49 protein-coding genes and 1 pseudogene (1 of these 50 running past the window's edge) are annotated in these 57671 nt (G+C 44.0%); 20 read left to right on the top strand and 30 right to left on the bottom strand.

From position 1 onward, the window contains the following. Positions 1–989: the 5' portion of an NCS2 family permease gene (locus AB4167_RS13900; RefSeq protein WP_017060789.1), read on the bottom strand. Its footprint begins 301 nt before the window's first position; only the first 989 of its 1290 coding nucleotides appear in the window; its start codon is at positions 987–989; the stop codon falls past the left edge of the window. 1063 nt (positions 990–2052) lie between these two features. Between AB4167_RS13900 and AB4167_RS13895 the strand changes: the two genes are divergently transcribed. Continuing rightward, on the top strand, positions 2053–3525 hold the full coding sequence (locus tag AB4167_RS13895; RefSeq protein WP_017060790.1) for an aminoacyl-histidine dipeptidase: 1473 nt from the start codon (positions 2053–2055) through the stop codon (positions 3523–3525). Between the two features lie 138 nt (positions 3526–3663). Here the strand turns inward: AB4167_RS13895 and AB4167_RS13890 are convergent, their stop codons facing one another. Then, on the bottom strand, positions 3664–4203 hold the full coding sequence (locus AB4167_RS13890) for a DUF3332 family protein (RefSeq protein WP_017069508.1): 540 nt from the start codon (positions 4201–4203) through the stop codon (positions 3664–3666). Between the two features lie 271 nt (positions 4204–4474). On the opposite strand from AB4167_RS13890, the gene AB4167_RS13885 reads away from it, so the two are divergent. Further along, complete coding sequence (locus tag AB4167_RS13885) at positions 4475–5521, top strand: succinylglutamate desuccinylase/aspartoacylase family protein (RefSeq protein ID WP_017060792.1); 1047 nt, start codon at positions 4475–4477, stop codon at positions 5519–5521. A gap of 205 nt (positions 5522–5726) precedes the next feature. Here the strand turns inward: AB4167_RS13885 and AB4167_RS13880 are convergent, their stop codons facing one another. Then, positions 5727–6044: a DUF3622 domain-containing protein gene (locus tag AB4167_RS13880; protein ID WP_136981663.1), complete on the bottom strand. Its 318-nt coding sequence runs from the start codon at positions 6042–6044 to the stop codon at positions 5727–5729. 353 nt (positions 6045–6397) lie between these two features. On the opposite strand from AB4167_RS13880, the gene AB4167_RS13875 reads away from it, so the two are divergent. After that, a complete protein-coding gene (locus AB4167_RS13875) occupies positions 6398–7405 on the top strand; it encodes an adenosine deaminase (RefSeq protein ID WP_017069510.1) in 1008 nt (335 codons plus the stop codon). A gap of 67 nt (positions 7406–7472) precedes the next feature. Here the strand turns inward: AB4167_RS13875 and AB4167_RS13870 are convergent, their stop codons facing one another. After that, complete coding sequence (locus AB4167_RS13870; RefSeq protein ID WP_136981662.1) at positions 7473–8657, bottom strand: NnrS family protein; 1185 nt, start codon at positions 8655–8657, stop codon at positions 7473–7475. A gap of 288 nt (positions 8658–8945) precedes the next feature. Between AB4167_RS13870 and AB4167_RS13865 the strand changes: the two genes are divergently transcribed. Beyond that, the gene (locus AB4167_RS13865) at positions 8946–9500 is read left to right on the top strand and encodes a gamma-glutamylcyclotransferase family protein (protein WP_017063327.1); all 555 of its coding nucleotides are present in this window, start codon (positions 8946–8948) and stop codon (positions 9498–9500) included. A 46-nt stretch (positions 9501–9546) separates the two neighbouring features. Here AB4167_RS13865 and AB4167_RS13860 read toward each other — a convergent pair whose 3' ends face one another. Beyond that, on the bottom strand, positions 9547–9879 hold the full coding sequence (locus tag AB4167_RS13860) for a tRNA-binding protein (RefSeq protein ID WP_017060796.1): 333 nt from the start codon (positions 9877–9879) through the stop codon (positions 9547–9549). Between the two features lie 197 nt (positions 9880–10076). Here AB4167_RS13860 and AB4167_RS13855 point away from each other — a divergent pair, with 197 nt between their 5' ends. After that, positions 10077–11075, top strand: a complete 999-nt coding sequence (locus AB4167_RS13855; protein ID WP_017060797.1) for a substrate-binding domain-containing protein — start codon at positions 10077–10079, stop codon at positions 11073–11075. Positions 11076–11294: 219 nt separating this feature from the next. Here AB4167_RS13855 and galM read toward each other — a convergent pair whose 3' ends face one another. The 4 genes from galM to galE all read right to left on the bottom strand — a co-directional run bounded on the left by galM (position 11295) and on the right by galE (position 16172). After that, entirely contained in the window at positions 11295–12374 is a 1080-nt protein-coding gene (gene galM, locus AB4167_RS13850; RefSeq protein ID WP_017063325.1) for a galactose-1-epimerase, read from the bottom strand. Between the two features lie 111 nt (positions 12375–12485). After that, positions 12486–13646 carry a galactokinase gene (gene galK / locus AB4167_RS13845; RefSeq protein ID WP_017060799.1) on the bottom strand — a complete coding sequence of 387 codons (1161 nt, stop codon included), beginning with the start codon at positions 13644–13646 and terminating at the stop codon, positions 12486–12488. A 231-nt stretch (positions 13647–13877) separates the two neighbouring features. Further along, complete coding sequence (locus tag AB4167_RS13840) at positions 13878–14933, bottom strand: UDP-glucose--hexose-1-phosphate uridylyltransferase (protein WP_372136671.1); 1056 nt, start codon at positions 14931–14933, stop codon at positions 13878–13880. 228 nt (positions 14934–15161) lie between these two features. After that, positions 15162–16172 (bottom strand): UDP-glucose 4-epimerase GalE, encoded by a 1011-nt coding sequence (gene galE / locus AB4167_RS13835; RefSeq protein WP_136981660.1) that lies wholly within the window; start codon positions 16170–16172, stop codon positions 15162–15164. A 393-nt stretch (positions 16173–16565) separates the two neighbouring features. Here galE and ebgR point away from each other — a divergent pair, with 393 nt between their 5' ends. The 9 genes from ebgR (at position 16566) to AB4167_RS13790 (ending at position 32080) form a co-directional block, all read left to right on the top strand. Then, on the top strand, positions 16566–17549 hold the full coding sequence (gene ebgR, locus AB4167_RS13830; RefSeq protein ID WP_102393207.1) for a transcriptional regulator EbgR: 984 nt from the start codon (positions 16566–16568) through the stop codon (positions 17547–17549). A gap of 324 nt (positions 17550–17873) precedes the next feature. Beyond that, positions 17874–20990 (top strand): beta-galactosidase subunit alpha, encoded by a 3117-nt coding sequence (gene ebgA / locus AB4167_RS13825; RefSeq protein ID WP_136981659.1) that lies wholly within the window; start codon positions 17874–17876, stop codon positions 20988–20990. Between the two features lie 3 nt (positions 20991–20993). After that, on the top strand, positions 20994–21446 hold the full coding sequence (locus AB4167_RS13820; protein WP_017066026.1) for a beta-galactosidase subunit beta: 453 nt from the start codon (positions 20994–20996) through the stop codon (positions 21444–21446). Positions 21447–21588: 142 nt separating this feature from the next. Beyond that, positions 21589–23013: an amino acid permease gene (locus AB4167_RS13815; protein WP_048605567.1), complete on the top strand. Its 1425-nt coding sequence runs from the start codon at positions 21589–21591 to the stop codon at positions 23011–23013. 573 nt (positions 23014–23586) lie between these two features. Next, positions 23587–25020, top strand: a complete 1434-nt coding sequence (locus AB4167_RS13810; RefSeq protein ID WP_017069519.1) for an amino acid permease — start codon at positions 23587–23589, stop codon at positions 25018–25020. Between the two features lie 427 nt (positions 25021–25447). Further along, on the top strand, positions 25448–26512 hold the full coding sequence (gene ygjJ, locus AB4167_RS13805; protein WP_004734431.1) for a protein YgjJ: 1065 nt from the start codon (positions 25448–25450) through the stop codon (positions 26510–26512). A gap of 15 nt (positions 26513–26527) precedes the next feature. Then, positions 26528–28915, top strand: coding sequence for an alpha-glucosidase (gene ygjK / locus AB4167_RS13800; RefSeq protein WP_372136670.1), 2388 nt, complete (start codon positions 26528–26530; stop codon positions 28913–28915). 392 nt (positions 28916–29307) lie between these two features. Beyond that, positions 29308–30648 carry an MATE family efflux transporter gene (locus AB4167_RS13795; protein WP_017060807.1) on the top strand — a complete coding sequence of 447 codons (1341 nt, stop codon included), beginning with the start codon at positions 29308–29310 and terminating at the stop codon, positions 30646–30648. A gap of 322 nt (positions 30649–30970) precedes the next feature. Beyond that, entirely contained in the window at positions 30971–32080 is a 1110-nt protein-coding gene (locus AB4167_RS13790; protein ID WP_017063316.1) for a phosphatase PAP2 family protein, read from the top strand. Between the two features lie 38 nt (positions 32081–32118). Here the strand turns inward: AB4167_RS13790 and AB4167_RS13785 are convergent, their stop codons facing one another. Continuing rightward, on the bottom strand, positions 32119–33051 hold the full coding sequence (locus AB4167_RS13785; RefSeq protein WP_017063315.1) for a LysR family transcriptional regulator: 933 nt from the start codon (positions 33049–33051) through the stop codon (positions 32119–32121). 101 nt (positions 33052–33152) lie between these two features. On the opposite strand from AB4167_RS13785, the gene chrA reads away from it, so the two are divergent. Next, positions 33153–34298 carry a chromate efflux transporter gene (gene chrA / locus AB4167_RS13780; protein WP_136981655.1) on the top strand — a complete coding sequence of 382 codons (1146 nt, stop codon included), beginning with the start codon at positions 33153–33155 and terminating at the stop codon, positions 34296–34298. A gap of 113 nt (positions 34299–34411) precedes the next feature. On the opposite strand, the gene AB4167_RS13775 is transcribed toward chrA, so the two are convergent. From AB4167_RS13775 to AB4167_RS13710, 14 genes and pseudogenes are all read right to left on the bottom strand, one after another. Continuing rightward, a complete protein-coding gene (locus tag AB4167_RS13775) occupies positions 34412–35428 on the bottom strand; it encodes a lipopolysaccharide assembly protein LapB (protein ID WP_017063313.1) in 1017 nt (338 codons plus the stop codon). Further along, positions 35425–36396 carry a type II secretion system F family protein gene (locus AB4167_RS13770; RefSeq protein ID WP_017063312.1) on the bottom strand — a complete coding sequence of 324 codons (972 nt, stop codon included), beginning with the start codon at positions 36394–36396 and terminating at the stop codon, positions 35425–35427. The genes AB4167_RS13775 and AB4167_RS13770 overlap by 4 nt, the downstream gene beginning before the upstream one ends. A gap of 3 nt (positions 36397–36399) precedes the next feature. Next, positions 36400–37365 carry a type II secretion system F family protein gene (locus AB4167_RS13765; RefSeq protein WP_017063311.1) on the bottom strand — a complete coding sequence of 322 codons (966 nt, stop codon included), beginning with the start codon at positions 37363–37365 and terminating at the stop codon, positions 36400–36402. A gap of 10 nt (positions 37366–37375) precedes the next feature. Beyond that, positions 37376–38686: pseudogene (locus AB4167_RS13760) on the bottom strand (CpaF family protein); the annotation flags it as partial. Between the two features lie 174 nt (positions 38687–38860). Next, complete coding sequence (locus tag AB4167_RS13755) at positions 38861–40075, bottom strand: AAA family ATPase (protein WP_371721137.1); 1215 nt, start codon at positions 40073–40075, stop codon at positions 38861–38863. A gap of 1 nt (position 40076) precedes the next feature. Next, the gene (locus tag AB4167_RS13750; protein WP_017063308.1) at positions 40077–40577 is read right to left on the bottom strand and encodes a TadE/TadG family type IV pilus assembly protein; all 501 of its coding nucleotides are present in this window, start codon (positions 40575–40577) and stop codon (positions 40077–40079) included. Continuing rightward, positions 40577–41005: a TadE/TadG family type IV pilus assembly protein gene (locus AB4167_RS13745; protein ID WP_017063307.1), complete on the bottom strand. Its 429-nt coding sequence runs from the start codon at positions 41003–41005 to the stop codon at positions 40577–40579. Before AB4167_RS13745 ends, AB4167_RS13750 begins: the two co-directional genes overlap by 1 nt. 2 nt (positions 41006–41007) lie before the next feature. Beyond that, positions 41008–42273: a Tad domain-containing protein gene (locus tag AB4167_RS13740; protein WP_017070364.1), complete on the bottom strand. Its 1266-nt coding sequence runs from the start codon at positions 42271–42273 to the stop codon at positions 41008–41010. Positions 42274–42287: 14 nt separating this feature from the next. Further along, on the bottom strand, positions 42288–42557 hold the full coding sequence (locus tag AB4167_RS13735; RefSeq protein ID WP_017063305.1) for a hypothetical protein: 270 nt from the start codon (positions 42555–42557) through the stop codon (positions 42288–42290). After that, positions 42547–44004: a type II and III secretion system protein family protein gene (locus AB4167_RS13730; RefSeq protein ID WP_029235122.1), complete on the bottom strand. Its 1458-nt coding sequence runs from the start codon at positions 44002–44004 to the stop codon at positions 42547–42549. The genes AB4167_RS13735 and AB4167_RS13730 overlap by 11 nt, the downstream gene beginning before the upstream one ends. An 8-nt stretch (positions 44005–44012) precedes the next feature. Next, the gene (gene cpaB / locus AB4167_RS13725; RefSeq protein ID WP_102331949.1) at positions 44013–44762 is read right to left on the bottom strand and encodes a Flp pilus assembly protein CpaB; all 750 of its coding nucleotides are present in this window, start codon (positions 44760–44762) and stop codon (positions 44013–44015) included. Further along, positions 44755–46104: an AAA family ATPase gene (locus tag AB4167_RS13720; protein WP_136979391.1), complete on the bottom strand. Its 1350-nt coding sequence runs from the start codon at positions 46102–46104 to the stop codon at positions 44755–44757. Before AB4167_RS13720 ends, cpaB begins: the two co-directional genes overlap by 8 nt. Positions 46105–46138: 34 nt before the next feature. Then, positions 46139–46669, bottom strand: coding sequence for a prepilin peptidase (locus AB4167_RS13715; RefSeq protein WP_136981652.1), 531 nt, complete (start codon positions 46667–46669; stop codon positions 46139–46141). 158 nt (positions 46670–46827) lie between these two features. Next, positions 46828–47016: a Flp family type IVb pilin gene (locus AB4167_RS13710; RefSeq protein ID WP_017063299.1), complete on the bottom strand. Its 189-nt coding sequence runs from the start codon at positions 47014–47016 to the stop codon at positions 46828–46830. A gap of 193 nt (positions 47017–47209) precedes the next feature. Here AB4167_RS13710 and AB4167_RS13705 point away from each other — a divergent pair, with 193 nt between their 5' ends. Both AB4167_RS13705 and AB4167_RS13700 read left to right on the top strand, forming a co-directional pair. Further along, a complete protein-coding gene (locus AB4167_RS13705) occupies positions 47210–47953 on the top strand; it encodes an AraC family transcriptional regulator (RefSeq protein WP_017068214.1) in 744 nt (247 codons plus the stop codon). A 93-nt stretch (positions 47954–48046) separates the two neighbouring features. Further along, the gene (locus AB4167_RS13700; protein ID WP_017068215.1) at positions 48047–49735 is read left to right on the top strand and encodes an AMP-binding protein; all 1689 of its coding nucleotides are present in this window, start codon (positions 48047–48049) and stop codon (positions 49733–49735) included. A 173-nt stretch (positions 49736–49908) separates the two neighbouring features. Here AB4167_RS13700 and AB4167_RS13695 read toward each other — a convergent pair whose 3' ends face one another. The 4 genes from AB4167_RS13695 to AB4167_RS13680 all read right to left on the bottom strand — a co-directional run bounded on the left by AB4167_RS13695 (position 49909) and on the right by AB4167_RS13680 (position 53080). Beyond that, positions 49909–51291, bottom strand: a complete 1383-nt coding sequence (locus AB4167_RS13695) for a VWA domain-containing protein (protein ID WP_136979383.1) — start codon at positions 51289–51291, stop codon at positions 49909–49911. Positions 51292–51302: 11 nt separating this feature from the next. Beyond that, positions 51303–51860: a TadE/TadG family type IV pilus assembly protein gene (locus tag AB4167_RS13690; protein ID WP_017063295.1), complete on the bottom strand. Its 558-nt coding sequence runs from the start codon at positions 51858–51860 to the stop codon at positions 51303–51305. 11 nt (positions 51861–51871) lie between these two features. After that, positions 51872–52366: a TadE family protein gene (locus AB4167_RS13685; protein WP_017063294.1), complete on the bottom strand. Its 495-nt coding sequence runs from the start codon at positions 52364–52366 to the stop codon at positions 51872–51874. A 561-nt stretch (positions 52367–52927) separates the two neighbouring features. Then, positions 52928–53080: a hypothetical protein gene (locus tag AB4167_RS13680; RefSeq protein ID WP_017063293.1), complete on the bottom strand. Its 153-nt coding sequence runs from the start codon at positions 53078–53080 to the stop codon at positions 52928–52930. A gap of 99 nt (positions 53081–53179) precedes the next feature. Here AB4167_RS13680 and AB4167_RS13675 point away from each other — a divergent pair, with 99 nt between their 5' ends. Next, a complete protein-coding gene (locus AB4167_RS13675) occupies positions 53180–54085 on the top strand; it encodes a LysR substrate-binding domain-containing protein (RefSeq protein ID WP_372136669.1) in 906 nt (301 codons plus the stop codon). A gap of 112 nt (positions 54086–54197) precedes the next feature. Here the strand turns inward: AB4167_RS13675 and AB4167_RS13670 are convergent, their stop codons facing one another. Continuing rightward, the gene (locus AB4167_RS13670; protein WP_136981650.1) at positions 54198–54404 is read right to left on the bottom strand and encodes a DUF1127 domain-containing protein; all 207 of its coding nucleotides are present in this window, start codon (positions 54402–54404) and stop codon (positions 54198–54200) included. A 103-nt stretch (positions 54405–54507) separates the two neighbouring features. Here AB4167_RS13670 and AB4167_RS13665 point away from each other — a divergent pair, with 103 nt between their 5' ends. Then, entirely contained in the window at positions 54508–55443 is a 936-nt protein-coding gene (locus tag AB4167_RS13665; RefSeq protein ID WP_372136668.1) for a LysR family transcriptional regulator, read from the top strand. 45 nt (positions 55444–55488) lie between these two features. After that, positions 55489–55701, top strand: a complete 213-nt coding sequence (locus AB4167_RS13660; protein WP_012604684.1) for a VF530 family DNA-binding protein — start codon at positions 55489–55491, stop codon at positions 55699–55701. Between the two features lie 180 nt (positions 55702–55881). On the opposite strand, the gene fusA is transcribed toward AB4167_RS13660, so the two are convergent. After that, positions 55882–57671: elongation factor G (fusA, locus tag AB4167_RS13655; protein WP_372136667.1), on the bottom strand; the 1790-nt coding region annotated here is incomplete at its 5' end.

Here is a 57671-nt window from a genome sequence, read left to right as displayed (position 1 = left end):
GCCAGTAGGAATAAGATACCAACAACAACAGCCGTTAGACCGGTACGGCCGCCTTCAGCAACACCCGCAACACTCTCAACATAAGAAGTAGTATTTGATGTACCTAGCAGTGCACCAATAGATGTTGCTGTAGAGTCAGCAAGCAGTGCTTTGTTCAAGCGAGGTAGTTTGCCGTCTTCTTTGATTAGGTTTGCTTTCGTTGCAACACCAACCAGAGTACCCGCTGTATCGAACAAATCGACGAACAAGAACGCGAATACCACTGAAATCATACCGATTTCAAATACAGCAGAGAAATCAAGCTGCATGAATGTAGGAGCAAGGCTTGGTGGTGTAGACATGATGCCGCCGTATTGAACGTCACCAATAACAATGCCAAGAGCTGTGATAGCTAGAATCGCAATCATTACTGCCCCTTTCACGCCACGGTGAACAAGAGCAATCGTTAGGAAGAAACCAAGTGAGCCTAGGATAGGAGCAATCGCGGTAATGTCGCCCAGTGAAACTTTAGTTGCTGGGTTAGAAACAACGATGCCTGCATTGCTAAGCGCAATAAACGCTAGGAAAAGACCGATACCTGCAGAGATACCAACACGCAGAGACATAGGGATCGAGTTGATAATCCATTCACGGATCTTAAAGATGCTTAAGAAGATGAAGATTACGCCTGATACGAAAACCGCTGCCAGAGCAACTTGCCACGTATAACCCATACCCATTACAACAGCGTAGGTAAAGAATGCGTTCAAACCCATGCCTGGAGCTTGAGCAATTGGGTAGTTAGCAACAAAGCCCATGATGAAACAGCCAATAGCAGCCGCTAAACAGGTTGCTACAAATACAGCGCCATGGTCCATACCAGCATCAGCTAGAATCATTGGGTTTACAAAAATGATGTAAGCCATTGTTAGGAAGGTTGTTAGACCTGCGATGATTTCAGTGCGCACATTGGTGCCATTTTCACTGAGTTTGAATAGCTTTTCGAACATTATCGAATCCTATAAGGGTAAAAAGTAAACGGTTGCGTAATCGATTGGCTGTGGATTATAAAGTTATCAAATAACAAATTCCAGATAGAATTAAGGCTCTAATCGATATTTATCAGAATGCCGTATGAAACAAAGCGATTAAAAATGAAGATATCATCGATAAATAACCATTAAAAACAAACAATTAACAACAATAGACTCACTAAAACTAGTTGGTTGTTTTTTCTACCATCGGTTATTTTCATTGATAATCTAGCCAGTAAATTCTGAATTCAAACTCACAATAGTTATGTATTTTTCAACAGGATCAGTAATAAGGCGCAAATTGATATTTCGGCGTTTAAAAAACAACCACGCAGAACAGCAAGGAAAGTGACAAGCGAAAGCGGTTTGGAAAAGTAGCAGGCAAAAAAAACGCCACTCAAAACTGAGTGGCGGTAGAATCTGTCAACCAAAAGGGCTGTAAAAGAATTCCAATATATAGGGGTGAACAAAACTGTTCGAGTTACATGCTTACGGTATTAGTAACCAAAGCTTGTAGGGTATGCAAAGTTGCTAGTGTAAACAGAGCTGTTAATCCAGAACATTGCAGATGGTAAACCTTTCATAACTATCACCTTAATAAATCAATAAAAAACGAATTTGATTTCTCGGTTCCTTGGAGGCGATAAAACGGACTCATCCTTTGAGCATTTACTCTTCATCTCAGAAGTTGGTTATTAATATACCCTAAAGAAAAAAGATTACAAGTATTTTTTGCTATACGTCACATTTTTGGCCATTTACGGTTATTTTACAAACTTATTTTGTAATAAAACTACAAAATAGAATTAAACAAACGTTTGCCTGCTCCATTTATAAGCATCAAGGCGCTTAGCTGTGATCAGATGGACAAGATCGCTTTCAAAATTTGAGCTATTTGAGGTTTAGAACCGCTACTCGTCAAAACGCTCAAGTGGTATGCTGTTGCCATCAAAACAGACCCATATTTTAGATTTTTGTTCTAGGTTTTTCCCCATACAAAACCTAAATATATGGTTATTAAATAAAAAAGGAGTCATCCGTGTCTGAATTCCATTCTGAGATCAGTAAATTATCCCCTGCCCCTATCTGGCAGTTCTTCGATAAGATTTGCTCAATCCCACACCCTTCTAAGCATGAAGAAGAGCTTGCTCAATACATTATTGCTTGGGCAACAGAGCAAGGCCTAGATGTACGTCGTGACCCAACGGGTAACGTATTCATCAAAAAGCCAGCAACGGCGGGTATGGAAAACAAAAAAGGTGTAGTGCTACAAGCTCACATCGATATGGTTCCACAAAAGAACGAAGACACAGTTCATGACTTTGCTAAAGATCCAATTCAACCATACATTGATGGTGAGTGGGTTACAGCTAAAGGCACAACGCTTGGCGCTGATAACGGCATGGGCATGGCTTCTTGCCTAGCGGTTCTTGCTTCAAACGAAATCCAGCACGGCCCTATCGAAGTTCTACTAACAGTAGATGAAGAAGCAGGCATGACTGGTGCTTTCGGTCTTGAAGCGGGTTGGTTAGAAGGCGATATCCTTCTTAACACCGATTCAGAGCAAGAAGGCGAAGTGTACATGGGTTGTGCTGGCGGTATCGACGGCGCAATGACATTTGAAATTGCTCGTAATGCGATTCCAGCTGACTTCGTAACACGTAAGCTAACGCTAAAAGGCCTAAAAGGCGGTCACTCTGGTTGTGACATCCACACAGGTCGTGCAAACGCAAACAAACTGCTTGCTCGCTTCCTAGCGGGTCACGCAAAAGAGCTAGACCTTCGCATCGTCGAATTCAAAGGTGGTAGCCTTCGTAACGCGATCCCTCGTGAAGGTTTCGTAACGGTTGCTGTTCCTGCGGCAAACCAAGAAAAACTGGCTTCACTATACAACTACTACACTGAGCTGCTTTCAACAGAGCTAGGTAAAGTAGAAGACAGCATCGTGACTTTCAATGAAGAAGCTTCTGTAGAAATGGGCGCACTTGCGTCAGCAGACCAAGCTCGCTTTATCGCGGCACTTAACGCATGTCCAAACGGCGTGATTCGTATGAGTGACGAGATTGAAGGTGTTGTGGAAACGTCTCTAAACGTAGGTGTTATCACAACAGAAGAGAACTCAATCACAGTACTTTGCCTGATCCGCTCTCTTATCGATTCAGGTCGTAGCCAAGTAGAAAGCATGCTTCACTCTGTTGCTGAACTAGCAGGCGCTAACATCGCGTTCTCTGGTGCTTACCCAGGTTGGAAACCAGACGCAGATTCAGAAATCATGCATATCTTCCGTGACATGTACGAAGGTATCTACGGTCACAAGCCAAACATCATGGTTATCCATGCTGGTCTTGAGTGTGGTCTATTCAAAGAACCTTACCCGAACATGGATATGGTTTCTTTCGGCCCAACCATCAAGTTTCCGCACTCTCCTGATGAGAAAGTGAAGATCGACACCGTTGAGCTATTCTGGAACCAAATGGTTGCATTGCTTGAAGCGATCCCAGAAAAAGCTTAATTCGATAAGCTATGTTTGTTCAGTAAACGGTGTTTTACAGTAAACACCGTTTATCTGAGACAAAATAAAACAGGTACTCAATGAGTACCTGTTTTTGTATCTAATCTTTGTAGCTACTACTTGTGACTAAATAAACAATTAAGCGCGTGAAGCCGCGTAGCTTTCTAGCTCATCAATTGAAGTTTGTGCCACAACTTCGCCATCGATGAAGTACGTCACCATCTCGCCATCACGAACACCGATTAACGTCGCACGCTCACCAGACTGGTAAGTAATGTCCATTTGGATCGTGTTTTCATCAATCTGCTGCATTTGACCTTTTTCGATCACATCTGCACTCGTGATAGGACCCACTGGCGCTTCCGTTAGAGACGGATCAAGTTGGTGGTTGATGTCTAGGTAAGTATCAGTCTTAGTATCAAAGATGTGCGGAGCACCTGTTAGTGGGTTGCTACCAGTCCAGAACTCTAGTGAGTTGAATACTATGTAATCGGCAGCAACTGTTAGACCGTATGCAGGTGCAAGTAGAATGTTCAAACCACCACGAGCGTAACGGTTATCAACAGCCTTGATGTTGAACTTCATTAGGTAACCCGTTACTGCGTTGCTACCAACACAGCCAGATAAAGCAACAGATACCACCGCTAGTGCTACAACTTTTGAAATTGTTTTTTTCATTTTGATCTCAATATTTGAATTTGGCCGCCAAAAAATGGCGGTGGATAATACCAACGAACTGAATGACAAATATCAGCTCTAAGTTAATGTATTGTCATAAAATTCAAAATTTTAAACACCCTTCAATTAGCCAGATAAAAAACTGAAACCAATTCAGAAGCCCCTTCATAAAAAACTTTTGTCGTCACCGTAAAGCGATTGATTCGTACTAAAAATCAACGATTGCTACATTCCGTGTTAACGAATTATCACCATGTTGAGAACAACCTAAATGGCAAGACTAAAACCTAATCAACCATTCGAATTACTTGGTTATACTGTTCAGCCAGGACAGCGAATGGAGATTGAACTGCAAGCGGCTCAGCTTTACACGCATTCTCCACTTTCGATCCCGATTGAAATTATTCACGGTCGCCAAGCAGGCCCAACACTGATGGTAAATGCGGCTATCCACGGCGATGAGCTAAACGGTGTTGAAATTGCACGACAGCTGACCAATGCGATTGATCCAAAGAAACTGAAAGGGACATTAATTGTTGTGCCTATCGTTAACGTATTTGGCTTTATCCATAAATCTCGTTACCTACCAGACCGTCGTGACCTAAACCGTTGCTTCCCTGGCAGTGAGAAAGGATCGCTAACATCACGCATCGCTTACACCTTCTTTGAGAACGTGGCAAAGCACTGTGATTACATTCTAGATCTACACACGGGCGCGATTCACCGTACCAATCTGCCACAGATTCGTGCAAACCTATCGAACCCTGAAACACTGCGCATCGCAAAAGCGTTCGCAACACCCGTGATTATTGATTCTCCACTGCGTGACGGTTCACTGCGTAGCGAAGCGGAAAAGCTGGGTATTCCTGTATTAACTTACGAAGGTGGTGAAGCACTGCGTTTTGATCACCTAGCGATTCGTGCGGGTTACCTTGGCGTGCATCAAGTGATGAAAGAAATCGGCATGCTGCGTCCTAACCGTAAGAAGTTGCCAGAGCCAGTATTGAGTAAATCCACCAGCTGGATCCGCGCTGAGTCGGACGGTATTTTGCGTAACATGGTAAGACTGGGTGAACAAGTTGAAGCGGGACAAACCCTTGCTTACATCAGCTCTCCATTGGGTCACCAAGAAGGCCAAGTGATCACAACCAAAGGCGGTATCGTGATTGGTCAGCAGACTCTGCCTTTGGTCAACGAAGGTGATGCTGTGTTCCACATCGCTTACTTCAAGCAAGACGATGAAGAAGTCGGGCAATCAGTAGAAAGCTACATTGAAGAAGTGGCAGAAGATGATTGGCTAACTGCACTGAATAACTGATCAAACAATGCTTAACAGTTTAAGAGCTCGACGTTAAAAGCGAGAAACCAAAGCAGTGCTCTTAAACACAATAAAACAGAACTCCACAAACTAAAAAGCCCCAATACACTTTTAACTAGAAAGAAAAAAGTTGTATCGGGGCTTTTTTTTTTCACAAATCCCTTATCTTAAAATTAAGGGATCTATAAATTAGTTATGCACTGAATTACTCAGCGTCTTCTTGCTCTTCTGCACGAGCTTTAGCGCGCGCTTCACGTGCTTGCTCAGCTTTAAGCTCTTTAGTGTGACGTAGTTCGTCACGCTCTTTACGCTGCTCTGATTTACGCTCGTTACGTTCAGCTTGGTTAGCGATGAAAGATGCTAGCTCTTTCTCTGCCCACCCTTGTGCTAGAGCTTCAGTTTCGAAACCAGACTCACGCTTAGATACTGTAGTGCTGCGAGACGTTACTTGACGAGTAATCTCTGCACACCAACCGTTGCGTTTTTCTGTAAGGCGGATATCAAATTTTTTGTTCTTAGACATGTTCTATTTTTTCCTAAGGGAGATCATTAAGGGATCGGTCAACTTTGATAACTCCATCTAAGTGAGCATCTTTTAACACCATCCCTTGGTAAGCGCGGTATTAGAGCACAAATCAATGAATATTGCTGCAAATATTTGCAGCGGATCACACTCCAATGCTGCAAATCGTTTGCGCCGATTTCAATTGGTTCGTAACTTCCAATTCACCATCAACTTCTGTCCTGTTTTATCGATAACAATGAAATGAACTATGCTCAAACAGAGATAAATGAAAGAGATACCTGCTTGCTCAGGTTTATAGACTCTACTGTCTCACCTACTCCGCTCATAATTAAAATAGCTAAGGAGTTGCTATGGATAGCTTCATCAAAAATTTACCCAAAGTTGAGCTGCACTTACATATAGAAGGCACATTAGAGCCAGAGCTGATGTTCCAACTCGCCAAGCGTAATAACCTGTCGATTCCCTTTGAGACCCCAGACCAAGTTCGAGACGCGTACCAGTTCCACAATCTTCAATCCTTTCTCGATATCTATTACCAAGGTGCAAACGTACTGATTCATGAACAAGATTTCTACGACCTGACGTGGGCTTATCTGTTGAAGTGTCAGCAAGATAATGTGGTTCATACTGAGATCTTCTTCGACCCTCAGACTCACACTGAACGCGGCATTGACTTTGAAGTCATCGTTGGCGGGATTACTCGAGCTTTGAATCAAGTGGAGCAAGAGCTTGGTATCAGCAGCCAACTGATCATGTGCTTTCTGCGTCATCTCGATGAAGACAGCGCTTTTGAAACACTCAAACAAGCCCTTCCTTATAAAGATAAGATCATTGCCGTTGGGTTAGATTCATCAGAACAGGGCAATCCACCAGAGAAGTTTAAACATGTATTCCAAGAAGCGATCAACCAAGGCTTTCTGACTGTCGCGCACGCCGGAGAAGAAGGCCCTGCACAAAATATTAGCGACGCACTGAGCTTGCTAGGCATTACCCGAATTGATCATGGCGTTCGCTGTGTAGAAGATGAAGAGTTGATGGAACAGCTAATAGCAAAACGTACACCACTGACCGTCTGCCCGCTGTCGAATACCAAGCTCAAGGTGTTTGAGACCATGCAAGAGCACAACATCGTCGAGTTGCTGAGAAAAGGGCTGTGCGTCACCATCAATTCCGATGATCCGGCTTACTTCGGCGGCTATATGAATGATAACTTCCTCGCCGTCGCCAATGCTCACCCAGTGACCAAAAACGAATTGGCGCAGTTCAGTATTAATGCCATCGAAGCCAGTTTTATCTCGCCTCACGCCAAGGAAGATCTCATCACACAGGTACGCCAATACCTTGCTGCGAGTACTTAATGAGTTATCAAGATCAAAAAGGGAAGCTCTGAGCTTCCCTATCTATATCAATAGATAACTAATTGGCTTAGCCCGGGTGACCATCCACTCTTGGCGTTAACAGCATTATCCCAAATTTCCAGATAAATAGACCGAACGCTAACGTCCATAAACCCGCGCTGATATTGACCATCTCAAATAAATACGCCGGGAAGAATGTCACACCTAAACTACGAACGAGTGCCGCGATAAATATAGCCGAGAACGCCAAAGCCATACTTGGCCCTTTATAGATAGCACGGCCAGTATGTCCCATTGTCACGCGCGTGATCATCGCCAGAATTAACCCACTCAAACCGCCAATCGCAAACAGGTGCAGCATGTTATGGCTCGCGAACGGGTTATCTAGCAAACCGCGTAACAGCAAGCTGAGAGGGATACATAGGTAAGCCGCATGCAGCGACCACACCAAGGGTTCTGATAGTGTTGTCCAAGGCTTCCAGCGGATAAAGCGCACCAACTGTGTCACACCTGCAAATACCATCAACTCATTGCCGACTTGAGCAAAGGTCAATGGGAAGAAGCTCAACACAAATAAGCCAACCAAAGGTAGATTGGCTAACCATTCCAACCAAACCAAGGGCTGCGCTTTTTCGAAATCAAAACGACGCGCTGTAAAAAATGGGAGCACTCGCCCACCCATCACTGATAACAGCAAGGTAAACCACCACAACATAGCCTGCCAAACTGCAGACGATGGGAATGGAGGCATCCCCTTAATGGTCGCGTAACTAGCAAAGTTCGCCACGATAGCCAATATAAACAGTGGCACAAAGAATAGATTCTTCCAGCCTTTCGACTTCACGACTCGGAAACCAATTTCGTAGGCGGCGAAGATTAAGAACAGCGCCTCAACCGACGAGATCAGCCATAACGGAGCGGGTGTCCAAAACAGAATACGAGGTGCGAGCCACAAACCGACTAGCGCAGCTAATCGATAATGCTTGGTGCCATTGACACCCGTCCACGTTTGTACTGCCGTTAACACAAAACCGACCACTATCGCCATTGAGAAACCAAACAGCATCTCATGCACGTGCCACCACAGTGCGGGAACTTTTAAAATATCAGGCTGACCGTTTTGGAACATGATGACCCAAGCGACAATCGCGATCACTGCATAGAGACTGCCTAAAAAGAAGAAAGGTCGAAAGCCTAAACGCAGGTAGGCTGGAATCGCGTCTTCTACACTTTTATCTGTGATATTTAACAAACTCGCTCCTAATTCTCAGATAAGCGGCCAAGGTATTACCTAAACCAAATTTTGTGTGCATCAAATCCGATGCAATATGCAGATCACATTGCATGAAACGCGCCAATTAGATAAAACCAGTAAAAACAGCGACTCACGAGATTCAATAGCCAATAAACAAGTCAAAAAAACACAACCAAAAGAGTCATAAAGTCATATACATGTATAAATAGAAACTTACTGACTTTTGGTATCTCGCCACATATAGTAAGACTAGACTTAAATGGAACAACTCAGACAAGGAATGCGATGTATATTTTTGGTTATGGCAGTTTAATCAACTCATCTTCACGTCAGCTTACCGGTCAGACAGGGCAAGCGATCCCTGCGATTGTTCATGGCTTGATTCGCCATTGGAGCAAGATCGATGACAGCTATGTGTTATCACCTTTGATCGTCAATCTTGGCGAAGGACAAGTGAATGGTGTGTTGCTTGAGGTGGATGATATTGCACTGGCTGAGTTTGATCGCCGTGAGCGTGGTTATCACCGAATCGAATTAAAGGCCTCTCAGATAGAAAGCCAAGATGAGTTCAAACAGGATCAATCGATCTGGGTTTACATCAAAGACGAGATTGAAGCACCTTGCGAAAACAGCCCTATCGTTCAAACCTACGTCGATACGGTATTGGCAGGATGTTTAGAGGTGTCTGAAAGCTTTGCGGCGCATTTTGTTAAACACACACAAGGTTGGCACCACCCATTAGAAAATGATCGCCACCAGCCTAAATACGGCAACCTTGCTGGGGTTTCCGATCACCATCACAGTGTGATTGATGGCTTGATACTAACTGTACGCAGCTAGTTGATTTAGGTTGGTGAACACATTGACTCACCAACCTAAAGTGAGCTTAAACGACACGAATACCTGCTGGCATCGCACGTTCAGGTGTTAACAATACACTTTCAGATTCATCTTCCGTTTCTGCACAAAGCAACATGCACTCAGAAGTGTGGCCTCTCATCTTCGCCTTCGCTAGATTGCACAAAACAACAACCTGCTTACCCATCAACTCTTCTTCTGTGTAGTAAGGGACTAGGCTGGTCACCGTTTGCAGTGTCTTGTCACCAACATCCACTTGCACTATGTAAAGCTTGTCGGCGTTTTCATGACGCACAACCTCAATGATCTTACCCACACGCATTTCTAACTTAGCAAAGTCACCATAAGAGACAGTATCCATTTCTCACTTCCTATATTGGTTTATTTTCACTCATTAAATCATTTACTAAAATTAAGTAAAATGTAAATGTTTACACTAGCATTAAGCCTAATAATTACAAGCGGTAAAGATCTCATTACTGGAAGTAAAATGAGAGTTTCGTTGCCTTACTATCATTGTCGGTGTTAAATAGATGAAGCAATGTATAGAGGTTAAAAATGGCAACAATTAAAGATGTAGCAAAGGAAGCTGGTGTTTCTGTTGCAACCGTATCTCGAGTGATCAACAAGTCTCCCAAGGCGAGTGCAAGCTCGGTAGAGTCTGTAACTAAAGCGATGTCTAAACTTGGCTATCGACCGAATGCCAATGCTCGAGCGCTGGTAAGCCAAAGCACGAACACTGTTGGTGTATTGGTCGGTGACATCTCCGATCCCTTTTTTGGCACGCTGGTTAAGGCTGTCGACAATGTCGCTCGTGAGAACGGAAAACATATCCTTGTCGGTAATGGCTCGCACGATCGTGAAGATGAGAGACAAGCGATTGAATTGCTGATTAACAGCCGTTGTGACGCCTTGGTGATCCACTCTAAAGGCCTCACCGACGAAGAACTGATTGCCTATGCAAAAGAGGTCAAAGGCTTAGTACTGATCAACCGTTATATTGCTGAGATTGCCAACCACTGTATTTTCTTAGACAACAAAAAAGGTGCGTATCTTGCGACGGAATATCTGATCCGCCATGGCCATAAGAACATTGCCTGTATCGCCTCATCGCATAGCATTGAAGATGCCGATGAGCGTATCCAAGGTTACTTAGCGGCACTCTCAGATTACAAAATAGCGCTCTCTGACAGCTATATTGAATACTCAGCGCCGACCAGTGACGGTGGCGAATACGCCATGACTAACCTTCTGACTAAGTCACTGCCAATCACTGGCATTGTGGCGTACAACGATTACATGGCAGCTGGTGCTTTGTCTGTCCTTGATGAAAACGGTATTCAAGCGCCAGACAAAATGTCGATCATCGGTTTCGATGATGGTTTGATTGCCCGCTATGTTCATCCAAAGCTCACCACTATTCGCTACCCGATTCAGATGATGGCAGAGAAAGCGACACGACTCGCGTTGCACTTAGCCAAAGGTGAAAACACCTCAACTGAACCAATGATGTTCTCTCCAACTCTGGTACGCCGTAATTCGGTAGAGAAAGTCTAGGTTCTGGTCGACTCATCAAGCAATAAACAAAAAAAAGCCCTAACAGAATCGCTTCTGTTAGGGCTTTCCTACCTTACTCAGATACTCAACAATCGCGCTTAATAAACCGCACTCTTGTTGAGCGCCACTTTTGCTCATCCCCCAAGAACAACGCGATAATTCACATCGTCCTATTCACAAACAAAAGATATTGACGTAACCGCTTTGAGCTAGAGCGTACTAGTTTGAAGAATCCCCCGAAAATTCAAACTGGTAACAGGTACTGTAGTTATATTCTTGTTCAGGCTTGAGAATACAACTGTCCTGCTTCCACTCTGGGTGGTTAGGAGAGTCAGGTAAGAACTGGGTTTCTAGCGCCAAACCAGCGTAGTCTTCATAGCTGCCACCACTTCGGTTTGGTGTGCCACCAAGCCAGTTTCCGGTGTATAGCTGCATCGCAGGTTTGGTTGAAAATACTTTTAGTGTGACGAGCGCATCCGGTGAGGTTACGGTCGCGGCGCATTGAGTGCGTTTGCAGCCATCAGCCAATAAGAAAGAGTGGTCGTAACCCTTTGCTGCTTTCTGCTGTTCATCGCCCAACAAACGCTCTGAGATCATCATAGGCTGATTGAAGTCAAAGCTGGTCGATTTCACTGATTTAAGGTTACCTAACGGAATACCCACCGAATTGGTCGGTAAGAACTGATTAGCATTGATACTGACAATGTGTGACAAACAATCGTGTCCAGCTTCAGCGCCAAGTAGATTGAAGTACGCATGATTCGTTAGGTTGACTACAGTCGGCTTGTCTGTGGTTGCAGAGTAATTAATGGACACTCGATTGTCTTCGGTGATGTCATAACGTACCGACACATTCAAATTCCCCGGGAATCCTTGGTCGCCATCAGCAGACTCTAGACTGAACACCACTGACGTTTCGGTTTGCTCGGCAATATTCCAACGGCGTTTATCAAATCCGTTCGGGCCACCATGTAAGGTATTGCCCGCTTGGTTGGTTTCCAGCTTGTAATTCTGACCATCAATTTTGAAACGACCATTAGCAATGCGGTTAGCATAACGGCCAACGGTTGTGCCCATATAGCTGGCTTGTTTATCGAAGTTCTCCATTGAGTTAACACCCAACAACACTTCTCTTTTGTTTCCCTTTACTGGCAGGATACAGCTCAACCATGTTGCACCAATATCCATGAATGTCACTTGAATGCCATGCGTATTTGATAGCGTCACTAACTGAGCGGGTTGGCCATCATAGGCTGGAGTCTGCGCCATGGATTGATGCAGGTTTTGCTCTTGTGTCATTCTAAATTCCTTCTAGTGCCAGTAAAAAGCCTCTACCTGAAGTAAAGGCTTTAGCATTTGGCCTACCATGATCTTTTTACTTGGTAAGCTCTATATTAAATCTCGAAGCCGTTAGATTACTTCAACTAAGCCTGCTCCGTCTTTCGCTTGGCACACATAAATAGATTCTTTTAGCCCCGTCGCCGCTTGATATTTCTGTTCAACGGTTGTTTTGATTTCATCAACCAATGCAGGTGGAACCAATGCCACAATACAACCACCGAAACCACCGCCAGTCATACGCACGCCACCTTGTTCACCGATCACTTCTTTGACCATATCAACCAGCGCATCAATCTCTTTCACCGTGATTTCAAAATCATCACGCATTGATGCATGCGATTCAGCCATCAACTCGCCCATACGCTTCATATCATGAGTGCGTAGAGCTTGAGCCGCTTCAACAGTACGGTCATTTTCAGTAATCACGTGACGAGCACGTTTCGCGACCATTTCATCCAATTCAGACTCTTTCGCTTTGAATTGCTCAATGGTCACATCACGAAGTGCCGGAACACCAAAGATGCGCGCCGCTTCTTCACACTGTTCACGACGTGTGTTGTATTCGCTGTCGACTAAGCCGCGTTTCTTGTTTGAGTTAATGATAACCACAGCCATATCTTCTGGCATTGAAACCGCTTGAGTCTCTAGGCTACGACAATCCAAAAGCATCGCGTGGTTTGCGCGACCTTCTGCAGAGATCATTTGGTCCATGATGCCGCAGTTACAGCCCACAAATTCGTTTTCGGCCTGCTGACCATTTAGCGCCACTTCAGCTTGGCTGATCTCTAGGTTATAAAGCACCTTGAATGTTTGACCAATCACCACTTCCAGCGCCGCAGAAGAACTTAAACCTGCACCTTGAGGCACGTTGCCCGTTACAGAGATGTCTGCACCTGTAAATTCAAAGCCGCGACCTTTTAAGCACTTCACCACACCACGAATGTAGTTAGCCCACATCTTGTCTTGTTGGAATGTGATCTCTTGAGTTAAATCGAACTCATCGACTGCATTACCGTAGTCCACTGATACTACGCGAACAATGTTGTCGTCACGCTTAGCCGCGGCGACTACCGTTTGGTAGTTAATGGCACACGGTAGAACAAAACCATCGTTGTAGTCAGTGTGCTCGCCGATCAGGTTCACACGACCTGGTGCTTGGATAATATGAGTCGCTTGGTAACCAAGGACTTGCTCAAAAGATGCTTTCACGTTTTGGATTAGGTCAGACATAAGTAAACTCTCTGGTTAAACTCTTTGTTCAATTGGTTATGGCCCCTTCACGGCACCACTTTAATTCTTTTAGATTCCCTATATCGTTCGTCGCTCACGGTAGGGAATGACAACATCAGCGACTATACTTCTATGCTTCTAAGCTCTTAAACTTATGGGCTTCTCACCTGTCGTCATTCCAGAATCGAGGGACGAGATATCAGGAATCTCACTCGTTATCTACGAAACAGGCTATTCCTGATCTTTATAGTGAACGTCACTCAAATCACGAAGACGCTGCGCCGCTTGTTCTGCGGTTAAATCACGCTGAGACTCAGCCAACATTTCGTAGCCCACCATGAACTTACGAACCGATGCGCTGCGTAGTAGCGGCGGGTAGAACAATGCATGCAGTTGCCAGTGATCGATGTCCGTACCTTCTTCGAAGAACGGCGCATAGTGCCAGCCCATTGAGTAAGGGAATGAGCACTGGAACAAGTTGTCGTAACGACTGGTCAGCTTCTTAATCGCAAGCGCTAGATCATCACGTTGTTCGTCAGTCAGTTCGCTCATACGGCGGATGTGTGTTTTTGGTAGCAACATGGTTTCAAATGGCCACGCAGCCCAATAAGGCACCACAGCGATCCAATGTTCAGTTTCAACCACAGTGCGAGAACCGTCTTTCATTTCAGATTCAACGTAATCCACTAAAAGATTCGAACCTTGTTGTTCAAAGTACTCTTTTAACAGTTTCTCTTTGCGTTCAATCTCGTTGGGCAAAAAGCTGTTTGCCCAGATCTGACCGTGTGGGTGTGGCTGAGAACAGCCCATGGTCTCGCCTTTGTTTTCAAACGCTTGAACCCATAGGTAGTCTTTACCTAGCTCTTCAATCTGTTCATTCCATGTGTCGATAACACCGCGAATCTTGTTTACTGGTAACTCTGGCAGCGTTTTGCTGTGGTCCGGAGAAAAACAGATCACGCGGCTCAACCCGCGAACACCTTGAGTCTTGAATAGAGGGTTATCAGACTCTGGAGCGTCAGGTGAATCAGGCATCAACGCCGCGAAGTCATTACTGAATACATAAGTGCCGTCGTAATCTGGGTTTTCGTCGCCCGAGATACGCGTATTGGTTGGGCACAAGAAACACTCTTTCTCATACGCAGGAAGCTGCGCAGTCGATGGTTTTTCATCTTGGCCACTCCAAGGACGTTTTGCTCGGTGCGGTGATACTAAGATCCACTGACCCGTTAATGGGTTATAACGACGATGCGGGTGGTCTACTGGGTTAAATTCAACTTTTGACATGTTTAGATTGCTCTCAAATTTTGTGTCTTGGTCAATTCACCAAGATGAATAATTCTTCTACAAGGAGATTCCCTATCACGCTCGTGCCTCGCTGTAGGGAATGACGTGTAATCTCGTTGTGCTATTTGTGCAAAGGCCACCACTTCATAGCCTTATGCTCATCCGTCATTCCAGAATAAAGGCACGAGATATCTGGAATCTCTATTTTTTCAATAGCTTAAAAGTTCTTTAGTAACCTTGTGGGTTATTCGACTGCCAATTCCATGTATCCGCCGTCATCTCCATCACGCTACGCGTCGCCTTCCAGCCAAGCTCGCGCTCTGCTTTTTCAGTACTTGCCCAACATTCGGCAATGTCACCTGCGCGGCGTGGGCAAAGTTCATAAGGAACCGGTTTGCCCGATGCTTGTGCGAAGGCTTCAACCATCTCGAGTACACTTGAGCCTTTGCCCGTACCTAGGTTGTAAATGTGTAAGCCCGCTTTCTCGCCAACCACTTTTAGTGCTGCTACGTGGCCATCAGCCAAATCCATTACATGAATATAGTCACGAACGCCTGTGCCATCGACTGTTGGGTAATCGTTTCCAAAAACAGCCAGTTTTTCACGGCGACCGACGGCTACTTGAGCAATAAACGGCATTAAATTATTTGGGATACCTTGTGGGTCTTCACCCATAGTGCCCGATGGATGTGCGCCAACTGGATTGAAGTAACGCAGTAAAGTGACGCTCCAGTCGTTCTCCGCGTTGAACAGATCGCTCAAGCACTCTTCCACCATATATTTGCTGCGACCATAAGGGTTAGTTGTCGCGCCAGTTGGTGAAGTTTCAGTAATCGGCACTACTTCTGGATCACCGTAAACGGTAGCCGAAGAACTAAATACGATGCTTTTCACGCCCGCTTTCTTCATGCTTCGAGCTAACACTAGTGAACCATTAACGTTGTTATCGTAGTACTCCAAAGGCTTAGACACCGACTCCCCAACCGCTTTCAGGCCAGCAAAGTGAATCACGGCTTGGATATCGTTTTCTGAAAACACACTATCTAGAAAAGATTGATCACGAATGTCGCCAAGATAAAAAGTTGGTCGCTTACCGGTCAATGATTCGATTCGCTCCAGTACTAGCTCTTTGCTATTGCAAAGGTTATCAACAATGATTGGCTCCATACCCGCCTGTATCATTTGAATACATGTATGACTTCCGATGTAACCCATGCCGCCCGTAACCAGTACTTTCACAATCAACCTCTCTTTGTCGTCATTCGTGGGCTAACTCGAACTGACATTCAGCTCAGTAGCACCGTATGTCAGAAATAGTAGCAGCCATTTTGACTATAATTCTGTGATCAAAACCACGAAGTGTAAACGTTTACACTAAGTTTCATCATTGGAACTGATCATGACATAGAGAGAACGTATAGCTGTTAACCTCTAATTCATTGAATTTTAATAAGATAATTATAGATAGTTAGATTTGAGACATCATAGAGGAGTTGAGCATTTATTTTACTAAAAGTTAATGCAATGACGTCCAGTTTGATTACAATAGGTCTGTAGAATAAAGAGGTGCATTGCTTTTTTACTAAATACCAATTTCAAAGCAGCGCAATGTTCCAATAACAGGAAGTGAGTATGGCAACGTTAAAAGATATCGCGACTGAAGCACATGTTTCATTGGCTACAGTTTCAAGGGTTCTCAATGAAGATCCAACATTAAGCGTCAAGGAAGAGACCAAAAGGCGTATCTTTGAAATTGCAGAGAAGTTGGAATACAAAACCAGCAGCTCACGAAAAACCGTTAGCAGTAAAAAACAAAACCATCACTTCCTAGCACTGTATAACTACAAGCAAGAAGCGGAAGTTAACGACCCTTACTATCTATCGATTCGCCACGGGATTGAAACCCAATGTGAAAAGATGGAAGTTAAGCTAACCAACTGTTATGAAAGTAAAATACAGATCAATTCAGCACCAATCACAGGTGTTTTGTTGGTGGGTAGAATGACACCAGAGGTTATCGAGCAAGCTAAAAAGCTGAGCGATAATATCTGTTATGTCGATTTTACCGATCACTCAGAACCTTATGACTCTGTCGATATCGACCTGGCTTTGATCAGCAAAGAGATCACCAACTTCTTTATCAACCAAGGCTATGAGCGCATCGGCTTTATTGGTGGCCAAGACGACGTCAATACCCCTGATATTCGTGAAGTCGCTTTTGCTGAATATGGTGGCCTCAAGAACGTTGTCAGTGAGCAAGACATCTACCGTGGTGACTTCTCTAGCTCATCAGGTTACAAGCTTGCAAAACAGATGCTCGCGACGGGCGACTACCCTAAAGCCATGTTTATTGCGTCAGATTCCATCGCAATTGGCGTTTTACGAGCCGTTCATGAGCACGGATTAAACATCCCTGAAGATATTGCGCTGATCAGTGTAAACGACATCCCAACAGCTAAATTTACCTTCCCATCTTTATCAACGGTTCGTATTCACTCTGAATTGATGGGAATTCAAGGCGTTAATCTGCTGATTGAGAAAGTACGCGACGGCCGAACCATCCCACTACGTGTCTATGTACCAAGCAAACTCAAGCTGCGCGATACAACAAAATAATTAAATATATCAAGTAGATAAATAAAGGCTACCTTTGTTGAAGGTGGCCTTTTTTGTGCCCGTCACATACATCAATCTCCACGTATCCCCCTCTTTAATCTGCTACATAAATCAGCCAATAGCATTCTTTTAAGTGGATCACACAGCACCGTAAAAAGACCATAAAAAACGTGATGAAGTTAAAGTAAAACGTTTTCACCATTTTCATTTAGTAAAACTTTTACTAATAATTACCTCAATCCAAAAATACTCGTATTCACTACGACCCAATTACGCATAAGAACGTCGGTCAGCAAACTGCATTCAGACCGAGAGAGAGGCAACGTGAACAACTGGGAAAACTTCCTGAACTTACATGAGAACCGTATGGCACCGCGTGCATACTTCTTCTCGTACGCATCAGAAAAAAATGCAAACACGTTTCAGCGTGAACTGAGCAGCCACTTCCAACTATTGAGTGGCCAATGGAATTTCAGCTATTTCACCAATCCGCTATTGGTTCCTGAAGAGTTCTATTCTCAGGAAATGAGCGACTGGGGAAACATCACGGTTCCAAACATGTGGCAAATGGAAGGCCACGGCGATCTTCAATACACAGATGAAGGTTTCCCATTCCCAATTGATGTGCCTTTCGTACCATCAGACAACCCAACCGGCGCATACCAACGCTCTTTCTTCCTTGGCGAAAGCTGGGACGAGAAACAAACCATCATCAAATTTGATGGCGTTGAAACTTACTTCGAAGTTTACGTAAACGGCGAGTACGTGGGCTTCAGCAAAGGCAGCCGCCTAACCGCTGAGTTCGATATCTCTAGCCAGGTAAAAGCAGGCAACAACCTACTTTCTATTCGAGTGATGCAGTGGGCCGACTCTACCTACATTGAAGACCAAGACATGTGGTGGACGGGCGGTATCTTCCGTGACGTTTACCTAGTAGGTAAAGAACAACTGCACGTTCAAGACGTTACCGTTCGCACTGACTTCGACGACGCTTACCAAAGCGCGACCCTGTTATGCAAAGTGGAACTAGAAAACCTAGCAGCAGCGGCAAACGCAACCCTTGAGTACGCATTGCTCGATGGCAGCCAAGTTATCTCGCAAGGCTCTGTAGATAGCTTAAGTGTCGATGGCAATACGAGTACTCAATTCTCTATTGATGTGGTTAACCCTGTCCAATGGAACGCTGAGAACCCTTACCTATACCAACTGCTGCTTACGCTGAAAGATGGTGACGGCAAGGTGTTGGAAGTGATTCCACAGCGCGTTGGTTTCCGCGACATTAAAGTTCGCGATGGTCTGTTCTACATCAACAACAAATACGTGATGCTGCACGGTGTAAACCGTCACGACAACGACCACCTAAAAGGTCGTGCGGTTGGCATGGATCGCGTAGAGAAAGACTTAGTGTTGATGAAGCAGCACAACATCAACTCAGTACGCACGGCGCACTACCCGAACGACCCACGCTTCTACGAACTGTGTGATATTTATGGCCTATTCGTTATGGGCGAAACCGATGTCGAAACTCACGGCTTTGCTAACGTTGGCGACCTAAGCCGCATCACTAACGATGCCGCATGGGAAGCGGTGTTTGTTGAACGTATCGAACGTCATATCCACGCTCAGAAGAACCACCCTTCTATCATCATGTGGTCGCTAGGTAACGAGTCTGGTTACGGTTGCAACATCCGCTCTATGTACGATGCAGCAAAAGCAATTGATGACACGCGTCTGGTTCATTATGAAGAAGACCGTGATGCTGAAGTAGTCGACATCATTTCAACCATGTACTCACGTGCTCAACTGATGAATGCCTTCGGTGAATTCCCACACGAAAAACCACGCATCATCTGCGAATACGCACACGCAATGGGTAACGGCCCGGGTGGTTTAACTGAATACCAAAACGTGTTCTACAAGCATGACGCAATTCAAGGTCACTATGTTTGGGAATGGTGTGACCACGGCATTCTAGCGCGTGATGAAGCAGGCACAGAGTTCTACAAATACGGCGGTGACTACGGTGACTACCCGAACAACTACAACTTCTGCATGGACGGTTTGATCTACCCAGACCAAACGCCAGGCCCTGGCTTGAAAGAGTACAAGCAAGTGATTGCCCCAGTGAAGCTTCGCGATTTCGATGCACAAACGGGCACCTTCACGGTAGACAACAAACTTTGGTTCTCAAACATCGATGACTACACCATCACTGCGGAAATCCGTGCTGAAGGTGAAACCATTGCTGTGCAACACATCAAGATTGAAGAACTGGCAGAAAACTCGAGCCGTGAACTGACACTTAACTTGCCACAACTTGATGAGCGCGAAGTGTTTGTGAACTTTACCGTGCGCAAGGATTCTCGTACGCCTTACAGCGAAGCGAACCACGACATCGCGGTGTATCAATTCCAAGTGAAAGAGAACACAGCACAGCTAGAAGCCTTCACTAACAACAATGCGACAGCACTGAATGTGGAAGAGTCTCGTTTAGCTTACCTAATCAAAGGCCACAACTTCGCACTGAACTTCTCGAAAGTGAACGGCAAGCTGACGTCATGGTTGGTCAATGGCGAAGAGATGATTAAGTCAGAACCACGAATCAACTTCTTCAAGCCAATGATCGATAACCATAAACAAGAGCACGATGGTTACTGGGAGCCTGCACACTTGCAAATTATGCAGGAGCACTTCCGTAGCATTGACCTTGAATGCGTTAACGTTGAACAGGTAAATGGCAAGGTAGAGATCACCACCACCAGCATCATTGCTCCACCAGTATTCGATTTCGGCATGCGTTGTGAATATCGCTACCAAGTTAATGCTGAAGGCCAATTGAACGTTGAGCTAAGCGCCGAACGTTACGGTGAGTACCCTCATGTAATTCCTGTGATTGGTTTTGATATGGGCATCAACGGCGACTTCGACCAAGTCCAATATTACGGACGCGGCCCTGAAGAGAACTACCAAGACAGCAAGCAAGCCAACATGATTGATGTGTACCAATCAACCGTTGCAGACATGTTCGAGAACTACCCGTTCCCACAGAACAACGGCAACCGCCAACACGTTCGTTGGGCTGCGCTTTCAAGCCGCGCGGGTAATGGTATTGCAGTAAAACCACAGCAAGAAATCAACTTCAGCGCATGGTTCTACACCAACCAAAACCTGCACCAAGCACAACACACCATTGAGCTAGAGAAAAGCGGTTACATCACGTTAAACCTAGATCACCAAGTGATGGGCTTAGGCTCTAACTCTTGGGGCAGCGAAGTGCTCGATTCTTACCGCGTTTACATGGACGAGTTCCGCTACGGTTTAACTCTGATTCCATTCCAAGCAGGCGATTGCGACGCACAACACCTAATCAATCACAACTTTGGCGATGAGTTTTTTACGGTGAATGCACCAAAAGCTCAACCACAACTGAACGAGGCATAAGCGATGATCGTTTTAGAGAACTTAGAACAATTTAAAGTCGTCTACCGCGATGGTCGTAAATGGCAACGCTGTGTAGAAGCGATTGAAAACATCGGAAACATCAAAGATGGCGTGATGTATTCAATTGGTGATTCACTGGCTTACATGATTGAAGACGGTGTGGCTCGTAACACAGAAAACTTCACGGGTAATCGTCGTTACTTCGACGTGCACTACTACCTAGAAGGCCGTGAAACGGTTGAATTCGCAGCGAAATCAGAGCTAGAGCAGATCCAAGCTTATAGCGATGAAACCGACCGCGAACACCTAATGGGGAACGGTGAAACTCGTGAGCTAGCTGAAGGCCAAGTGGCGATCTTTGACAACAATCAGGCTTACCGTTTCCACGGTGATAACCGAGTTCGAAAAGTGGTACTGAAAGTGACCATTGAAGACGGTTACTTCCTCAATAAATAAACAATAACGCTATCTATTCACAGTATGTATCGAGCCTTGCCGTTCAAGGCTCCAACATGCTGAACAAAGCCTCAATGCTTCCTCCCTACAAGGAAGCATTGAGAAATAACGACTATAATTACGTGATTCCTCGGAGGACACTATGTCTGAATCTGTACGCGGTAAGTTAGGCAAATTTGCCCTACTCTCCATGACATTTGCAGCGGTATTTAACGTTCGCAACATTGTAAACAACAACATCGAATTGGGATTGAGTTCAGCCCCTATCTTTTTGCTCGCGACCCTTATTTACTTCATTCCGTTCGTGTTCATCATTGCTGAATTCGTATCAGCAAATAAAAATTCTGAGTCAGGCATGTACGACTGGCTTAAAAAACCGCTAGGCTCAAAAGCAGCCTACCTAGGTTCGTTCCTATACTGGTTCGTAAACCTTTTCTGGTTTGTATCTCTGCTACCAAACGTAATCGCTTATGCGTCTTACGCGATGTTGGGCTATGAATACGCCTTCTCGCCAGTCGTCACATCGGCTATCTCGATTGCTCTGTTTGCAGCAGCGACACACATCTCAACCAAAGGCGCGAGTTGGCTAGGTAAGATTGCCGAGATCGTGGCCTACGGTGTATTCGCTCTGTTTGCAATCTACGTTATCGGTGCCCTAATGGCATTGGGCGGCAACCATGAACCAGTAGAACCAATCACGCTTGAAGCAATGACTCCGACCATCAACTGGGCAACGCTAGGTATCATGTGTTGGATCTTCCAAGCAGCCGGTGGTGCAGAAACCGCAGCCGCTTACCTAAACGATGTTAAGGGCGGTCACAAGTCTTTCATCAAGGTTATCATTGGTGCAGGTATCGCAATCGGCGCAATGTACGCAGTGGGCTCTCTACTTGTTAACGTATTCGTTGCTCGTGATGAACTGACCTACGCTGGCGGCATGGTTGAAATCTTCACAGGTATGGCGAACTACTTCGACATTTCACAATCTCTAACGGGTCGCTTTGTCGGTATTATCCTATTCGTTGCTATGTTCGGTTCGATGATGATGTGGACAGCAGCCCCAGTAAAAATTCACTTTTCTGAAATTCCTAAAGGTGTTTACGGCGAGAAGACAACAGAGCTTAACGAACACGGCGTGCCAGTACGTGCAGCTTGGTGGCAGTTCGCGTTTGTATTCGTGATGCTTGTGGTGAACGGCTTCGGCTCTGAATCAGTACAAGACATGATGAACACAGCAATCAACCTAACGGCTGGTACAGCAATGCTTCCGCCTATCTTCATCATGGTGGCGTACTTTGTATTCCGCTTGAAGCATGACGACACACCGCGTGATTTCCGCATGGGTACTCGAGTTCAAGGTATGGCTGTTGTCTCTGTACTTATCGGCATCTTCGTTGTGAGTATGACGGCATCTGCATTCCCAACAGGTGTTGACCTAGTTCAAGCCTTCTTTATCAACGTATTCATGACAGCGGTATTCTCTGGTCTTGCTTGGTGGTGGATCTCTCGCTTTGAAAAAAAGCAGGCAGGTAAAGACGCAAAGCTAGAAACAGCTAAGCAATCGTAGCACTCTGCATTATCCCCAACAAAAAAGCGCCTACCAAGGCGCTTTTTTTGTTTTAAATCAGACAATTAAAAAGACAAACCAAAAAATAAAAACGGAATTCCGTCAAGGTTTCACTTCACGAAAAACACCAATTAATAGGTAATAAAACTCGAATAAAAACCAAGGTAAAACATTAACTAAATTTATTTACTCAAGGTCACATATTTGATCAATTTCGATTAACTTCCCGCCGCTTAATCTTTAATCTTCTTGCTGAAGAGACAAACTAATTCATATAAAAAAAGCGGCAAAAAAACCCTACAAGCCCTATAAATCGTCGCTCATGAAACAAGCAATCTCTTCAATGAACTTCTTAATCTTTAACTCTTTATTTTGGTAATAACTTTACTGAAACACCAGAGAGAAAAAGCCCAAAGAAGTCCGATCGTAAATCTATAAAAACAACAATGAGCCAACCCTGACAAAACAAAGCGGGTGTTTGCCAAACCAACATAACAATAAAAGTGCGGCCTAGAGCTTCCCTCTCTAGGACCAAGTTATAACGATCATCAACGTGATTCACCGGAGAACATCATGTCCGAAAATAAACGCAGTACGATAGGCAAATTTGCCCTACTGTCTATGACCTTCGCGGCGGTATACAGCTTCAATAACATCATTAATAACAACATCGAGATCGGCCTTTCCTCGGCTCCGATGTTCTTTCTAGCAACCATCTTTTACTTTGTGCCATTTTGTTTGATCGTTGCAGAGTTTGTGTCACTGAATAAAGACTCTGAAGCGGGTGTTTACTCTTGGGTTAAAAGCTCTCTAGGCGGCCGCTGGGCGTTTATTTCAGCTTACACCTACTGGTTTGTTAACCTGTTCTTCTTCACCTCTCTGCTCCCTAGAATCATCGCTTACGCGTCGTATGCGTTCTTAGGTTTTGAGTACATATTCACGCCAATGACCACCGCAATTCTAAGTACTATTTTGTTTGCGGTCGCGACTCATATCTCGAATAACGGTGCGAAATTACTGGGCCCTATCACCTCACTAACATCATCACTGATGCTGCTGCTAACGATGTCTTACATCTTGCTATCTGGCGGTGCTTTGGTAGGCGGTATCGAGCCAGCTGACCCAATCACCATTGAAGCCATGACACCAAGCTTCAACTGGGCATTCCTTGGCGTAATCACTTGGATCTTCATGGCGGCAGGCGGTGCAGAATCGGTCGCGGTTTACGTTAACGACATCAAAGGCGGTCACAAGTCTTTCGTTAAAGTCATCATCATTGCCGGTATCTTCATCGGTGCGCTTTACTCGGTAGGATCTGTGTTAGCAAACGTGTTTGTTTCGCGTGAAGAGCTTAAATTCACAGGCGGCTCAGTTCAGGTATTTGAAGGGCTAGCAAGACACTTTGGCCTGTCTGAAATCTTGATGAACCGTTTCGTTGGTGTGGTTTCATTCACGGCGATGCTGGGCTCTCTGCTGATGTGGACAGCAACACCGGTTAAGATTTTCTTCTCTGAAATCCCTAAAGGTATCTTCGGTGAGAAAACGGTCGCTCTAAACAAACAAGGCGTTCCAGAGCGTGCGGCTTGGATTCAGTTCTTGATTGTGATTCCACTGATGTTCATTCCGACACTGGCGTCCGATACGGTTCAAGATCTGATGAGTACCATTATCAACATGACAGCTGCAGCATCGATGTTGCCACCGCTATTCATCATGATCGCGTACCTTAATTTACGTTTGAAGTTGGATCACTTACCTCGTGATTTCAGAATGGGCTCACGTATGACAGGCATTACCGTGGTCTCGATTCTGATCGGCATTTTCACTGTTGGCTTCTTTGCGTCAACCTTCCCAACAGGTGCTGACATCATGACCATCATCTTCTACAACGTGGGCGGGATTGTTATCTTCCTTGGCTACGCGTGGTGGAAGTACGGAAAATATGAAAAAAGCTTATCTCCAGAAGAGAAAAAACTAGAAGCAAAACCTGAACCGGCGAACGCTTAGTTTACCCTGCACTCTGATTTAAACTTCGGGCACTCTGACTTAAACTTCAGGCACTCACATTTGGTGAGTGCCTTTTTATTTGTCGGTACATTTCCACTAACCATCTCGATTAAATCAAAGCCATTCAAGAATCAAAACATTCGAACCAACAATCTAACCACCCATCAAACAATTCACCTCCCGAATACTTACAACCCTAGCCATACCTCTGCAAATTCAACTGAAAGTCAAAATAAAAACAAAGTAAATATTTACTAAAAATAGATCACACTTTTAAACTTAATTAATTTTAAACATCAAAATTATCATTAATATTGGTTTTGCGATCGTAAGTAACCTGACCAATACGCCTTGAAGAGCACCCCATATTAGAAGTCAGAACTGCTTGCGAACCTTCATTTATAACCCCGACACAGAAGTGATTAAAATGAAAAGTAGTTTTACTAAAAACACTCTTATTACAAGCTGTATTCTTGCTGCCTTAAGTACCACTGCCCACGCGGAAGAGTCCGCAGCAAACCACAGTGATACTCAGCCTCCTCAGACAGAAACTGAAACCCTATTTAACTTTTATGGTGAGCTTGGCCTTGGTGGTCACGTGGCACTCGAAGGTGATGATAAAGGCCGCTACGCAGACGGTACTTACATTGAAGCTGGCTTGGCTATCGAGCACGGTAATTGGTTTGGTCTTGCTTATATGGAGGGCTGGACAGTACAAGCCGATGACGAAGGCAATGCTTGGGCAACGGGCCACGGCTGGGGCGGTTTTGAAGGTGGTTTCAACCGCTTTTACGCTGGCTACCGCACAGATAACAAAACAGAATTCATGATTGGTCGTATGGACTCTTCATTAGATGACGTTCAATGGTGGGGTGACCCTACGGTTGAATACGGCTACGCGATCTCAAACACGCGAGACGTGCACCTTGGTGTGAAGATTCAAAACCTAGAAGGCAAGCTTCGCTACAGCGTTTCTTTCGCGCCAGAGTCTGACTTCTCTGAAGACGATGCTCTTGTTCACTTCGGTAAATACGACAGCTTCGCAGACCAATGGAAAGATAAGAACGCCATGGTCAATGGTTACCTTCAATACGATCTGACCGACGACTTAACCCTAATGGGTGGTGGTGAAGTTCGTAACAACGATGGTGGTGAACTATTGCTATTGGGTGCTGAGTACAAAAACTTCGCCACTCGTGTTTGGCACGATACAGATAAAGGCAACCAAGAGTCTTTCGGTAGCGAGTCTGGTATTCAAACCAGTGCATGGTACGAAGCGGCACAAGGCGTTTACCTATCTGCAGCCTACAACTACGCAAACTTTGACGGTGACAATGGCGACAAAGAAATCACCTCTTACATCAATGCTGGCGTTTGGTATGAATACGGCAACGGCGCGTTTGCGACTGCTTTCGATAGCCGCTTTGGCGTAGGCAGCGACACTGAAATCGGCGACGCTCAGGTGTTCGCAATGCAATACTTCTACTGGTAATAACAGGAACTCATCATGAAACTGAATAAATCATTCGCAGCTCTCGCTATTGGCGCAGCACTTGTTGTTACTGGCTGTACATCAAACTCTAGCTCAAGTTCTGATGCAGAGCAACTGCAAGCAAACGAATTTAAGAACGTTATCGACCGTACTGGTTCACCTGAATACATGCGTGACTACGACTTCGATGACCATCAACGCTTTAACCCATTCTTCGATCTAGGCGCATGGCACGGTCACTTGTTGCCAGATACAGCAGAAGGCATGGGCGGATTCCCAGGAACGGCACTGCTTACTGAAGAATACATTAACTTCATGGCAGATAACTTTGACCGCCTAAGCGTGTTCAAAGATGGCAAAAAAGTCGCATTCACCATGGAAGCTTACAGCCTGCCAGGTGCATTAGTTCAGACACTAAAATCTGACGATGTAACGGTAGAAATGACGATGCGTTTTGCTTCAAACCGTACCTCTCTGCTAGAAACCAAAATCACAACCGACTCGCCGGTTGAGTTAGTGTGGGATGGTGAACTACTCGAAAAGACACACGCGAAAGAAGGCGTGGCGCAAACCGATAAAACAATCGCTGAAACTTACCCTGAGTACGACCGTCAAATCGTCGCGACCGACGATGGCCTGAAGGTCACCTTTGGTAAGGTGCGTTCAACGTGGGATCTGCTGACTTCAGGTGAGTCTGAGTACCAAGTTCACAAATCAATTCCAACACAAACCACGGTTGATGGCCTAACGTTTACTTCAACGGCAAACATTGAAGCATCGACGACTATATACACCACATACTCACATGTTCTAACGGCAGAAGAAGCGCAAGCAGAACAGCCAGAAATCAAAAAGATCATGGCAAACCCTACCGATTTCTTAGCGGCATCAGCAGAACGTTGGGAAGGCTACCTAGAGATGGGCTTAACCAACCCGAACGCGACACCAGAACAAGAACGTGTTGCGGTAAAAGCGATGGAAACCCTAAACGGTAACTGGCGTGGCGCAGCAGGTGCGATGGAGTTTGATTCAGTGACACCATCAGTGACCGCTCGTTGGTTCTCAGGTAACCAAACTTGGCCATGGGACACATGGAAACAAGCCTACGCAATGGCTCACTTCAACCCAGACGTAGCGAAAGACAACATCCGTGCGATGTTCGCTTACCAAATTCAGGCCGACGACGCTGTTCGCCCTTGGGATGAAGGCTACGTGCCCGATTTATTGGCTTACAACCTAAGCCCAGAACGTGGCGGCGACGGTGGTAACTGGAATGAACGTAATACCAAACCAAGCCTAGCGGCATGGGCAGTAATGGAAGTCTACAAGACCACCAGCGATGAAGCTTGGCTCGAAGAGATGTATCCAAAGCTCGTGGCTTACCACGATTGGTGGCTACGCAACCGTGACAACAACGGCAACGGTGTACCTGAATATGGCGCAGCACGCGACAAAGCACACAATACACCTGAAGGTGAAATGTACTTCACTGTGGTTCGTGGCGACAAACATGAAACCGTCGTAGGCCAAGCAGCACTGGATAAAGTTGTGGCTGAAGGTAACTACGATTACATCGAAAGCCCAGCTCAAACAGCCGCATCTTGGGAATCAGGTCGTGACGATGCAGCCGCATTCGGTTTCATCGATAAAGATCAGCTAGACGCGTATGTGGCGAACGGCGGCAAGCGCAGCGATTGGGATGTTGAGTTCGCTCAAAACCGCGCTGAAGATGGCACATTACTAGGCTACTCGCTACTGCAAGAATCTGTCGACCAAGCAAGCTACATGTACAGCGACAACAAGTACCTAGCAGAAATGGCTGACATTCTTGGTAAAGACGCAGAAGCGAAAGAGTTCCGAGAAAAGGCTGAGCATCTGTCGAACTACATCAACACCTGTATGTTCGACGAAGGCACTAACTTCTTCTACGACATTCGCATTGAAGACAAACCACTAGCCAACGGCTGTGCAGGTAAACCGATTGTAGAACGTGGTAAAGGCCCTGAAGGTTGGTCACCACTGTTCAATGCAGCTGCCACTCAAGCTAACGCTGATGCAGTTGTCTCTGTAATGAAAGATACAGAAGAGTTCAATACCTACGTTCCACTAGGCACAGCGGCGCTTTCTAGCCCAGCGTTTGGCCCAGATATTTACTGGCGTGGACGCGTTTGGGTAGACCAATTCTACTTCGGCCTAAAAGGCATGGATAGCTACGGCTACCGTGACGATGCGATTGAAATGGCAGGCGCATTCTTCGACCACGCCGATGGCTTGGTACAAGACGGTCCTATCCGTGAGAACTACAACCCGCTAAACGGTGAACAACAAGGTGCTCCAAACTTCTCTTGGAGTGCTGCCCACCTATACATGTTATACAACGATTTCTTTACTGACGCAGAGTAAGTAAAAACCTATACCTGTCTTCTGAAATTCAATGAAAATCTAACCTCATAAATTTCAGACTTTGGCACTCAGTTTCTCGCTGAGTGCCTTTTTTATATCTGAAGTAACGTAAGCGAAAAACAAGCACTTAGACCATTTGGCCTACCATGATCCTTTTACTCTGTTCGTTGTACTCAGCTAACACAGGCAAGCTTTTACTCACAAAAAGCAAAGAGTGCTCTTGCTATGAAATCCCATTCAAAAATTTCATCACCCTCACTGAAATATTGAATTCTGAAGACTTATTCGAATTTTATTTATCCTTATTAGCCTTCCGGACATTAATTTGATAGTCGTTTACTAAATAATAGCTAAACTATAGCGTCGCCTACCCCTTTTTTGAGAAAACCCAAATGCCTAATGCTGATTCCACCCTAAACAAACGTATGGGAATCGTTGCGCTCACCTGGCCAATTTTTATCGAAGTTCTTTTAAGAACCGCACTCAACACCAGTGATGTATTCATGTTATCGGGATACTCGGACAAAGCCGTGTCTGCCGTTGGTGTTATTTCTCAGATATCCTTTTTCCTGATCATTGTCTCGACCATGGTCAGCAGTGGTACGGGTATTCTAATCGCGCAATACAATGGTGCTTCCCGCACTCAAGAGAGCGCTCACGTGGGTGTAGCAAGTATCATTCTGGCCATTATTGCCGGTGTGCTACTGAGTGTGATTGCCGTTCTTGTTGCTGAATATTTTATCCCGCTTTATCAACTCGAACCTCAAGTCGAACAGTACGCGCAAGAATACCTGTTCATCAGTGGTGCTCTCACCTTCAATGTAACCATAGGTGTGGTTCTCACCACTATTTTGCGCAGTCATGGCTATTCAAAGTCACCGATGGTGATCAATATGATTGCAGGTGTCATCAACGTATTCGGTAACTACTGTGCCTTATATCAACCTTTTGGTTTGCCTGTATACGGCGTGCAAGGGGTTGCGACCGCGACCGTCATTAGCCAAGTAATCGGAATGTTGATCTTGATTGGTGTGGTCAGAAGCAAAGGGATTTATCTACCAGTGAAGCAGTTTAAATCTGTGCCGAAAGCCATCTATCAAAAAATCATGAAGATCGGCTCGATGAACGCTGGAGAAGTGCTCTCTTATAACATGGCTCAGATCAGCATTACCTTCTTTGTAGTGCAGATGGGTACGTCTTCACTGGCTGCGTTTACTTACGCACAAAACATCGCTCGCCTCTCTTTTGCGTTTGCACTGGCAATTGGTCAAGGCAGCCAAATCCAAACAGGCTATTACATTGGTAAGGGTTGGATCGACGAGATTACCAAGCGCGTGCAACGTTACTTTGTGGTTGGCTTTATCGCGTCAACCGCGATCACCTGCATGGTGTATGTGTTCCGTTTCGAAATTCTCGATCTGTTCACGCAAGATCCAGAGATCATTGCGCTAACGGCGGCACTGATTGCAGGTTCCATCATTCTTGAAGCTGGACGAGTATTTAACCTTATCTTTATCTCTTGTCTAAAGGCTGCTGGCGACATTAAATTCCCGATCAAAATGGGCATTCTCAGCATGTGGGGCATTGGGGTTGCCATGAGCTATTTGCTTGGCGTGCATTGGGGTTATGGCGTATTGGGTGCTTGGATGGCAATCGCGATGGACGAGTGGTTCCGTGGAATCATCATGGCCTATCGCTGGCGAGCTAAGAAATGGACTCGATTCTCTTTTTAGGTTGTTGTTGATACGTCGAAATTTATCTCGACCAAAAGAAAAAAGCGCTAGGGGGAGCTAGCGCTTTTAAGACCAACTAAGTCCGTTTAGCCTGGTAGATTTTTAAGCTATATCATGAGGATATAACCAATTTTTTTACTTAGGTAAATCAAAAAGCCTATTCTTTACGACTGCCTTGAGTCGTAAATTAAGTATAGTCGGGTTGTGAAAAATGGAAGGAATTATTTCATTTATTTTTGTCGCAGAGACCAAGCCCAGAGTAGAAAAACAGCTCAGATGAACTAACCTTTAATCATGATTGGAAATCTTGAGGAGGGGCTATATGGATTCAGAAACGACCACCGCCAAGCCCGCGCCTCGAAAAGAACAATCAACCTTGCTAGCTTCCCTACTCCATGAATTTAGAAGAAACAAACTGATTTTATGGTACGTGGCATTCATTGCTCCGCTCACCTTAACCATCAACCTATTTGTCCCAAATAATATGAAGTATGACATCTATAGTTATATCGATGTCTTAATTACCATTTGCTATGTCACTTTTATTATCTGGGCAACGTATTATTACTGTTATTTACTGTTTAAGAGAGAAAAAAAACCGACTATACGATTCATCAAAAAAGTGAAATCACTGCTATTTCCTATCTCGAAACCCATTTACTTTGTCTTGTTAATGCTCGCTTTGAACATCTCATTTTCGAGTTACACGTTTATCAAATCACTCATCCCGCACTTCAATCCTTACACTTTAGACCTCGCTTTTTACCACTTAGATAAGTGGTTGCACTTTGGCGTATCTCCATGGGAACTCACACACTTCTTCCTGCCAAATGCAGCTTCAACTTTGGTGATGAACTTCTTATACAACTTATGGTTTTTTCTGATGTGGGGAATGTTACTTTTTTTCATCATCTATCGAAAAGATGACCAACTTCGTAATCAGTTTATCCTGACCTTTTTGATATCTTGGTTTCTCCTAGGTAACGTCATAGCGACGCTGTTGTCGTCTGCGGGACCCGCCTACTTTCACCACTTCTATGAACAAGATCTCTATCTTAGGTTAATGGAACGTCTACAAGCGCAAGACCTCCAGTTAAAGCAAGCGAATCTATTCCCACTTTGGATGCTATCCGCACAGGATATGCTTTGGGATAGCTATGTTACTGGCATAAGAGGCCGAGGAACGGGAATATCTGCGATGCCTAGTTTGCATGTCACTATCGCAGTGTTAATGGCAATGACAGCATTTAGGTTGAACAAAAAGCTGGGATATTTGGCGTGGGGTTATGCTTTTATTGTCCAGATCGGCTCCGTTCACTTGGCTTGGCACTATGCAATCGACGGATACTTAGGGGCGATATTAGTCGTGGCTCTTTGGCACGCTATTGGTTACTGGTTGCGAAGACGGACACCACCAATCAAAGCTCCATAAACTAGATATGTCCCCCCCTTATCACATCGGATAACAAGTTAATCTCTTAGACCCGTTACTTCTTTAACAGCCTGACTAATGGTTTTTCTCAGATGGATACTTTTATCATCGAGTTGCTTTCCTTTGCGATAAACAAGTTGAATGTCAAAATCAGGAACCTCTATCGGCGGGGCAACGGCGATCAGCGAGCTCTCCACATTAGGGTCAGTTCGGGCGACCAATTTAGGCACAATACACAGCAACTTCCTACCACTGATCAGTCGTTTTACCGTCAAAAAATTACTCGATGCAATCGCCACTTTTCTCGTATAACCGAGTTCCGCTAATTTTATGTCTACGCCCGTTTTTAGAGAACCATTAGGGGAAACTAATGCATGCTCGACAGACACAAATGTCTCTAGCGACATCGGCAGTTCAACACCAAGCACTGAGCTATCAAGTAAGCAAACATGCTGCTCGGTGTAGAGTTGATCAATACCAAACAGCTTAGGCACCTCTCCAAAACTACCTATCGAGATATCCAGCTTTGCCTGTTCAAATACTTGCTGATAGTTGCTTCGATTAACATTAAAAAATGCGACTTGAGAGTTTGGTGAAGCTTCTTTGATCAAATCGAATATCATTGGGCCAAACATCTGCTCTGCGTAATCCGTCAACCCTATTTTCCAGCTCCCTTTGAAACTCTCGGTCTCAAAACGTTTAGATAACAGAACTTCAGACTGGATGGTATTCAGTAGCGCGTCCACGGTACTTGATAGTTCAATGGCTCGGTCGGTCGCCTCCATCTTGCTACCTACACGCTCAAACAAAGGGTCATCAAACAACTTTCGTAGCCTTTGTAAGCTATGGCTCATCGCAGATTGGCTGACATAACAACGCTCAGCAGCCTTACTCACGCTATTCGTTTTATACAAAGCCTGCAGTGCAATCAACAAGTTAAGGTCGACCCCTTTCCAATTAAAATCAGCCATGCTAATCAACCCATTTCATTCATAGTTATAATTAAAACAATTAATTTGAATCATAGTCTAACTCCACCTAAATTACGCTAAACATTTATCTGGAATCGATCATGCTTTCAATTTTTAAAACCTTTTTCTGGCTTGGCTGGATTAGCTTTGGTGGACCAGCAGCACACATTGGCTACTTCCGTAAAACCTTTGTTGAGAAACTGAATTGGTTGTCCGACGAAGAGTACGGGCAGATTGTCGCTCTTAGCCAATTTCTACCGGGCCCAGGTTCAAGTCAGGTTGGCTTTGCGGTTGGCTACAAGAAAGGTGGATTAACAGGTGCTATTGCTGCATTTGTCGGCTTCACCTCCCCATCTGTGATTCTGATGCTGATATTGGCGTTAGTCAGCAACCAACTATTGGAAGCACCACTTTTCAATTCAATCATTCACGGGCTTAAGTTATTAGCGGTAGTGGTTGTGGCTGATGCTACCTTTGGTATGTACAAGAACTTTTGCCAATCGAAGATAGCAACCGCCTTATGTGTGATTACCGCGATTGTTCTGCTACTGATTCCAGGCATCTGGCCTCAAGTTTTAGTGCTTCTATTTGCAGCAATGGTTGGCAGTAAGTTCTTGACGTCTCAAGAGCTCAAAACGATACCTTCAACGCAAAAAATATCGGTAACGCCTCTGGTGATTTTTGTTGCTTTGCTGGTTGGTCTGCCTCTATTCAGTGCTTACTCTCAAGGTATTGAAGTGTTTGGCCTGTTCTACCAAGCAGGTAGCTTAGTATTCGGTGGCGGCCACGTGGTACTTCCGTTGCTACAAAATGGTATTGGTGACCAACTGTCTCAAGATGCCTTCCTAACAGGTTATGCAGCAGCACAGGCAGTACCAGGGCCTATGTTTACACTTGCGACTTACTTAGGTTATGTATTGATGCCATCGGCACCGATCACTGGCGCACTACTCGCAACGATTGCTGTGTTCTTACCGGGCTTCTTATTACTACTGGGTGTACTGAAGAACTGGCAGGCGATTGCAAGCAAACCTTTAGTGGCAGGCGCTCTTACTGGTGTGAATGCGGCGGTTGTCGGTTTGTTATTGGCGGCACTATATCAACCGATCTTCACAAGCGCAGTAAGCAGCGGCATAGACTTCGCTCTGATCATTGTTGGTGTGTGGTTATTGAAAACAATTAAGATGCCGATTGTAGGTTTAGTGGGTACCTTTATCGCCGCTGGTGCGATGCTTAACTATTTATAATTAAGCACTTAGATACCCAACTTTAGATACTAAACTGAGTTACAAATAATAGCCCCTGATCAGGAAACTCATCAGGGGCTATCTTATTTAGAATGACTTAACTTGATAGGGCGTTATATCGGGGTGCTGGCTTTCATTTCCCTTACCTCTGCCAACGCTCTATTTAGGTTCTCATTAGCAATTTTGTAGTAAGACGGCTTTTTATCGATCGCTTGTTGAAGATAAGGAATCGCTTCATCAGGTCGACCTTGGAGAATTAAAAAATACCCGACATTATTCAACGCTTCGGGAGCATCCATATGACGCATAAAAACGTTGATCGCCTTTTTCACATCGCCGGAAGCTAAGTAAATAAGGGCAAGGTTATTCTGAGCTTTCTCATTGTTAGGCTCAATCTCTAACGCCGAACGAGTGTATTGATACGCTTCTTTGTAGTTGCCATACATGTAATGGGAGTAGCCCATGTTCAACAAGGCTTTTACTGAGGTTTTATCGATAGTGAGCGACTTTTTAAAATACTCTTGAGCTATTTGATGCTTACCTTCAACATCCTCCAATACCCCAATTCCCATATAAGCGAGTGCTGGCGACATGCTATCCACCTTCAAGCCAGCAACTTCACTTTGGCTTAACGCTTGGTAATTTTTAGTCGTTTCACTGCTTTTCAAGCGAACTTGATCGGCATTAATCGCTTTAAAAAAATAACTTCGTCCTTCATCGGTGCGGCGCTGCTTGGTATATAGAACCCCAAGTTGCTCCAACACTTCAGTATGCGCCGGATTAAAATCTAGTGCCGCCAGATAGGCTTTTTCAGCGAGCGCGTAGTTGCCTCTCGATGAGTGAATTCGGCCAATCGTAAACAGCGTTTTATCGTGAAACTCTTGCTCAGGGAAAGACAGAGATCGGATGTACTCATAAAGCGCTAGATCGATATTGTTATCTCTCAGCGCCACATCACCACGCATGATCGCTTCTTTTTCACTAACCGGAGGATCGTCACTGGTTAAGGTGTCAATGGGCTTCCCCGAATACAACTCAGCATCAAACTGATTGGTTGGCTCATCAGAAGAAGCACACCCTAAAACTAATAGCGGCAGCAAAAGTAAAACCATTCTGTTCATTAGCATCATAAACCAACTCCTGGCGCACTTAATGCGTCCATAACAATCATCATCCCAGGTCCTAGGGCAACAATAAAAAAACACGGCCAAATAAATAACAACATAGGAAACAACATTTTAGTTGGTATTTTTGCTGCAATCTCTTCCGCAGCTTGTTGGCGCTTATCTCGAAAATCTTCGGTATAGTCTCGTAACGTTTGCGCTAAGCTCCCCCCCATTCTGGAGGCATGTGAGAGCAAAGAGACGAGCCCGTCTAATTCATGAAGGCCAGTCCGTTCGACAAGTTGACTCAAAGCATCTGGCATCGTGACACCCGCCTGAATTTTGGCAAAAACCGTATCCAGCTCATCGGCAAGTTCGGGCTGTGAGATGTATAACTCATTAGCAACTCGTCCCAGCGCCGCATTAAAGCCAAGGCCTGATTCAGTACAAACCACCAAAAGGTCGAGCGCGTCAGGTACCCCATTTCTAATTTTTCTCTGTCTCTCTTTTTGCATTTTACTCAATACAAAGTTGGGTAAAAACGTGCCGACAAAGATACAAGTCACAATCAATAAGTTGTTATAACTGTCACCAATCGCCAGATAAAACACCACGAACGCACAGACAAACCCGATAAGAGCGGAAAGCACTTTGATGGAATAAAAGACTGAAAGCGCACTTTTTTCATGGTATCCAGCGTGCATGAGCTTTTCTGAATAGCTTTCGTTGTCCTTTTTGTTCCCTCGCCCAATAAATGGCGTTAACGACTCCAAGGTATTCGTAAAATCATAAGACTTCCGGCTGCCCGTTTGGCTACCTCCAGAAATCTGTTTTAACTTTTTATCCAACGGTGAACGAGCGCCAACAAAAAGAAAACCAAGAGTGAGGGTAAGTAACATCGTGGTCAGCAAAATCATCCCGTAGAGTAAGGTTTGACTGCTGATCCCGAACTCAGAGAGTGCTTGTTTCCATACTTCTAAATCAAAGAATTCCATAATTTATATCTCGATATTTATTATTTTTCTTATCCACAATGCCCCAATCGCCAACAAGATCACTCCAATACTGACCATCGATATTCCTCTAGGGTCACTGTACAAAGGCTCAATGTATTCAGGGTTTACGAATTTAAGACCGAAAAACAGGGCAAACGGAGAAAGGGTCAGTATCCAAGCAGAAAGGCGACTCTCAGCTGAAAGGGTTTTGATCTTTCTTTCGAGTTTAAAGCGGGCTCTTAATACCTCAGATACTTTTTGCAGATTCTCAGAGAGGTTCCCCCCTGTCTCTTTCTGCAACATGACGGCACTTGAGAAAGCCAACATCGAAACGGTCGGTGCTCGCTCTGTCATTTGCATGATCGCGAGCCTCAAGTCGTAGCCATAATTAAGCAGGTTATAGGTGTTCTTAAACTCAACACCGATCGGCTCAGGCATCTCTTCACCCACCTCATTGAAAGACTGAACCAATGGCTGCCCCGCTTGTAAGGCTCTTCGAATAATATCCAGAGCCTCTGGCAGCTGCTCTTCGAATCGAGCCATCCTGTATGTCACTCTATTTTGGACAAACAGATAAGCGACAACCCAAGCGAAGACGAAAGCGGCTACACAAATGAACCACACTTGATTAAACACTAAAGCCATTAAAGCCAATAAGGTTCCGCACAAAAATACGATGAACAAAAAGCGACTTAACGTAAGGTGGAGACCCGCTAATTCCAGCATACGTTTTAGGTCGGCAAAGAAAGGAATCACAATTAATTTTCGGTCGAGCGGTGATAGCTCTTTGTTGTAGTGCTCTTTTAAGAGCGACAAGCTCTCTTCATCAATATTTCTTTGTGTCTCTTTTAGACGGCGAGATAACTCTTTGTGTTTGGCTTTTTTCCCGGCTGCTGGCAATAACAAGGCTTGCGAAATAAACAACACCGCAACAAACAATAGGACCAGCGAGACAGTTACGTTATCCATAATCCGTTCCTCAGCTATGTGATTCAGTAAAGAGCTCAAAAGGCAGATCAAGACCACGCTTAACCAATTGGTCATGAGACTGAGGCACTACACCGGTTGCGGTGTAATAACCTAAAATATTGCCATGCTCATCGATGCCTTGACGCTGAAAGTGGAAGATCTCAGACATAGTGATGACCTCTCCTTCCATACCATTGATCTCTTGGATACTAACCATACGGCGCTTACCATCTTCTTGCCTTTCCATCTGAACTACTAGATGGATAGCAGAAGCAATCTGCGCTCTGAGATTTTTGGTAGAAATGTTCCAGCCCGCCATCGAAAACATGTTCTCTACACGGCTTAGTGCATCACGAGGGGTGTTGGCGTGAATGGTTGCAAGGGAACCGTCATGCCCGGTATTCATCGCAGCCAACATATCGACCGCTTCACTACCACGCACCTCCCCGACAACGATACGGTCAGGTCGCATACGTAACGTGTTTTTCACTAGCTCTCGCTGACTTATCTCACCTTTTCCTTCAAGGTTTGCCGGACGAGTTTCAAGACGAATAACATGGGGTTGCTGGAGTTGAAGCTCTGCGGAATCTTCTATTGTGATGATTCGTTGATCTCGTGGGATGAAACCAGAAAAGATATTAAGCGTCGTGGTTTTCCCTGACCCCGTACCGCCTGAAATTAATATATTGAGCTCACCTTTAACGGCCGCTTCGACAAATTTCGCCATTTGCGGAGAGGCTGACTTATATTCCAGCAAGTTGTCCATAGTTAGGCTGTCTACCGCAAAGCGTCGTATGGATACCGATGGGCCATCTAAGGCAAGAGGTGGGATAATTGCATTTACCCGAGAGCCATCGGCCAATCGTGCATCCACCATAGGAGAGGCTTCATCAATTCGACGTCCCACTTGGCTAACAATACGGTCAATGATGTTTCTAAGGTGTCGGTCATCCAAAAACGTATAAGGGGTCTTTTCTAATTTACCACCTCGCTCGACGAACACATTCTTAGGCCCGTTAACCAAAATATCGGATACGGTTTTATCGGCCAGCAATGGTTCTAAAGGCCCTAAACCAAACACTTCATCTTCGATTTGTTTGATCACTCTTTTCCGACCTTCCGCACTCAGAGCATGGCTTTGATCGTCTGCCATTAGCTGAACAATCGCTTCATGAAGGTCAACTTTAGCGCGCTCTTTATCAAGGCTTGAAAGCAGCCCAAGGTCGAGTGTCTCTAAGAGTTGCTTATGGAAATAATGCTTAATTGATAACTCTTGTTCTAAGACTTTTTTTGCTTCATTAACCGATTTTTCTTGTTCTTCGCTGGCATCTAGCCCTTTAAGAACAACAGAATCACTAACGGCTCCTTGAGGAAAGGCAGCAATATTCTCGCTCTCTTGTTGCGAAAACTGTTCTACTTTTTTTTCAAACTCCGGATTTATATTTTTTCGTTTAAAGAACATAACGATCCCTCATCTATGCTTAGAACAAACAACCTATGAAAATATCTTTTTGAGCCAACTTTTCTCTTCTTGCTCTGGAGGAGAAAGGATATGAGACAAATCGATGATCGAGCGTGTAATCGAACTCTTCTTTTTTGACTCAACCAATGGCTGACCTAAATTGGCACTCTCCAATGCGACCTTAAAATCGTTAGGCATTAAATGGATATCATGCTTCCCAACGGTTTGTTCTATGTCTGATAACTTAATGGTTTGTCGTTTCTCATAACGATTCACGATGATCTCGATTGCGTCTTGTTGTAACCCGTACTCAAATTTCAGAGTTCTGACTAAACGGTTACTGTTTTTGACCGACACTAAGGTTTGTTGAGCAACGAGTAACACCTTAGTCGCAGGGGAGATAGCTGATGCGAAAATATGATCTAACCCTCGAGAGAAATCGATAACAATGTAACGATAGAAGCGACGTAATACGGGTAATAACCTCCCAATCTTTTGGGCATGTTCATAATCATCCGCGTTATTTTCATGTTTGAAGCTTAAAACGTGTAACCCCGATGAGTGCTTGTTAACTAAGCTATTCAAAGACATCTCATCCAAATCATTTGAGCTGTCGATAGCATCCGAAATACTGTAGGCTGGGGTGATATTCAAATATTCAGGAATAACTCCAAATTGAAGGTCTATATCAAGTAAAAGCACCTCATTCGGATGGTAACTTGCTATTTCAACGGCCGTGTTTAGCGCTAAGGTTGTCGCCCCCATTCCACCTTTGGTGTTAATAAACAGGAACACCTCCCCGTAGCTAGAGTTTTCAATTTTTTCCGCTGCGGTTTTCTTGAGTAACGGTAAGAGACCAGAAATAGAAATGTCATGAGATAGGAAATCAGAAGCACCCAGTCTTAGCGCTATTTTTAATGATCCATTGTCATTCTCATCACCGAATACAACCAAAGATAAATCATGCTCTTCCAATTGCAGATTATAGCTTTGCAGATCGACCATTTTCTGAGCCCAACCACCACTCGCTTCGACAAAGATAAGGTCGGGAGTATCTATGCTTCTCACATATTCTTCGGTCATGCCTAATAATGAAAAAGAGTCGATATGAACATTTCGACAACGTTTCAATTGCTGCCTCATATGAGCATGAAAGTTTTCATTGCTATAGATAAGCCATACATTCAAGTTGGTTTTAAGGCGAATCGCATCGTCTTCATTCGGTAAAATATCAATTGCTTCGCCCATATTACCCACCCTGTATTTGTTCCGGACATCTTGTCCTAGTATTTGTATTGGCTTTGATTACACCTAAATTCTCAGCGGGTAAAATCGTCTCAAACGCAGGTGCCGCAAGAAACCCATTTGTCCCTAAAAAGCTGAGGTTGCTGATCAGCTGAATGCCATAGCCTGTCGCTCTTGCTCGTACAAACTTAATCGCACTAAAATTGGTTTCGAAATCAGAGGTAATTTCAGAGCCAGCAGCATCCAAATACGCCACCTCCAAGTTGCTATCGCTAAACCCCAGTAGTGGAATGTCTTCTACAACAATCCCCGCAATGTTATCGCGGTCTAAGACGTAACAAACGGTCGCTAGCCTTGCCGCTTTTCTCGTCGCCTCGTTAACAATCTGGAGTGAGAATACATAAGCCCCCAAAGCCAAAATCAGAAAAATCAGCAAGAAAACCAACCAAGAAACTATCGTAAACTCGATAATGGCTAAGCCGTTGTGCTTGTTGATTGGTTTCATCAGAAAACCCTCATAACAGACGACACACTTAAGGGAACAGATAAGCTTTCAGATGAAAATGGAATCGATAAAAAGTGAGGAACATAGTCGTAATTAACCGTTACTCTCACATAACTGTCTGCTGAAGGAGGAGTGACAACTACATCAGAAGTTGCAAGGCTAGAAAGTATCGCCGTACCTACAGTGTTCTTACCGTAAACCACAATATTTTGAATTTCCGCAGTAGGAGCTAATGTCCCACCCTTTGTTCCATACACCTCACTTACAGCATAACGAGCTCCGTTTTGAACCGATTTTGAGATGACATTGTAGTGAATTAGGATGTTTCCCAGTTCAAGAACCAACACCAAGAAAAACAGTAATACTGGTGTCGCAATCAACATTTCAATTGCAGCGAGGCCCTGTTGTTTTTTAAAGTTGTTATCCATAACTAAGAGCCTCCTCCATCTGGGTCTTTATACAAAACAATTTTGTAAGGACCTTCAGTTGATGACTCAGCCCCACCAGAACCGCCAGCAACACTACAAGAATGTATGAATTCACCAAATACTGCAGGAGTACCGGAATTGTTAGTTGGCGCCTTTTGTAATAAGAAGAAGCACCCTATTTTCTGAACGGTAAAACTGGTTACTCCACCACTTTTACCTGAGCAATCGACCATAGGAATAGGAAGAATACGTCGCCATGCTGTACCACCAGACACACAACCAGAGCCCATACTTGCTATACATGCGTTGGTGTCAGCCTCATATTGGGAATAGGTATAAGAGCCATCAAAATCAATATCACCCGTTTTACTGTCTATCTTAATTTCAGAACTGGGCTCAGTCGTTACATAATCAGATGGGTAATCTGAACTTGATAAGCCGCCACCATAATCACCAAAACGAGTATTTAAACCATCAGCTGTAGGCCCAACCGTTCCCCCAGGCTTGGTAGTAACACTATCGCCAATAGCGACAGAGTAATCATAGTAACCAGCCAAGGCTTCTTTTACCGTGCTACCTCCAGATCCAAAGTCCAGTAGGTGATAATTACCATTTCCCATTTGAGACAGTTTTTTATCGCCCACTTTTAGAGCATGAACTGTACCTACCTCATAACCAAAGACATTGGTAATTGCCTCACCGGTAGCATCATCATAACCATCTTCGTTAATATCGTTATCTGAAGTCCCGTCACCAGTACACACTCCAATGGGTACAATATTATTCACAACTTGCAGTCCTGAGCTTGGTCCTGCAACCGCTGTTGCCGATACGCTTTTTGCTAAACCAAACATCTGAATAAAGAATTCATCCATATCTAATGAGCTGACATTAACTCGAACATATACATCATCATCAGCACCAAACGTAGGGGTCCCCGCAAAGCTTTGAGGGTCGTTAGAGTATTCAACGCTAACCACTGCAGTTGAGAAATCAAATTCATGATTACCAGAAGCCCCCGCCATAGCATTCAATGTTGATGTAACTTCTGCAGATACCGCGGTTTGATCTTTACTGTTATCCAAAATAGTCGCTGCCGCTAACGCCGCTGAGTCAACCGCATTCTGTAAGCGCGTTTTATTCACTAGCATATGGTTGATATCCACGGCTAACGCTGACACAGCAAGGAAGACAAGCAACGCTATAGTCACAAATATGACAACCAATCCGCCCTGTTTTTTAGGTTTTCTTGATACTTGATACAACATAAAGTACCTCCAAACTAATTAAAGCTCTGTAAGACCTGACTATTGCTCTCTGAAAGATCTTCATCGCCTTTACCCACGTAACTGTCGTAACCAGCCTGCATGCGCTCCCCGGTACCATCAGGTAAAACCTGCAAGTTCTCTTGAGTTGCATTCGGGTTGTACGTTTGCTCCATTTTCAGCTTAGCAACCGACTGCCCCAAAGGCGCGTCATTCGCACAACCGACTAATACCAGTGCGAGAAAGACCATCATTGTTCTAATCATATCTATCTCCTTATAAATCATGACCAAATGAACCTTCGCTACCACCATCAGTTGGCGCGATGTCTTTAGCGGAACTTGAATTATTCTTGTCTTCAGAGTCAGAAGGCTCAGCAATGTAAGCGCTTTTACCTAACAAGTAATATTCCAGGTCATTAGGGTCAACAAAGGCATCAGTTGGTAGTGTGACTTGACTTCTGTCCACTGGTTTAGCGAGTCGAGGAGTAACAAGAATGACAAGCTCTGTTTCTCCCGATACGTATTCTTGACTATTGAAAAGCTGGCCTAGGATCGGCACATCACCAATACCCGGCATTTTGTTGCTGATATCACGCACGTTCTCGCTCAGTAGCCCTGCAATACCGATGGTTTGTCCATCTGCAAGCTCAAGCGTAGAAGAGGCGCTTCGACGTGTAATTGGTGGAATAAAGTAAGTCGCGTTGGTCGAGCCGGGGTCGATAGTCAATGAACTGCTGTTCGCAATTTCACTTACATCAACCGCTAAGTTCAGGTTGATCTTTTTATCACTGAGTACGGTCGGTATAAATTTCAGCCCTACCCCGTATTCTTTGTATTCAATGGTAATCCCATCATCATCCGGAACTGGAATTGGAAATTCACCACCCGCGAGAAACTCGGCCTTAGAGCCACTCAATGCAGTTAAATTCGGCTCTGCTAATACCTTCGCGACACCATTTTGCTTGGCGACATCCAATGCAAAGGTAAATAAGGTATTACTATCGATGAAAGACCCTAGAATCCCGTAATCAGTTGAGGTAGGAATATCGAAGATTGGTGTTGCACCCAGTACACCAGCAGGAACAGATGAAGCTCCCCACGAAAAGTTGGAACCACTGGTTTGGAAGAAGTGGAAATTAGCATCGAACTTTCTCACTAAACTCCGCTGAACCTCGGCGACAGTTACCTCTAACATCACCTGTTGGGCGCCACCGATAGACATTAAGTTGATAACACCAGTTGCAGCAGCTTGCTCACTACCACTCTCTTTAGAATCATCTGCAGCCTGCCCTGCGGCGTAGGTTTCAGCAATTCTCATAGCGACATTCATCTTCTGTTGATTACTGATTTGCCCACTCAACAGCAAGCGATTCTGAGCGCTATGTACCTCGATAGTCTCGTCAGGAAGAAACTCATACAGCTTGGATTTCAGGCTATTAAGATCATGAGTCACCTCGATATTAATAGACTCAATCAACTGGCCTCGAGAATCCCAAGCCATCAAGTTGGTTGCACCTAACTTGTTACCAATCAAAAACACTTCGTTAGATTTCAAAATCACGATGTCCAAAACATCAGGGTCGCCAAGTGAAACCTTGCTCGCTTTACCTGATAACACGACATGCGTCGATTTATGATGCGGAACCGTGACTGTTTTTCCGGTTTGCAATGCAGCAAAACTTACGTTCGAAAAACAAAGCAGGCTCAAAACACACGCTAATATTATTCTCATATCTCACCTCAATCCTTGACGCGCACATTAGATGTTTCCGTACCCTTGATAATGGTCACGCTTGGTCTAGGCACGTATCGACGAACGACTTTCTTCTCAACTTCATGAGGATTTCTTAAGGTAAGCTGAATACTGCCTTTGCTCTTAGCCGTCAGAAGCTTTTCTGCATCTTTGGGGGTCACCTCAAGTGTTACCGCACGAACAATAATGGGGCTGTTTTCTTTGGTTCTGGCGGTCTGGTCTACCGCGAGCACTTTAATGTCTTTCAACACAGTTCGAGTGGCCGCAGAGTTTTTACCGTAGGAAACGGTATTGAGAATATCGACCTTGTTCCCGGGTAATAGAAACCCAGCTACACCGATAACGTCATCGACTCGAATTGTTACCGCTCGTTTATTTTCAGGAATCAAAGCCGCAAGTGTGGAGCCTTCACCAGGAACGGTGAAACGCAGCTTGTGAAGCACCTCTCCGGCATAAATGGTATTAGCGACAACCTGACCAATCAGCTCAGATTTATCCGAATAGTTGTTTTCATTGATCCAATCAACTTCCATCAACTTCGTCGTTAAATACTGCTCTTCAATTATGGTTCCAGCTTCAATTTCTTGAGAGGCCACTACAACCGGGTGACGTTCAACTTCTTCGACTTCTATCGTCGGTTGAACTTGGTTGTCCATCCATTGCTTAGCAAAAAATACAGCCGCTAAGCCGAATACTACGGACAGTAAAAACAATAGGAATACCTGACTCTTATTCATTATTTTCTTCCTCGTGTCCATCAGAGGTAAAGTAGACTTCCCATGCCATGGAAAGAATATCGAAAGTAATAACGGGCGGGAGCTGCTCAAATGAAAGGATATCTTTGCTAATACCAGCGAGATCTTTAGGTAAGCAAGGGAAAAGAGGCACTTTGTAAAGCGTGTGCATTTGAGATAAGCGCTCAAAGAAACCGCTTTGAAGTTCTAGCTCTTTCTCTGCCACAACATTCATCCACAAGGATTCATAGTCACGCAGATTAAGAGGCTTGAATTCGATTTTATAACCCAAGCGACGCAAAAATGCCGGATCACTGATCTTCTCCGGATTTAAGTTAGTAGAGAAAGCGAGGGTCAACACAAATGGCATTGTCACTTGCTGACCATTCGGCAACGAAAGATGATCGAAGTAATATTCCATTGGAACAATCCATCGATTGAGCAGGTTATCGACTGGCATTGGCTGACGCCCGAGGTCATCAATCACCAGAATTCCGTTATTCGCCATCATTTGTAACGGTGCCAACCACACTCGGCTGTTCTCTGAATGATTAACTTCAAGCATATCCATGGTTAGCTCTCCGCCCACCTGAATATTCGGTCTCTCACAATTGAGCCAACGCTTGTCGTACTGATCCTTAAGAGAAACCAATGTTTCACTGCCGTTGCGATCAAGCGGTTTATGGTGTTGCGTAGAGAAAACCTTAATAATGTTACCGAAGGCATAGACTGCATAAGGGATAAAAACTGAAGTGTGTAATGCATTAACTATGCGTGTCGCAACAAATGTTTTACCTGTACCGGCATGCCCATACAAAAGCAGAGCTCGTCCCGAGTTAATTGCCGGGCCTAGCACGGAGATCATTTTGTCTACGCCGTAAACATCACTAAGAGCCGCTTCAACATGTGGTCTGGTCACCAATTCCGCTCGCAAGTCTTGTTGTTTTACAATGTCACTGTATTGAGCAAGTGAAACGGGAACCGGGCCTAAATAAGCATCTCGAGTAAAAGCGAGATCTGCTTCTTCTATGCCCTTTTCTGATAAGGAGTAGCGAACATGACTGTGTGAAGAGGAGTCTAAAGATAAAGCTGAAGTTGGTTGAAAGACTTCAATGAATGATTTCTTTCTAAGTACCGCAAGTCCATTCTCAACAATATGGGTAACCACACACAAATGGTTAGAAAGCTCCAACACATCAGACTTAGGGTAAGCGGATAAGTGTTTAAGTAATAAGTTTTCAATCACAACTTCAGGTATACCAAGCGATTCAATGGAAGTCGGAACCAAAGGAGCTGATATTTGAGGCTTTAAATTACTCGGGGACGGTATCCCTCTAATATCCATATGTTCTCTCCAACACATCGAATTTCAATTTAAATTACGTAAAATAGCTATACATCGCTAAGCCTATAACAACTGAAGGTGCGAAAGGCATCGTCACCTTATTTGAATACCTAGAATGAACCGTTGACACAGTTTTTGTGCTGGTTGACATTCCACTAACTAACATTAGTTTCTCTTCAAAATAACCTTTTACCGTTAGAGACTCGCTGTTCGCACGGTTATAAAGTAAGTAAAACACAGCAATTATTCCCGCGGAAATGATAATATAATAAGTAATATCGAGTAGGTTACCCCATCCAACATATAGCCCTATCACCCCAAAAAATTTCACATCGCCAGCAGACATTGCTCTCAAGAAATATAAAATAAGTCCCGAAGAGAAAAAAACAGCCGCCCCAACCAAAGAAGTGCCAAGTGAACCCCAAGTTAATCCACTATTAATCGCAATAATAAAGTACAACAATACAAATAAAATCAGAACCTTATTCGGTATTCGATTTTCTTTCACATCAAATACTGATACCACAACCAATAGCACCCAAAAAACTAGAGATTCACTTATCATTCATATACCTGACACAATTAATTGAAATTTACTGAACAAGGATACAGCTATACCAGAGAATATTGCCCAAGCGAGAAAAACAAGCAAAGCCGCACCGATAATGTATTCGACAATGGTTAGTCCTTTCTGCTTTTTTATTCTCTTAATATTCATAGTTTCTATGGTGCTGTCGTCGTACTAATCGCACCAACAATCGCGCTTAGTTTCGTTGATAACGCACTACCTATTCCACTAAATATAGTTGTCAATCCTAAAACGAGCATAGCAGCACCGATCACATATTCTATGACCGTCAGACCTTCTTCATCATTCATGAATTCTTTAATGTTTTTCAATAAGTTACTCATAAGAATCTCTCCTTGATTTACGTATCAGGTTTTATTTACCTGTAAACTAAATCTAGAGCCGAACCATATATTCGGTTAGGATTTTCTTGCCATTTACTTGCACTTTTTTGTCGCACTTCTAATCTATTTAAATAAACACATTCATCAATACTTCTCTTACTGCTTATTTAAGTATGATACCGGTTTAATAACTATGAATATAATTACACCTTTACTGTCAGATATAGATAGCGACTTTAATTCAATCATCATCAATAAAATAAGTCGTTACTTTCTCATAAAAAACCATAAACAGGACATATCTATAATCAGCCACTTAGATGTAAGGTTAGTATTTTTTATATTGAATAAAACGGATGAACTTCAACTACTTAAAATGGCACTATCTATTTGTGAAAACTTGAACAAGCGAATTGTTATTATTTGTACAGGTCAGATACCTAATAACGTTCGAAATCATAAGAATGTATTCTTCGTAATTGAAACAATCAGTCATCATCTGACCAGTTCATTCGAAGAACTAAAGCATAAAACCCAACACATCTTTGAAGCACATTTCGACCTCGATCGAGACATGAATAACAATAACCAAGAACCGACAAAACAGTTTACTTCTGAAGTTGTTAACTTTGTTATGGATAACATTAACAAGGAAATAAGAGAAACAGACATAGCTGAAAAATGTCACTGCTCAGCAACCTACTTTTCTAAGAAGTTTCATCTACACTTTGGAGTAAGCTTTAGAGACTTTGTGTGCGATAAACGAATCCTGTTAGCCAAGAAGTTAATCGAAGCCGATACCGAATCAAAAATAGCTGTAATTTCTTATCAATGTGGCTACAAGGATGTGTCGTATTTTTCAAGAATTTTTAAGAAAAGGACGGGCGTAACCCCTGCAAGCTATAGACGTGCCTGCACAGATAACAGAAAACGCTAATTTTACTCCCTAAAAGAAAAAATCATGGTACATTTAACATGATTTTAACAAAAATAACCAAAAATAACTTAGCGAAAAACATGGAGTTAGACAATGATTCAGCCTAACGAGTTTAGCCAAGAACAAGCAACAGCTCTCCCTACACCCAATGACATGATTTTAAAATGGGCAGAAGAACGCCCAGATGAAGTCTATTTGAAACAGATTATTAATCGCCAATTTGTCGAATTTACTTATAAAGAAGTAGCAGACAAAGCACTGAAATTGGCGTCAGCATTAGAAGGACTCGGAGCCCAACCTGGCGATCGAGTCGCTCTCGTATCGAAAAACTGTGCAGAATGGTTCATCTGCGATCTTGCCATGATGTTAGGAGATTTTGTCAGCGTCCCAATCTTTCCTACAGCGGGTGCAGACACCATTCAGTACTGTATTGAACACAGTGAAAGTAAAATTGTGATTGCGGGTAAGCTTGACGATCCTAAAGCCACTCAAAAAGTACTTGATGACAATCCGAGCTTAGTGAGTATTTCACTACCATACGACAGTGCAGCGAAGTGCCAACACACTTTCGAACAGCTCATTGATACACATGAACGATCAACCAAACGCCCTCAGCATCACGACGATAAGCTTATGTCACTTGTTTATACATCGGGTACATCAGGGTTACCAAAAGGCGCAATGCTCACGTACGGTGCGTTTACTTGGTCTGTTCAAAGGTTGATTGACCATATTGGGATCCAACCTGGCGATCGCCTGTTTTCTTACCTACCGCTTGCTCATATTACAGAACGCGTTTACATCTTTGGTTCTTCAGTAATGGGGGGCGTGGTTACGGCTTTCCCAGAATCTTTAGACACCTTTATTGATGATGTGAAAATGCATCGCCCTACACTGTTTATTTCAGTTCCTCGCTTATGGACTCTGTTCCAGCAGCGAATCCAAGACAAATTGCCACAGAAGAAACTGAACTTCTTATTGAAGATTCCGTTTATCAACAACATCATTAAGAAGAAGCTTGCTGATGGCTTAGGGTTAGACCAAGCTCGTGTTCTCGGCTGTGGTTCTGCACCTGTATCACCCGCTCTACTCGCATGGTATGAGAGTGTTGGCCTGCACATTACCGAGGCATGGGGCATGACAGAGTCTTTCGCCTACAGCACGCTCAACTACCCATTCAGAGCCGATAAAATTGGTACGGTTGGTAATGCAGGTCCAGGGATCGAACTCAAAATAGCTGAAGATGAAGAGATTCTAGTTCGAGGCAAAGGCTTATTCTCTGGTTACTACAAGAATGATATTGCAACCCAAGAGTCTTTTAACTCGGATGGTTGGCTTCATACCGGTGATATCGGTGATATCGATAGTGAAGGTTACCTAACGATTCGTGGGCGTAAGAAAGATACCTTTAAAACAGCTAAAGGTAAGTTTGTTGCCCCTGTACCAATCGAAAACAAACTGTTTGAGTACAGCCGCGTAGAAATGATGTGTTTGATAGGGCTTGGCCTACCAGGCCCAATCCTACTTGTGGTACCGCATGACTTCCCTAATTTCGATAGAGCTCGCTATGAGAAAACGACAAAGCGCGTTATCGAGAAAATGAACGAGCAGCTCGGTTCACATGAGAAGATCAAAGGTGTATTGATGATTAAGGAACCATGGAGCATTGAGAATGGCGTGTTAACCCCGACTCTCAAAATCAAGCGACATATCCTTGAGCAGAAATACCATGAAGTTGGTCATAACTGGCCGAAAGATAAATTGGTGGTTTGGGAAGAATAACCATGACTTCCACCTAACACTGAATAAAGAGTGCTACTAAACTGAAACTAGCACTAAGAGGGAGCTTGAGAGCTCCCTCTTTTTATATGACCCACTTTCTGTTGGCCTTTCTTCCTATTGACCGTTTTTCTACTGACAGCCTTATTGCAAGTAAACCGACCCGCAGACAACTATTACAAGGTTAACCTGATAATTACGTCTAACATCTCATCAAAACAAGGACCTAGCGCCTCTTCATCGATGGCATGACAATACACTCCTTCAAGCTGAGCAGGGTCATAATCCGCACTAAGATCAGGATCATCTAATAGCGCACTAGAATTCGCCATCCGTAGCAATAAGTCTTCACCAAACTCGCTATCAGGTCCTGTCGCTGATGTTAGAGATGAACCTAACCCTAACGTAAATACATAAATATCTTCCGTTCTGGCTTTTTCCGCAATATCTTCGACGAGATTACGCGCAACCCGATTTACACGGGTATACAAATCATTCGCTGAATGACTATCTGGATCATATTGCGCGACTGGACGCAACGCATGAGACGGATTTAGAATGTTGAACTCGGTGGCGCTTGAATCATGAGTCGTGTAGTACTGGGGCATCTCACTGATATGGTCATCAATATCATTTCCCTCATAGCCACCAGATAAAGTGGTGGCTATCGAGTCATGCCTCCAAAGCCCTCTCGGCGTACCACTGGAACCATCGCTTGATCGAATAGCGCCCGTATGTGAATCCCCGTCCTCAAAATCAAACGTGGTTGCAAAGGTGTTTGGTGCTCCATCGGTAAAGAACACGATCACTTTCAAATTTGCCGGATCAGTCACCGTTCTCAGTTCATTCAGAGCTCGATACATCCCTTCCGATGCATTGGTATATTGTGCGTTCGAGGTACTACCAAAGTTAAAGCTATCAATTTCAGATTTGATAGTGCTTCGACTGTGTCCTCGAGTCGATGTGAACCCAACAGGTACCTCTGACCCAAACGCAAATTTCACCAACGAGATACGATCAAAACCTTCATGAAAATTCTCAACGAATGACTTAGACCTATCGATGACATCTTGAGTCACGTCGCCGATACTCCCTAACCTCAAAGATGTAGTGTTATCAATCACTAACACTAAATCTACAGGGCGGCGGATCGACTGTGCGGATACACCAGGGTTAAACGTGTCTAGCCCTATCAATGGCAAAAAAACAGTGGGCACTTGCGCTGTTGCTGAGATATCGATAGAGATATTACCAAACGAATCATTAGCGAAATTGACTGCGCCTAAGCTAGGAGTGGCTGAATAGAAGTCTGCGGGGATATTAGCTGCAAAATATTTTTGAGCAGCTGCCCGTCCAGCATCTTCGCCATTAGCGACCGCCCTTGCAGCCGCAATGCTGGCTGCATCGACCGCGGCAAATAATTTCGACTTAACAATATAAGCTCGACCAGCGTCAACAGAAAGACCAACAACTAAGAGTATAAAAGGCAGCGCAATAATTGACATCAAAGCCACTAACCCACGACTGTAACGATATTTGATTGGGGTTCCCTTATCCATATCGACCTCCCTTACATATATGTTGTGTCGCTCAGAATGTATTCATCATCAAACACTCGACTAAAAATAGGCGAGTAGTCGTAAAAGACTTCAACGCTGTACACAATCTCTCCATCATCAAGTGCAACCGCTAAGTTGTTAACAACAGGAGGATCATCAGCATCCACATCCGAGCACTCTCCATCATTGGCCCAATTGCTGCAGCTCGCCCAAATAGCACTGTTTTTACTTAACCCGTGCTGGTTCCATCGATACTGACTTTTAATGTATGGAGAAGCATCTTCTTGACCGACCAACTCAGTAATGTAAATAACGCCGTCTTGCGTTAAATCCAAAGTGCCTGATGTTGTCGCTATGATGTCCATGACTTCTTGTGGGGTATCAGTGTTACTTCGCGAGATAATGTTTCCACCTTCTCGACTGATACTGATAATAACGTGGTTAGCTTGAATGAGATGTGTTATGTCGACAGCCGCCACGATCAGTAGCATAAATAAAGGCGCTATCAACGTCATTTCGATTGCTGCAAAACCTTTCTGAGCGGCTTTTTTCAATTTAAAAGGAAACATCCAGTCCCTCCCTAAAAAGCTTCGTTTTTCATCGCTGCGCTGACGGTAAATTTGAATTTTCCATCATCGAGCAAAACATACATATAGGGATTTACAGATGGCCACTCACAATCAAGATGAATAGAAATAATGTCTCCAGAACCGCCAAAGCCGGTGATTGCATTACCATAGACATCTTCAACACGTATATTCTGAACATCCATCACTTTATCGAGTAAACCGCTCGACGATTGAGAGATTTTTTCCAAGATAGCCGCTTCGCGATCACTCGATGAGTCAGGATCCAAGTCAGAACGACCTGTAATGGCATATCTTGCCCCCTCCCTTGCCGAGTGTTGCATGGTCAGTTTAACGAACCCATAAATACCAAGGTCAACAACCGTTAAAAAAAGCGCAAAAAACAGGCTCACCACAATCGTAAATTCGATAATAGCGATACCTTTTATTTTGGATTTTAGACCGCTTCGATAGCGGTTACCTTCTGAACCTCTTGAAATAAATTTCATACAGCCCCCACCCTTTCGTCTTTCTATTCACCCTATCTAGCCCAATAGAATCCTAGGAGATATAGAAAGACTCAACATTACAGATATAGAATTGATAAATGAGTTATTCAAGCAGTATTCAATTAATCAATTTCAACACTATTAATACGGAGGTGGATTCAAACTGTTTTTTGTTTAATTTAATTTAATTCAATTGCTTATATAAAATTAAAGGTTCTAATAAAACATAGTAATTTAATTTTCATTTATTAATCCCAAAAATAACTGTCTGTTTTATATCCATTAGACAAAGAAAGGAAAAAACATTATGACGCTTGTTTTTATATAAATCAGAGTTAAAGTCTCAAAAATAAGACAACGTAAATTGAAAAATAAGCATTTAGTTTAGTAGGAATGGATTTTTATAAGTACTCGATGATTAATGGGTAAAGTCAGGCTGGATTAAGCGAGTACAAATGAATATTGTGGCCGAGATAGAACCAGCAAAACTAGCCTTCACGCTAATGGATACATAAGTCATGATTATAAACATTTAGTATAATCAGAAGCATCGTTATTCTCTTACTCTAACCCTATATCTTCTTTCATCCTACGACTCAGCTGTTCTGCACATAAAACCTTATTCTGTTTCGCCTTAGCCTTACCTCCTTTGATCTTATTATTTTTAAACAACTTAGTCCCATAAAATCTTGTCCAACGGATTAATGCTTCCATAATTGCTCTCTTGTATTTGCCATCGTTCTGTCGTTATTATGAAAACAACCTGTTCGATAATCGAACAACCATTATTAACAAGAACTATAAGCTGAGATTATGGATAATAGACTGCGTCACCTTTCAGGTCTCCGTTACTTTGAAGTTGCGGCTCGCTTGAACAATTACAGCAAAGCTGCTGAAGAGCTGTTCGTCACTCAAGCAGCCGTCAGCCAGAAGATTCGACAGTTAGAAGAACAGGTTGGATGTAAGCTCTTTATTCGTAAGGGGCGTGCAATGACTTTGACGCATGAAGGGCACACACTTTTTAGACATGTCTCTGATGGATTTCAAGATATTCTGCTGGGGTTAAACAAGATCCAATCAGAACCTATTCAAGGGCTACTTGTTGTTAGAAGTCCCCCCTCTTTTGCTTCTCGTTGGTTACTGCCTAGGCTGTGGAAGTTCTCGGTAAAGCACCCAGAGATCCCAATTAAGATACTAACAGGGTGTGATACACCAAATTTAAAACATGGCGAAATTGATGTGGCTATTCGACAAGGTGAAGATCTATGCGTTGAAGAAGGCTTGATTCTTGAGATGCTAATCAACGAACCGGTTTACCCTTTTTGTTCCCCTAAACTCGCAAACTCTTTGAACTTAACATCACCTGAACAACTCCTCAAATGTTGGCTGATTCAGTTTGATAGCGGTTGTTTCCCGTGGGATGAATGGTTTAGGCAAGCAAACATATCGACTCAAAGCAGCACCATTCAGTGGATGGAAGTCGGTACCTTTGATATGGGGCTAACCACGGTCATGGCGGGACATGGGGTTTGCTTGGCAACAGACAGCTTAGCTGGTGACTTCATCGAACGCGGCTTACTAGTGAAGCCCTTTGATATAGGCATGACACCTGGGGTTCAAGTCAACCTATGCTTTGATCCTAGCTCGCCGAGGAAAGAACGTATTGAGGCATTTACTGAGTGGTTGCATGAAGAAGTGTCTGAAATATCTAAGAGCTAACTTTAGCTTTGGCTTTGGCTTTGGCTTTGCAAAGATAACTCAGCATTACTTATCACACTCCGCGTTCACGTAACTCCTTTTATATAGATAGAGTTACGTGCGTGAAGTTTATTTACTCCCAAAAAGATTTTTTCATCTCTTCATTAGCCTGCTCTCGGGTAATACCAACATCTTCAAGTAAATGATCCGATAGCTCTGCTAGGTGTTTTCTCGTCCTACGATTCTGAAGATAAATCCTAAATTTAGAATAGAATTTCTTAATTGATAATGATGACAAAAATGAATGGTTGGTATTTGCGGTTGCTGTGATCGTATCCATAACCTTTCTCCTGTTGATCTCTCGCTTTGTTATGGTCAATAATCGACCAATAGAGCAACATCGACAAACGATAGATACTGGCATTCAGTTAAGGAAAACTAATGTGAGAGAGCGCACCCCACCTTTCCAAGGGATATACTATTTTTATACTGCGGCTGAAACAGGCAGTTTTAAGCTTGCAGCAGAAAAGCTATTTGTCACGGCTGCAGCAGTCAGCCAACAAATTCGCCAACTTGAAGAATGGTTAGGCGCAGACCTGTTTATTCGTCAGCACCGAAAAATAGTACTCACTCATGAAGGTGAAGTGCTCTATCTACAAGCGAAGAAAGGCTTTGCTCATATTCAAGATGGAGTAAGACGAATAAACCAAGACCCCAACCCCACTCAGTTATCGATTTCGACCGTACCCTCTTTTGCACAACATTGGTTAGTGCATAGAATTGGCAACTTTCGCGATCGCCACCCTGATCTATCTATGTTAATTGAGCCGACCAATAAGCTAGTCACATTTGAAGATTCTAATGTCGATATCTGTGGAAATTACCCTAACATCGAATCACGCTGGTTGATGGACGAGGTCATTTACCCGGTTTGTCACCCTATCTATCAAGAGAAACACGGTATCTATGACATCGACGATCTGCATAAAGCGGAACTGATTGAAGACCGTTGGCCTGATATGGATTGGAATCTATGGTTAGACGTTGCTGGGGCGAAGGCAGGACGTTCATCATTGCAATTTGACGGCTCACATTTTGTTTTAGAGGGTGCATTATCCGTTCAGGGCGTTGCCTTGGTTAAGCACAGCTTGGTGTATCGCTATTTGCAGGAAAAGAAACTCGTCCGAATCGGTAATATCGCGCTGAAGCCTAAATACAATTACTTTTTATGCGCGCCTCCAGGTTACTTCCATCGAGAAAAGATAAAACGCTTCGAAGAATGGATGCAGACTCAAGTTAAATTGTTTGGTGATACAGGTAGAGAAGAGCTTTCGATTATCCACACCGATTACGAACTCAAATGGTCGGATAATTCATAAAGCGAAACTGGTATACTTAGCTCAAATAAATGGCGAGAACATCTCATGACACAAGACAATAATCCACTTCACGGTATCACTCTACAGAAGCTACTGACTGAATTAGTTGAACATTACGGTTGGGAAGAGTTGAGTTACATGGTGAACATCAACTGCTTTAAAAAAGACCCGAGCATTAAATCGAGCTTAAAATTTTTGCGTAAAACAGATTGGGCTCGTACCAAGGTAGAGCAGATTTACATCGACTTAAAGCGTTAATCTCTCCCTACTTTATCTGTCCCGTGTTGATTAAATACGGGACAACCCCTGTGTCTACTTTTTAGGGGCCACATCAACATCACATCTCGCATCTCGCATCTCGCAGTATGTTACAAGCAATAAAAAGCCCCGCAAGCTTTCACTTGCGGGGCTTTTTTAGCTAATTGAGAAAAGGGCTAATTACTTACCAGCTTCTTTTTCTGCTTTAACTTTTGCAATCACTTCGTCAGCAACGTTAGTTGGACATGGTGCGTATTGTGCGAATTCCATAGAGAATTGGCCACGACCAGAAGTGATAGTACGTAGGTGACCGATGTAGCCGAACATCTCAGAAAGAGGTACGTCAGCTTTAATACGAACACCAGTTACGCCAGCTTGTTGATCTTTGATCATGCCACGACGACGGTTAAGGTCACCGATAACATCACCAACGTGATCGTCTGGAGTGAACACGTCAACGTTCATGATTGGCTCAAGAAGTTGCGCGCCAGCTTTAGGCATAGATTGACGGAATGCGCCTTTCGCTGCGATTTCAAATGCGATAGCAGATGAATCGACTGCGTGGAAACCACCATCGAAAAGTTCAACTTCAACGTCTAGAGTTGGGAAGCCAGCTAGTACGCCGTTTTCCATCATAGATGCGAAGCCTTTCTCAACTGCAGGCCAGAATTCTTTAGGAACGTTACCGCCCACAACTACAGAGTTGAACTTGAAGCCAGAACCTGCTTCGCCTGGTTTGATACGGTAATCGATCTTACCGAATTGACCAGAACCACCAGATTGCTTCTTGTGCGTGTAGCTATCTTCAATTGCTTGAGTGATAGTTTCACGGTAAGCAACTTGAGGAGCACCTACAGTTAGGTCAACGCCGTATGTACGCTTAAGGATATCTACCTTGATGTCTAGGTGAAGTTCACCCATACCTTTCAGGATAGTTTCGCCAGTCTCTTCGTCAGTCTCAACTTGGAAAGATGGATCTTCTGCAACCATTTTACCGATAGCGATACCCATTTTCTCAGAACCGCCTTTATCTTTTGGAGATACAGCGATTGAGATTACTGGAGTTGGGAATACCATTGGCTCAAGCGTTACTTGGTGCTTAGGATCACATAGAGTGTGACCAGTTTGCACGTTCTTCATACCAACGATCGCAATGATGTCACCAGCTTGTGCGCTAGTTAGTTCGTTACGGTCATCAGCTTGCATCTCAACCATACGGCCAACACGTTCAGTCTTGCCAGTGAATGAGTTAAGAATCGTGTCACCTTTGTTCAGTTTACCAGAGTAAATACGAACGAAAGTTAGAGCACCGAAACGGTCATCCATGATTTTGAATGCAAGCGCTTTGAAAGTCTCATCTGTAGAAACGATAGCGTGTTCGCCAGTTTCTTCACCGTTCTCATCCATTAGAGGCTGAGGGTCAACTTCAGTTGGTGCTGGTAGGTAATCTACTACAGCATCAAGGATAAGTTGCATACCTTTGTTCTTGAACGCAGAACCACAGAACGTTGGGAAGAATGCGATATCACGAGTACCTTTACGGATACAACGCTTAACGTCTTCAATAGAAGGCTCTTCACCTTCCATGTAAGCTTCCATTAGGTCATCGTCTTGCTCTACAGCTGTTTCGATTAGCTCTTCACGGTATTGCTCAACGTCATCAACCATGTCCGCTGGAACATCTTTGATTTCGTAGTTTTCAGGAAGACCAGTGTCATCCCAAACGTATGCTTTACGGCTTAGTAGGTCTACAACACCAACGAACTCGTCTTCACGGCCGATTGGTAGAACCATTACTAGAGGAGTTGCACCTAGAACGTTTTTAACTTGGTCAACAACGTTGTAGAAGTCTGCACCCATACGGTCTAGTTTGTTAACGAAGATCAGACGAGATACTTCTGATTCGTTAGCGTAGCGCCAGTTAGTTTCTGATTGAGGTTCAACACCACCAGAACCACAGAATACACCGA

Origin of the sequence: Vibrio sp. 10N.286.49.E11 (genome assembly GCF_041469505.1) — a bacterium.
Lineage (GTDB): Bacteria > Pseudomonadota > Gammaproteobacteria > Enterobacterales > Vibrionaceae > Vibrio > Vibrio crassostreae_C.
Note: the sequence above shows the minus strand (reverse complement) of the source record. Positions and strands in the feature narration are given on the sequence as shown.

Coding starts and splice junctions, on each gene's coding strand:
- AB4167_RS13890 (WP_017069508.1), bottom strand. CDS start 4,203: ATGAAAAAAACAATTTCAAAAGTTGTAGCACTAGCGGTGGTATCTGTT.
- AB4167_RS13885 (WP_017060792.1), top strand. CDS start 4,475: ATGGCAAGACTAAAACCTAATCAACCATTCGAATTACTTGGTTATACT.
- AB4167_RS13880 (WP_136981663.1), bottom strand. CDS start 6,044: ATGTCTAAGAACAAAAAATTTGATATCCGCCTTACAGAAAAACGCAAC.
- AB4167_RS13875 (WP_017069510.1), top strand. CDS start 6,398: ATGGATAGCTTCATCAAAAATTTACCCAAAGTTGAGCTGCACTTACAT.
- AB4167_RS13865 (WP_017063327.1), top strand. CDS start 8,946: ATGTATATTTTTGGTTATGGCAGTTTAATCAACTCATCTTCACGTCAG.
- AB4167_RS13860 (WP_017060796.1), bottom strand. CDS start 9,879: ATGGATACTGTCTCTTATGGTGACTTTGCTAAGTTAGAAATGCGTGTG.
- AB4167_RS13855 (WP_017060797.1), top strand. CDS start 10,077: ATGGCAACAATTAAAGATGTAGCAAAGGAAGCTGGTGTTTCTGTTGCA.
- galM (WP_017063325.1), bottom strand. CDS start 12,374: ATGACACAAGAGCAAAACCTGCATCAATCCATGGCGCAGACTCCAGCC.
- galK (WP_017060799.1), bottom strand. CDS start 13,646: ATGTCTGACCTAATCCAAAACGTGAAAGCATCTTTTGAGCAAGTCCTT.
- AB4167_RS13840 (WP_372136671.1), bottom strand. CDS start 14,933: ATGTCAAAAGTTGAATTTAACCCAGTAGACCACCCGCATCGTCGTTAT.
- ebgR (WP_102393207.1), top strand. CDS start 16,566: ATGGCAACGTTAAAAGATATCGCGACTGAAGCACATGTTTCATTGGCT.
- AB4167_RS13820 (WP_017066026.1), top strand. CDS start 20,994: ATGATCGTTTTAGAGAACTTAGAACAATTTAAAGTCGTCTACCGCGAT.
- AB4167_RS13815 (WP_048605567.1), top strand. CDS start 21,589: ATGTCTGAATCTGTACGCGGTAAGTTAGGCAAATTTGCCCTACTCTCC.
- AB4167_RS13810 (WP_017069519.1), top strand. CDS start 23,587: ATGTCCGAAAATAAACGCAGTACGATAGGCAAATTTGCCCTACTGTCT.
- ygjJ (WP_004734431.1), top strand. CDS start 25,448: ATGAAAAGTAGTTTTACTAAAAACACTCTTATTACAAGCTGTATTCTT.
- ygjK (WP_372136670.1), top strand. CDS start 26,528: ATGAAACTGAATAAATCATTCGCAGCTCTCGCTATTGGCGCAGCACTT.
- AB4167_RS13795 (WP_017060807.1), top strand. CDS start 29,308: ATGCCTAATGCTGATTCCACCCTAAACAAACGTATGGGAATCGTTGCG.
- AB4167_RS13790 (WP_017063316.1), top strand. CDS start 30,971: ATGGATTCAGAAACGACCACCGCCAAGCCCGCGCCTCGAAAAGAACAA.
- AB4167_RS13785 (WP_017063315.1), bottom strand. CDS start 33,051: ATGGCTGATTTTAATTGGAAAGGGGTCGACCTTAACTTGTTGATTGCA.
- chrA (WP_136981655.1), top strand. CDS start 33,153: ATGCTTTCAATTTTTAAAACCTTTTTCTGGCTTGGCTGGATTAGCTTT.
- AB4167_RS13775 (WP_017063313.1), bottom strand. CDS start 35,428: ATGATGCTAATGAACAGAATGGTTTTACTTTTGCTGCCGCTATTAGTT.
- AB4167_RS13770 (WP_017063312.1), bottom strand. CDS start 36,396: ATGGAATTCTTTGATTTAGAAGTATGGAAACAAGCACTCTCTGAGTTC.
- AB4167_RS13765 (WP_017063311.1), bottom strand. CDS start 37,365: ATGGATAACGTAACTGTCTCGCTGGTCCTATTGTTTGTTGCGGTGTTG.
- AB4167_RS13755 (WP_371721137.1), bottom strand. CDS start 40,075: ATGGGCGAAGCAATTGATATTTTACCGAATGAAGACGATGCGATTCGC.
- AB4167_RS13750 (WP_017063308.1), bottom strand. CDS start 40,577: ATGAAACCAATCAACAAGCACAACGGCTTAGCCATTATCGAGTTTACG.
- AB4167_RS13745 (WP_017063307.1), bottom strand. CDS start 41,005: ATGGATAACAACTTTAAAAAACAACAGGGCCTCGCTGCAATTGAAATG.
- AB4167_RS13740 (WP_017070364.1), bottom strand. CDS start 42,273: ATGTTGTATCAAGTATCAAGAAAACCTAAAAAACAGGGCGGATTGGTT.
- AB4167_RS13735 (WP_017063305.1), bottom strand. CDS start 42,557: ATGATTTATAAGGAGATAGATATGATTAGAACAATGATGGTCTTTCTC.
- AB4167_RS13730 (WP_029235122.1), bottom strand. CDS start 44,004: ATGAGAATAATATTAGCGTGTGTTTTGAGCCTGCTTTGTTTTTCGAAC.
- cpaB (WP_102331949.1), bottom strand. CDS start 44,762: ATGAATAAGAGTCAGGTATTCCTATTGTTTTTACTGTCCGTAGTATTC.
- AB4167_RS13720 (WP_136979391.1), bottom strand. CDS start 46,104: ATGGATATTAGAGGGATACCGTCCCCGAGTAATTTAAAGCCTCAAATA.
- AB4167_RS13715 (WP_136981652.1), bottom strand. CDS start 46,669: ATGATAAGTGAATCTCTAGTTTTTTGGGTGCTATTGGTTGTGGTATCA.
- AB4167_RS13710 (WP_017063299.1), bottom strand. CDS start 47,016: ATGAGTAACTTATTGAAAAACATTAAAGAATTCATGAATGATGAAGAA.
- AB4167_RS13705 (WP_017068214.1), top strand. CDS start 47,210: ATGAATATAATTACACCTTTACTGTCAGATATAGATAGCGACTTTAAT.
- AB4167_RS13700 (WP_017068215.1), top strand. CDS start 48,047: ATGATTCAGCCTAACGAGTTTAGCCAAGAACAAGCAACAGCTCTCCCT.
- AB4167_RS13695 (WP_136979383.1), bottom strand. CDS start 51,291: ATGGATAAGGGAACCCCAATCAAATATCGTTACAGTCGTGGGTTAGTG.
- AB4167_RS13690 (WP_017063295.1), bottom strand. CDS start 51,860: ATGTTTCCTTTTAAATTGAAAAAAGCCGCTCAGAAAGGTTTTGCAGCA.
- AB4167_RS13685 (WP_017063294.1), bottom strand. CDS start 52,366: ATGAAATTTATTTCAAGAGGTTCAGAAGGTAACCGCTATCGAAGCGGT.
- AB4167_RS13680 (WP_017063293.1), bottom strand. CDS start 53,080: ATGGAAGCATTAATCCGTTGGACAAGATTTTATGGGACTAAGTTGTTT.
- AB4167_RS13675 (WP_372136669.1), top strand. CDS start 53,180: ATGGATAATAGACTGCGTCACCTTTCAGGTCTCCGTTACTTTGAAGTT.
- AB4167_RS13670 (WP_136981650.1), bottom strand. CDS start 54,404: ATGGATACGATCACAGCAACCGCAAATACCAACCATTCATTTTTGTCA.
- AB4167_RS13660 (WP_012604684.1), top strand. CDS start 55,489: ATGACACAAGACAATAATCCACTTCACGGTATCACTCTACAGAAGCTA.